Consider the following 57,671-nt stretch of genomic DNA (forward strand, 5'->3'; position numbering starts at 1 on the left):
GCTACCAAAGTTTTTTCCTGAATACCGATCATCACCCAGTACAGCGATGCCGTATCACCAGGATGGTGACAAAGGCCTCTTTGTCTCTATATGTGGCCCGCGCACCAGTTTTCCAGAAGGAAGCGTGCGATAGATATCGGACGCGGCAGGTTGATACCTTTTTCGGGCAGGTTTGGCACGTCGTCGCGATGCACCCACATCGCAAACTCGATTTCTTCGTTATCAGGCAAAAGGTCGGTTGTTTCGGCCTCGGCGACAAAGCCAAGCATCAAAGAACCCGGAAACGGCCAGGGCTGGGATGCGACATATTGCGGGCGCTTGATCCGGACACCGACTTCTTCGAACACCTCGCGCGCAACCGCCTGTTCAAGGGTTTCGCCCGGTTCGACGAAACCGGCCAGAACCGACACCATGCCGGGCAGGAATTGCGGGGATCTTGCCAGCAACACATGATCCTGATGATGGATCAACATGATCACAGCCGGATCGGTGCGCGGGAAATGCGATTTGCCGCAATTGGGGTTGCGGCATTGCAGACGATATCCCGCCTCTGCTACCAAATTCGGATGGCCGCACGCCCCGCAGAACTGGTGCCCCTGATGCCAGTTGAAAATCGCACGTGCCTGTGCGGCAAGGGCGGCCTCATCCACCGAAAGATTGGCCATGCGGGTGCGCATATCGCCAAAACCACCGCCGAGTTTGCGGATGGCCTCGTCACGATCGGTCACCACCGCGGCAATATCGACCGCTATCACCGGCCCGCTTTCATCACGGCCAAGATAAATCCACTGCCCGCGATGAAGATCGACATCCAGATGCGGCACGGCCGGGGCACCCAGCACCACCAGTTCATGGGCGTCCATATCCTCCGGCCAGGCAAAAAGCGGATCACCCGCATGACAAATCAGGATGCGCAGCGACTCCTCGGCCAACAGAACCTGTTGCCAGTCTTCGCGTTTGCGCAAAACCGCATCGCGATCAAGATCAACGGATTCATAAAATAGCCTGTGCATGGTGGTCACTTTCTTGAAATTCTGATGCGGAAAATATCGGGCAAGCCCATGGGATCGCCGACATTTCCTGTGGTGACGGAGCATGACATTAACGTGGGTGGGGATCGGTCAAAAGCCACGATTGCTTGATAACAGAAAAAATCCCAGCCAACCCTTGCGTTTTATGGACGCTTGCGCGATATAGGGGGGGAGAGGCTGGCAGTGGACGGACCGCTCGCCAACCCGGTCAGGACCGGAAGGTAGCAGCCGTAACGAGTTTTTCCGGGTCGCTGTTCAGTCTCTCACCCTTTCATTTCTCCCTATGAAATCGCTGATATTTGCCATGCCCCTGACATTCGCGGGCAGATGGCTTTTTGTGTGGGAAATTTCCCACTTGGCCTTTCCCATAGGGCTTCGAAGCTGCTAAAACCGAATGAGAATTAAAACAGTCCGGACCGGATGAATGAGCGAGCAGATCGAGACCGCCAGCGAAACGGCACCAGAAGGTGACACGGTGACAGACAGTAACGTCGCGGACACACCCGCGCCCGTCACCACGGCCGAGCCAGAAAGCAAAAGCGAGTATCAGGTTCTTGCGCGGAAATACCGCCCGAAATCCTTTGATGAGCTGATCGGCCATGGGCCGATGGTCAAGACGCTGTCAAACGCGCTTGAAAGCGGCCGGCTTGCGCATGCCTTTATCCTGACCGGTGTGCGCGGGATTGGTAAAACCACGACGGCGCGTATCATTGCGCGTGCGCTGAACTGTATTGGTGCGGATGGCAAGGGCGGTGCGACGATCGAGCCGTGTGGTGTCTGTGAGCATTGCCGTGCGATTGCTGAAGACCGCCATGTTGATGTGCTGGAAATGGATGCCGCATCACGTACCGGTGTCGATGACATTCGCGAACTGATCGAAGGTGTTCGCTATCGCCCGACATCAGCACGCTACAAGATTTACATCATCGACGAAGTGCACATGCTTTCGAAAAGCGCGTTCAACGCGCTTTTGAAAACGCTTGAAGAACCGCCAGAGCATGTGAAATTCATCTTTGCCACCACCGAAATCCGCAAGATCCCGATTACGGTCCTGTCGCGTTGTCAGCGCTTTGACTTGCGCCGCGTGCAGACAGACGAACTGGCCGCGCACTATAGCCGCATCGCCGGACTTGAAAATGCCGAGATCGAAGAAGAAGCCGTCACCCTGATCGCACGTGCCGCTGATGGATCGGTGCGTGATGGCATGAGCTTGCTTGATCAGGCGATTTCGCACGGTGCTGGCAAGGTCACCACCCAGCAGGTGCGTGACATGCTGGGTCTTTCGGACCGGTCGCGGATTTTCGATCTGTTCGATCACACCATGAAGGGCGAGATTAACGAGGCCCTTGAACTTCTTGGCGCGCAATATGCCCTTGGTGGTGACCCGCCGGTGATGTTGCAGGATATGCTCGATCTGACCCACTGGCTGACCCGTGTGAAGCTGTCGCCCGATGCCGCCAATGATCCCGGCGTGTCACAGATCGAACGCGAACGCGGCAAGGAAATTGCCGCCAAGCTTGCCATGCCGCAATTGACCCGCGCCTGGCAGATGTTGCTTAAGGGCCTTGAAGAAACGCGTATTGCGCCATCCCCCATTCAGGCCGCTGAAATGATCCTGATCCGTCTGGCCTATGCGGCGGAAATGCCACCGCCCGGTGACCTGATCAAGAAGCTGCGTCAGGACATGAACAATGCCGGTAACGGCGGCGGCGCGCCACAAGGTGGCGGCAATGGCGGTGGCAGTGGCGGTCCGGGACCGCGCATGCAGGTGGTGAATGGCGGCGGCGGTGCAGCCGCCGTGGCCCAGCGCCGCCCCGACCCGCTGGGCGAACCCGAACAGGTCGAACAGCCAGTCTACGCCAAGATGCCCGAAACGTTCGAAGAAGTTGCCGAACTGCTTGGCAAGGACCGGGAAACCACCGGTCTTTCGATGCAAGTCAAAAACTATATGCATCTGGTGAAGTATGAGCCGGGTCGCATTGAATTTCGCCCGGCACGCGGGGCGGGGTCGGACCTTTCGACCAAACTGATCAAGGCGCTGAATGGCCTGACCGGTCATCGCTGGCTGGTCAGTGTGTCGGAGCGCGAAGAAGGGGCCCCGACCCTAAAGGAACAGGAACTTGAAGCCCTTGAACAGCGCAAGGCAGATGCCTCGCAAGATCCGCTGGTCAGGGCCATTCTGGATGGTTTACCAAAAGCCAAAATCGTTGCCGTCCATCTGCCACCCGGCCAGGAAAATGCCGAGGGCGAAGAGGACGAAAGCGGTTCCGTATATGACGACGCATTTTATCTCGAAGGAGACGACGAGCTATGAAGAACCTTGCAGGGATGCTGAAACAGGCCCAGCAGATGCAGTCCAAAATGCAGGAAATGCAGGAAGGACTGGTTGAACTTGAAATTGAAGGCCAGTCCGGTGCGGGCATGGTCAAGGTGATGCTGAATGGCAAAGGCGAAATGCGTGGCCTTTCGCTGGATAAAAGCATCGTTGACCCGAACGACACCGAAGTCCTCGAAGACCTGATTGTGGCGGCCTACAACGACGCCAAGGTCAAGGTCGAGGCCGCCGTTCAGGAAAAGATGAAAGACGTCACCGGCGGCATGAACCTGCCGGAAGGTTTCAAACTGCCGTTCTGATCTTTCATCGGACACACGATAAATTTCGTACTTTCATTAGTACGCGGCAAAGGGTGGCATTGCGCCGCCCTTTGTTTTTGATACAAGCTAACTATCAGAAAACACCACAAACGGGATCATCATGACCGGACGGGAAATTGAAAATCTGATCAAACTGCTTTCGCGCCTGCCCGGCCTTGGGCCGCGTTCGGCGCGACGTGCGGTCTTGCAGATGCTCAAGAAACCCGAAACATTGATGATCCCGCTGGCCGATGCGCTTCATGCCACGGCGGAGGTCATGACGACCTGTTCGAATTGCGGCAATATCGATGTCATCGATCCCTGCCATATCTGTGCCGATCAGAACCGTGGTACGGATATCATCTGTGTGGTCGAAGAAGTCCAGGATCTTTGGGCGCTTGAACGCGGGGCATCGTTTAAGGGCAAATATCATGTGCTGGGCGGCACCCTGTCGCCGCTTGATGGCGTCGGGCCGGATGACCTTAAAATCGATCAGCTGGTCAATCGCGTGCGCGAAAACGCTGTGTCCGAGGTGATCCTTGCCACCAATGCCACGGTCGATGGCCAGACAACCGCACATTACATCACCGAACGGCTGATCGAAACCGGGGTCAAGGTCACCCGCCTTGCTCATGGTGTGCCGGTGGGCGGTGAGCTTGATTATCTTGATGACGGCACACTGGCCGCCGCTTTGCGGTCAAGAAGCTCGGTCTAAACCGCGATCATTCAGACAGAAAAAGGGCAGCCATGTGCTGCCCTTAATTATCTTCAAAATCTCTTTGTCGTAATTATTCAAACCGCCTGTAGGCAGAATTACAGTATTTCACCACAACAGGATTGAGTAATTCAGAGCCTTTTTCAGGCCGCCTTGATCTTTTCCGCAGCAAGGCGGGTTGCCAGCTCATAGCCATAGGCACCCGCCCCGGCCATCACCGCATCGGCAACCGGGCTGATCCAGCTGGTATGACGGAATTCCTCACGCGCGTGCGGGTTGGAAATATGCAGCTCGATGATATAGCCCTCAAAGGTCTTGAGCGCGTCATGGATCGCGACCGAGGTATGGGTATAGGCACCGGCATTGATGATCAGGGCGGCTGATTTGGTGCGGGCCTCGTGGATCATGTCGATGATCGCACCTTCATGGTTGGACTGGCCAAACCGCACCGAAACGCCAAGCTCCTTGGCAAGCGTGCTGCATTTTTCCTCGATCGAGGCCAGCGTGTCATAGCCGTAAATCTCTGGCTGGCGCTGCCCCAAAAGGTTCAGGTTCGGTCCGTTGATGACTAGAATTTCCTGCACGCTCATTTCCTTGTTCCCGCCTTTATGCGCTTGGTGCCCTGTGGTTATTTCGCCGCATCGTTACGACGGTTCATGCGCGTCTGTGACGCAAGCCGGATCGACGCATTCGCCGCCCCGAAGCCACGATACGCGCGACGCTCGACCAATTCAAAGAAGAAACGGTTGGCGAAGGTACGCGTATAGGCCTGATAATATTCACCTTCATCGTCACGATCATAGAGAATATTACGTGCACGCAAACGATCAAGCAGTTCCGGCTCCAACCCAAACCGTGCTTCGATATCGTCATAGTAGTTTTCCGGGATCGGCAGAATTTCAACCCCATGTGCCATGCAGTAATCCACCGAGGCAAATATATCGTCGCTGGCGAATGCCAGATGCTGCACACCGCTGCCAAAGAACTCGTTGAGGAACTGGGAATGCTGGGTATGCGGGCTTTGCGAGCCATTGAGGATCAGACGCACCGCATCGCTTTGCACCACCTGACTTTGCACAAGCCCGCCAGGATCCGGGATATCGAGGGTCGGCATTTTGCCGAGATCAAAGATCGAGGTGAAATACAAAAGCCAGGTCAGCATTTCCTCATACTGCATCGAGTATGAAACATGATCGACCTTGCGAAGCTTTGCCTTTCCGGCGTCTGCATCCGCGCCCTTTTCGGGTTCGAACTCGACATCCCAGATGCGCGAAAGTTCGCTGTGATCATCAAGGAAGTAAACAAGGCTGCCGCCGACACCCCGGATGGCGGGCATTTCAATTTCGCCTTCGCCAACCGCCTGACTGAAGGGGGCTGCCAGCAAAGATTGCGCACGGTCCATCGTTGCCTTGGCGTCATCGACCTTAAGCCCCACCGCACAAACCGACGGGCCATGCACGATGTTATAGGAATGCGCAAAGCCATCCTTGTCGCAATTGATCACAAGGTTGATGTCACCCTGTTTCCACCAAGTCACCGCCTTGGTTTTGTGGCTGCCGCGTTTTTCAAAGCCAAGGGCTGCGAACAGTGTCGCAAGCTTTTCGGCATTTTCTTCTTCGACCGCGAACTCGACAAAGCTGACTTCCTTGGCATGCGCCTTGGGCGGCAGGGCGGTGCCCTTTTCACCAACCTGAACGCCTTCGATGCCGTCGCCGAGATAGATCAGGGAGCGCAAACCATCCTTGGCCACGTTCTTGGTCGAGCTTGAGCGGAACTGATCGTTGAAAATCTCAAGCGACAGCGGCCCGTCATAGCCGGTCATGGCAAGGTTGCGCATGAATTCACCGAGCGGGAAGTCCCCCTGCCCCGGGAAGCAGCGGAAATGGCGGCTCCATGACAGCGCATCCATTTCAAGGATCGGCGCATCGGCCACCTGCACGAGGAAAATCTTGTCGCCCGGGATCGACGAAATCGCATCGAGCGGCACCTTGCGGGCCATGATGTGGAAGGTATCAAGCACAAGACCAACATTCGGGTGATTGGCGCGCCGCACCACTTCCCAACTATCGCGATAGTCGCTGATATGCTTGCCCCATGAAAGGGCCTCGAACGCGACACGCAAGCCCCGTTTGGCGGCACGATCGCCAAGCTCTGCCAGATCCTTGGCGGCGCGATCAAGCCCGCCCAGTGATTGCGGGGAGACGTTCGAACAGACCATCAAAAGGTCGGTGCCCAGTTCTTCCATCAGATCAAACTTGCGCTCGGCGCGCTCGAACGCGCGGGTGCGTTGGGGTTCGGGCATGCCTTCGAAATCGCGGAACGGCTGGAAGGTGACCAGTTTCAGACCCAGATCACGGATCGTTTTGCCAACATCTTCCGGCGATCCGTCAAAGGACAGAAGGTCATTTTCAAAAATCTCGACCCCGTCAAAGCCGGCAGCGGCAATGGCATCGAGTTTTTCCTGAAGATCGCCTGACAGTGAAACTGTGGCAATTGAGGTCAGCATTTTATCCCTCCGGGATGCATGTGGGGCACCGGCACATTCACAGAAGGATGCTGCAATCTCGGGGCCTGCCCCGCGCGCAGATCAATGCTGTGAACGGCGCCGATAGGTTTCGATATGGTCGGTCAGTTTGGCAATCGCGCCATCCAGATCCCGTGCAAGCGACAGCTCGCAGATTTCGCGATGCTCATCGATGATTTCCTGGGCACGGAAACCATGGGTTTTGAGTTCGATCACCACATAGCGGCGGAACTGATCGAAAATCTCGTGGTGCAGGCGCATATGCAGGTTCGACCCGCAGGCCGAAATCAGCGCCTGATGAAATTCGCGGTCATACTGGCTCCAGCGGACGGTCAGTTCGCGGCTGTCACGATCAAGCATCTGCTTTTCAACCGCGGAAAGCTTGTGATGGGCGGCCGCAACCCGGGCTTCCCATTCAACATCGCCATGCTTGATAGAGGCCGCCAGACCATCGCGTTCAAGCAACAGACGCATCGCCGTCAGTTCCATGAAGTTCGACGGCGATGTTTCAACAACGCGGAAGCCCTTCTGGCCTTCGACAAAGACGAAGCCCGACGCCACCAGACGATTAAGCACTTCACGCAGCGTGTTGACACCGACGCTATAACGTTCGCGCAGCGCCTCAAGCTTAAGCTTCACGCCCGGCTGTAATTCGCCATACAGGATGTCATCGCGAATTTCGTTATAGACTGTCTCGGCAACGGTACTGCTGCTCATGGTCTTGGTCCCCTAGCCTGTCAATGCCTCGGGATAGGCATTGAAGTATTCGTCCCTTGCAGCGTCGGCATCAATCTCTGCCCCGCTGAAAACTTCAAATGCTTCAATACCCTGAAAGAAGAAGAGTTCAAAGCCGGTCATGACGTCGATCCCCGATTTGGCCGCAGCGCGCAGGAAGGCGGTTTGCACCGGCGTATAGACCGCATCAAACGCCCATTTCTGTCCGCCAAACAGATCGGTATCAAACGGGCAGCCGGGATACTGGTTCATGCCAACCGGCGTGCAGTTGATCAAACCATCGGACGCGCGCACCGCATCAGAAAGGTCATCTTCACCGACAAAGACCGCATTGGCATCGGCCGCAACAAGGGTTGCCACCAGTTCTTCACCACGCGCGGCGTCCTTGTCATGGATCAGGATTTTGTCCGCACCAAGCCCGCGCAGACCGAACGCCGTGGCAAGGCCGACACCGCCCGCCCCCATCTGCAAAACGGTTCCCGGCTTGGCATCGCCGAACTGTTTTTGATAGCCGCGCATAAAGCCGACAAAGTCGGTGTTATCCCCACGCCAGCCATCTTCGCGGAAGACAACCGTGTTTACCGAGCCCAAGGCTTCGGGCAGGCGTTTGCGCGGGGTGATCAGTTTGCGCGCACTTGTTTTGTAAGGATGGGTCACATTGACCCCGGCATAGCCGGTTTCCGCACAGGTGGTCAGCTGCTTGATCAGGTCAAAATCCTTGATCACATCGCTGTCGAGGTAGTCGTACGTGACATCCATACCGCACATACGGCCCAGCAATACGTGCAGTCGTGCCGACTGGCTCCGCGAAATGCCTTTACCAATAAGACCGAGTTTCAACATGGACAGGTATCCTAAAATCCAAACAGATCGGGCAGGAACGTAACGATGCCCGGAACAAAGGTGATGATCAGCAACACCGCCAGTTCAACGATAAAGAACGGCATGATGGCGCGGATCATTCGGGCCATACCGACGCCCGCAATCGCATCCGCAACAAACAGACACAGTCCCATCGGCGGCGTAATCAGGCCAATCATCAGGTTAAAGATCACGATGATCCCGAAATGGGTCGGATCAATGCCAAGGCTGATCGCGATCGGATGCAGGATCGGCACCAGCACCAGCATCGCAGCAATGCCTTCAAGCACCAGACCAACCGCCAAAAGCATCAGGTTGATCAGGATCAGGAAGGTGACCGGGCTGTCGACATAGCCCAGAACGAACTTGCTGACGGTTTGCGGAATACCGGCAAAGGTCATGAACCAGTTTGCCGCCGCCACCGTTGCCATGATGATCAGGATGCTTGATGAATCGCGCATCGCACCTGCGAAAATTGCCGGCAGATCGCCCGGTTTCAGTTCCCGGAATACGAACAGGCCAACAACCAGTGCATAAAACACCGCAAAGCTTGCCGCCTCGGTCGGGGTGACGATCCCGGCCAGGATCGAGCCGATGACAAAGACCGGCATGAACAGCGGAATAAGGCCGTTCCAGATCGCCTTAAGCTTCTCGCCCATATTCATGCGTTCGCGCGGCTTGGCGTGGTTCTTGACAAAGAAGCGCACATAAACCGACAACGCAATCGCCAGCAAAACACCGGGCACAATCCCGGCAAGGAACAGGGCAGGCACCGACACATTGGTGGTGATCAGCGCATAAATAATCACCGGAATACTGGGCGGAATGATCGGGCCGATGACCGATGATGCGGCCGTCAGGGCGGCGGCAAAATCACACGGATAGCCTTCCTTTTCCATCGACGGAATAAAGATACGGCCAATCGCGGATGTATCAGCAACCGCAGAGCCCGAAAGACCGGCAAAGATCACCGAGGACCAGATATTGACCTGGGCCAGACCGGCCTTGGCATGGCCGACAAGCGCATTGGCCAGATTGATCACACGCGATGTGATGCCACTGGCATTCATCAACTCGCCGGCCAGAACAAACAGCGGAATGGCAAGAATGGTAAAGCTGTCCATCCCGGCAAAAATACGCTGCGGCAGAAGATCAATGCCAAAGGTGCCGGTACTGATATAGGCGACAATGCCAAGCGCGATTGCAAAGGCAACCGGCGCACCGATCGCAAGCAGTGCCAGAAGGGTGACGCCGGTAATCATGCTTCACCCCCGGTGGAATTCTTATTCAGACAAGATGCAAGGCGCAAAATGGCGGCAATCACCAGACAAACACCACCAACGGTGATGGCGATTTGCGCCCAATACATCTGAATGCCAATGCCCGAGGCAACAATGCCGCCGCGCTTGGCGGCAAACACATAGCCTGCATAGGCAAGAATACCACCCAGCACCAGCGTCGCGGCATCAACAATGATTGCGAGCTTGCGGCGGATGCGTGCGGGAATGGTATCAACAACAATGCTGAAAGTGATCTGGGTACCCTGCAGATAGGCATAGGCCACACCGAACATGCAGCCATAGATCATCGCGTATTTCGCGATTTCTTCGCTCCATTGCAGCGGGGAAGAAAACAGATATCGGCTGACACTGCCGGCAAAAACGACACCAAAAACAATTAGGATACTTAATCCCGAAAGTCCGGCGAGCAAACGCTTGTAAGCATTCTCGGTGCGTTGCATGGGTTCCCCCGGATCGCTCTGAAAATTATTATGCTTTTATAAGCACGGTGGCGGGAAAAAAGGGCAGGTCAGGTGCAAGGAGGAGCACCCGACCCACCAAACACCGATTACATTGAAGCTTCTGCTTCGGAAACGGCAGTTTGCAGTTTTTCGATCCATGCAGCATCGATTTCGCCCGAAAGCCATTCGATGACTGCCGGCTGAGCGGCATCACGGAACATCTTGAGCTGTTCGGCGGTCGGCGTGGTTACTTCCATGCCTTCCTCTGCCAGTTTGGCAACGCCTTCGGCAGAGTTGAACTGCTGAACCGCACGGCCAACGTTCGATGCAACACCGGCTGCGCGACGCAGAAGTGCCTGATCAGCCTCGGAAAGGTTCTGATAGATTGCTTCGTTGATCACGATGAAGTCGGTGCCATATACGTGACGGTCAAGCGTCAGGTATTTCTGCATTTCATAGAACTTGTTGGCATAGATCACGCTGATCGGGTTTTCCTGACCGTCCACCGTGCCAGTGGTCAGTGCGGTCGGAACTTCCGGCCACGGAATCGGGGTCGGTTCGCCACCAAGTGCCTTGACCATTTCCACGAACAGCGGAACGGTCATGACGCGAATTTTCAAGCCTTCCATGTCTTTGGGCTCGGAAATTGCGCGCTGGGAGTTGGTGAAGTTACGGAAACCGGTTTCACCATAGGCCAGCGTACGCAGACCGGTTTTTTCCAGGCAGTGCGCGGCAAGTTCCTTGCCGAAATCACCATCCAGAACGTTCCAGGCAACGTTGGCATTCGGGAAAACATAAGGGATATCAAGAACGGCTGCCTCAGGGCAGACCTTGGAGAACGGACCCGATACCATCGACATGGCAAGCGTACCGTCCTGGGTATTCTGCAGCAGATCGGTTTCACCGCCCAGCGCACCGGCCGGGAACAGAGCGACCTCAATACGGCCAGCCGATTCTGCTTCGACAATGTTTTTAAAGACCTGTGACGCTGCACCTTTTTTCGAGGTGGTCCACTCTGCCGGGTCAACATGGGCAAAGTTCAGGGTCACGTCGGCTGCCTGCGCATTAAAACCAAATGACGCGGCGACCATTGAAGCGGCGCCAAACAAGGCACCTTTGGAAATCATCTTCATTTCTTCCTCCCGATATAAAACGACATCCGCGGACCGTGGTTGCTTTTGACACTCTTGTTCTTGGGCGGTCCCTGTTCGGAATTAGGATAATTTAAAAAACATAGGAGATTTTGTCAAATGTTCTATATTTTACCTGTAAGCCGCGTAAAATAAGGCCTTCGGACCCATTCGGATCGTTGCCGTTTTCTGCGACCAATCCCGATTTCCCCGTCAAATTCCTGCCAAAAAGCGATGCTTTAACATCTATAAGCTTGGGGGAGAGCTGTCTGAATTTCAAACCAGTGACATCAAAAAACCTTGTCGCATCACAAGCATTCCAGTGACTTGGCAACAGATGCAATGGCCAGATGCCAATTGCAAAACAGCTTGCTGTAAAGCAGGATATTTGTGCTACTTTGGCATTCGAATTCTGCGATTCGCCCGCTGAAACGAAACCATTTTCAAAGTGAACCCCGTGAACAGTGTAACCGGCCCAAAATCACCGCAACTTGCGAAGATTGCTTCGCGCATTCTGGCAGGCAGCTTCCTGTTTGAGGATCTGGACCCCGAACTGTTGGAGCAACTGTCAAACCAGGCGACTGTGCGCCGGTTCGATGATGGTCAGTTGCTGTTTGAAAAGGGCGCACCGGCAGACGGGCTTTATGCGGTCGAGGCCGGCAAGGTTCGCATTTCATCGGTTTCGGAAACCGGCAAGGAAATCGTGCTTAACGTTCTGGCGCCCGGTGCGGTATTTGGCGAGATCGCATTGCTGGATGGTGAACCGCGCACGGCGACCGCACGGGCGGTTGGCCCGACCCGGACACTTTTCATTTCGCGCGATGACTTCTTTGAAATCTTTGACCGCGAAGCCCCGCTGCGCCGTCACATCACCGCCCTTTTGTGCCGTCGCCTGCGTTGGGTCAGTGACCTGCTTGAAGATGCCAACTTCCTTGATCTGACCGCACGTCTGATCAAGCGTATCTTGTGGCTGGCTGAACGTCATGGCGGCCCGGACCCGGAAGGCATTCGCATTGCCCTTCCGCTGTCGCAGCAGGAATTGGGCCTGATGCTGGGTGTGACCCGTGAAGCGGTGAACAAGAAGCTGCGCGAACTTGAAAAACAGGGGATGATCACGCGCCGTGATGGTCGACTGGTCGTCAAGGACAGCGAAGGGCTGAAACAACTTCTTGCTGATGCCGTCAAAAACTGAGCCTTCCGAGTCAATTTTTGAACGCCTTGTCGCCCGCGAAGAAAAGCGCGGGCTGATCCTTGTTGCCTTCTTACGCATCTGCCTTCTGGCGTTCATCCTGCTTTTGTTTAGCAAACCTGATTCGCCAACCGGCAAGCTTTACACATTGCTTGAGGTTCTCGGCTGGTTCATTCCCGGCGTGTTCGTTCAGCTTTTCGTCGCCTTTCGGGGCGGTAAATCATACTGGATGATCTATCTGCTGGCGGTGATTGATGCCGTTCTGATTGTCTATGTCTCGGTTGTGCCCGATCCGCTTAATCCGTTGCTGGATCATCCGGCATGGCTGTATGGCTTTGTCGTGCGTGACCGTGGCGTGGTCTTTTCGATGATCATGATGGCAATCATCATCATGACCTTTTCGCCGCGCCTGATCCTGTGGTTCGGCTTCTGGCTGTTTGCGTCATGGTGTGGGGCGATCTGGTGGCTGATGACCCGGCCCGGTGTGATCGTTTCCCAGCATTTCGGCGATGAATGGAACCCCAGCCAGCAAGAAATCATCGATACCTATAACCTGCCGGAATTTGTCGATATCTCGGCCCTTGCCGAACAGGTGATCATTGTCATCGTCTTTACATTGGCCTGTGCAGTGATGGTTTCGCGTTTGCGGGTCCTTATCAACCAGTCCGCCGCGTCCGAGCGCGCGCATGGCAATCTGGCACGATATTTCCCGACCGCCCTTGCCGATCAGTTGGCCGATCGTGATGAACCGATCCGTGTGGGTGAACGCCGCGAATGCGTTATTCTGTTTGCCGATGTTATTGGCTTTTCACGCTTTGCCGAGAAACGCGATCCGCAGGAAGTCATGCGGTTCCTCAACCAGTTCCATCACATCGCAACATCGCAAATTGGTGCCTATGGCGGCATTGTTGAAAAATATATCGGTGATGCGGTGATGGCGAGTTTCGCGGCCTTCGACGATCTTGAAAACCCGGCGTCCAATGCATTTTGTGCCGCACAGGCAATCATCGCCCAGGTCGCCGAATGGCAGGCCCGGGCCCCGGCAAATGGCGGCGAACCGCTTGAAATCGGGGTTGGACTTAATTTCGGCCCGGCCGTTGTCGGGGATATCGGCCAACGCGAGGCGGTGACACCCGCCGTCATCGGGGCGACGGTCAACCTTGCCGCCCGCCTTGAAAAGGCAACCCGCGAACTTGGCAGCGATACGGTGATGAGCGAACAATTCGCCAACCGCCTGCGCAAGGAAGCCCCGGTCGCCGGACCGATCCTTCTTGCCCGTTATGCACAAACGCAAACAATTCAGGTCAAAGGGTTTAGTGAACCTGTCGGGGTCCGCTTTAACGGCTGCTAAATAAACTGCTAATAGAATGTCTTCTGGTCTGCCAAGCCCTTGAATATCCGGCAAACCAATCCAAAGTGCTTTGATATTTCTGGTGCAGCATGAAAACGGATCAGCAGGAGGACGCGATGGCGACCGAAAAAGGCGCAAACCCGACGGCCAAGGGGCCCGTCCCGTCCGCCGTAAAACTGACCACCCTGTTTGGCGAACGCGAATTCGCCTGGGACAAGGCCATTTACTTCCCGGCCGGGCTTAAGGGCTTTCCTGATCATAACGTCTTTGCGCTGGCCAGCTTCCCGGGTGAAAGCGGTAATGCGTTTCTATTGATGCAATGCCTGACCGAACCGGAACTGGCCTTTATCGTTGCGCCCTATAATCTTGAAAGCGATACGATCCGGCCCGAACACCTTGAACAGGGCTTTGGCATTCACGGGATCAAAAAGGAAGACGGCGCGGTGTTGCTGATTGTGACCCTGCATAAGCCCGATGACGGCCCCGTGAGCATGTCGGTCAATCTGCGCGCGCCGATCATTATTGATACCGCGCGTCAGGCAGCCTACCAGCATCACCTGCCCGAGGTCGGCGGATATTCCTTCCACCACGTTCTGAGCTAAGCATAAGCTCCTTCGTCAGTTCCTGACTTTTACTGCGCATAGAATTGCGCCGGCCAACACTTGCCTGCGTTGGCACAACGTGTTTATGCGTCTTGCCTGAAATTATCCCTGCATGTCCTTGATCCTGCCATCTTTTCACGCAAAGGTGGCAATCAGAGCAAATTGCATAGCCCCACTTCATCATGACAAAAGGGATCGGGAATGACAGCAGCATTGCGCAATCGTTTTGCACTCGCCGCCTTGTTGGGATCAGCGGTATTTTTCGGACCGGATGCTGAGCCTGCCCGCGCGCAAAGCCCGTCCGTTGGACTATCAGCCGACAACCGCACCAGCCTGCAGCTGACGGTTTATCCCGGCAACCTGTCGCTGATTACCGAAAAACGCGATGCGGCCATTCCCGCAGGCCAAAGCACGCTTCGCATTGATGGCCTGCCCCAGACCATCATGAATGACTCCTTTCTGCTGGGTACTGCCAAGGATGCCGATCTTGTCTGGACGTCCTTGCGCAATCGCGGCAACGGATCAAACGCCATCGACGACCTTGTGCGCGATCAGATCGGCAAGACCGTCACCATTCGCCGGGACGACGACCTGATTGAAGGAACCCTTGTCGCGATAAGCCATGTTGCCCTGATTGAAACCGATGCAGGTTTGGAACAGGTGCCGCTTGATCAGGTGATTGTTTCCGAACTGCCCGATGGTTTTACCACCAGCCCGACCCTTGATGCGGATATCGCGACCGGTAGCGCGCTTGATCACGTATCGATGGCCTATCTTCTGGGCGGGATCGGTTGGAACACGTCCTATACCGCCTATTATGACCGTGCAGAAAACAGCCTGAAACTGACAGCAATCGCCAAGGTCATGAACGGATCAGGCAGCGATTATGACAATGCGTCCCTGCGTCTGGTCGCCGGTGACCCCAACCGGGTGCAGCAGCCCCCGATGGCCAAGGCCGCACGCACCGAAATGATGATGTCGGCGATGGCCGATGGCGCTGCACCTTCTGCTGGCGCGCCGGACCGGGCAAGTTTTGAAAACCTGCATGTTTACGGCCCGTTTGACGGCCTTTCGATGCAGGATGGCGATACGGTGATTTTACCGCTGCTTGATCCACAGGTCCTGCCGGTCAAACGCCATGCAATCTTCCAGGCATCAAGCAGCGTCTATAACATTGCGCAAAATGACACCAACGATTTCGTCCGTCCGGATCTTGAAATCGACATCACCAACGAAGGCGGCAAAGACGCCAAAAGCCCGTGGCCGGATGGCATTGTGCGCATCTATGCCCAAACCCCGGCAGGCGATACCGGCTATCTTTCCGAAGACATGATTTCGCTGACTCCGGTTGGCCGTGATGCGACGCTTCGTCTGGGCAAGGCCAGCGACCTGAACGGCACGCGAAATGTTACCTCGTTTGACCGCAAGGCGCGCCCGAACCTGCCAGACGCGATTAAGGCCGATCTGAAATGGACCATCCGCAATACCAGTGACCGCGTCGAAACTGTCACCGTCCGGGAAGACCTGCCAACGGATTGGAAAGTGACAGCCGAAAGCCACAAGCACGAACGCGACCAACCCGGCCAGATCAGCTGGGACATCGAAGTTCCGGCAAATGGTGAAGTGACATTGACCTGGTCGGTGGCAAGCACCCGCTGATCAATCAATCCATGAATTGAAACGGCCACAGGGAAACTTCCCTGTGGCCGTTTTTCTTTGCTCAGGACTTGCCGCGCGCAGAGTAAAACGCCTTGGCCAGCGGCAACAAAACATTGGCATCGGGCAACTGACCCGTCCGGTTGCACAGATCGGCATAGATACAGATCAGCTTGGTCAAAAGGACAAACGCATCCTGATTGCGCATCCCGGCAAAGGCGCCCAGCACTTTGACCGCATCGCAGGCCGCATCGCGCGCCAGATCAAGCTTGCCCGCCCCTTGCAGGGCCAGAACAAGCGCGGCCAATGAATAGCCAAGATCCAGCCGTTCCTTGTCATCCTTGCGCCCGACGCAATTGCGCAAGCGATCCTGGCGCAGTTCGACGGCCTGACAGGCAGCATCCACCGCCCAGTCCCATTCACCGGCCTCAATCTCAAGCGCGGCCCGGTTATTAAGGCTTAGCGCCAGCCCCGCCACCGCCGCATCACGGGCCGTCGGCAAATGCAGCGCGAAAATCGCATCGGCGGCATCAAACAGCGCCAATGCTTCTTCGCGCTGATCGGGCCTGTGGTTGCTGGCCATTTCAAGATAAAGCCGCGCGACCGCCAGCGAGTTGGGATCGGTTTTTTCAAGATAGGACAAGCGCAACGCATATTCTTCGTCCGTATTGTCCGTCATCCTGATCCCGCCACCTCGTTTTGCCGTCTCAAGGGCCCGATGACCCGTGCAAGAAAAAGACGTTTGGCAACCCCACCTTGTGAAGGACGGGCAATCAGCGATAAGCTGTTTCCCTCGGTCTGGCAGGCTGCTAGACAATCAGGATCAGATTTGCCCCAAAATCCGGAAAATTGCCCCAGATGAGTACATCCAGCGAAACCCTGCGCGCCCTTTACGGCACATGGCGTCTTGCCCGTGGCGATACCCAGGGTCTTGGCTTTTTTAATTTTTCGATCGAGGGATTCTGGCGTTCGTTTCTGGCGGCAGTGATTGTGTTTCCGGCCTTTGCGATGTTGCGCTGGAACGATATTTTTGATGCGCCGGACGACTTCCCGGCAATGCGTTACATGCTGGTCGAAGTCATTGCCTATGTCATCAAATGGGTCGCCTTTCCGCTGATCATGTTCCATGTCATCCCGATGCTGGGCCGTGCCGAACGCTATATCGCGTTTATCACGGTCTATAACTGGGCAAGTGTGTTACAGATGGGGCTGTATCTGGCGGCCTTGATGCTGGGGGTGTTGTTCCCGTCGCTGGGTGCTGGTGGCTTTGTCTTTATCGCGGTGATCGCAACGTTGGTGTATGGCGTCTATATCGCCAAGCTGACCCTGTCGGTCCCGATCCCGACGGCAAGCACCATTGTTCTGGCCGACTTCCTGTTGTCGCTGGTGATCACATCAATCGGTATCCGTCTGGCCGTCGGGCAGCTATTCTAGAACAATTGAAAACTTAAAAACAAAATCGCTTCAGGGAGAAACCCATCATGAAACCTGTTCTTGCCGTCACCCGCCGATTGCCCGATGCCGTCGCCAAGCGTGCGGCTGAAAGTTACGACATCCGCACCCAGGAAGATGACGATCCCCTGACCCGGGCTGAAATCCTGGCCCTGTGTCATGGCGCGGATGCGGCTCTTGTTTCGGTGGGCGATCCGATTGATGCCGAATTTTTCGATCATCTTTCCGACAGTGTGAAAATCATCGCCACCTTCTCGGTCGGGACCGATCATATTGATCTGGCAGCCGCCAGGAAAAAGGGCGTGATCATTGGCAATACCCCGGGGGTTCTGACCGATGCCACCGCCGATATTGCCTGGCTTTTGATCCTTGGGGCCGCACGTCGTGCCAGCGAGGGGGAGGCCGAAGTCCGCAACGCCACCTGGTCAAGCTGGCGTCCGACCCATCTGATGGGCACACAAGTCACAGGCAAGAAACTGGGCATCGTTGGCATGGGCCGCATTGGTCAGGCGGTTGCCAAACGCGCACGCGGGTTTGACATGGATATCCATTATTACAACCGCCGCCAATTGCCCGCCGACCAGGAAATGGGGGCGACCTATCACGACAGTATCGAGGGCCTTTTGCCCCATTGTGATTTCCTGTCGCTGCATTGCCCGTCAACGCCCGAAACACGCGGCATGGTCAATCAAGACTTCATTGCCAAGCTGCCCGACGGTGCGATCATCGTGAACACCGCGCGCGGCGATGTCGTCAATGATCAGGACCTGATTGCCGCCCTGAAATCGGGCAAACTCACCGCGGCGGGCCTCGATGTATTTGCCGGGGAGCCGAATATCGAACCGGCCTATCGCGACCTTGCCAATACTTTCCTGCTGCCGCATCTGGGATCGGCGACTGTTGAAACCCGCAACGCCATGGGCTTCCGCGCACTTGATAACATCGATGCGTATGTTGCCGGCAAGGACGTGCCGTTTACGGTCTGATCAATCATGATCACCCCAGCAAAGCAAAAGGCGCCAATCGGCGCCTTTTTCGTATTTGTTTGACGGGTATGTGGCCTTAGCCGAGATCGCTTTCTTCACCCGCGGGCAGGATACAGGCGATCTTGCGACCATCGCGGCTGATCTTCACACGTCCACCATGGATTTCGACCACCGCGCGGACCATCGCCATGCCAAGGGCCCTGCGGGCCGACGGGGACTCGCCATCGCGCAGGCCCTCAAACAGCATCGGTTGCGGGGCTTCGTCCGACAGAGATATCGAGATTTCGATATCCTCGCCACTGCGCTTTGCGACCACGGAAACTTCGCTGCCTTCGGGTGCTGTGCGCAGCACGTTGGTCACCAGAATGAACAAGGCCTGTTTCAGGCGGCGTTCATCGGCCACCATCCAGCCAATCTGGCGCGAACAATAAAGGCGCAGCGAGACGTTAAGTTCGGCCAAACGCGCCCGTGTCAGTGCTTCGAGTGAGCGCAGCAAACGTCTTGGATCAACCGTATCAAGTTCAAGTGCTACCTGCCCCGACCCAAGGGTTGCCAGATCGCGCATGTCATCAACCAGCGCCAGCATGCTCTGCGCCTCGGTCCGGATGGTTTCAACCGAGCGTGCTACATTGCCGGTCAGGTGCGGGATCAATCGATCAGACTCGCCATTGATGTGATCGAGCGGCTTGGTCAGTTCGCGCGATACGGTGGAAATGAAGTCCGACTTCATCTGGTCGGCGGTGCGCAGTGCCTCGTTGCGTTCACGCAGCGCACGTTCGACCCGGATGGTATCCGTCACATCAATATAGGACATCATCACCGCCCCGTCGGGCAGCGGCACAATGGCAAAATCAACAATCGAATTATCGGCGCGTTCCAACCGGCCATTCATCGGTTCATGGTTGGTGATCCGCGCGACCATGCGGTTTTTGAACTTTTCCCAGTCATCGCGTTCGCGCCAGTAATCCTTGGATTTCTCGACCACATCGCCCAGATGCGGCGCGACATCAAGGAAGGTGCTTTCAAGGCCCCAAAGATCGGCAAAGCCATGGTTATAAAGCCGCAACCGCCCATCGCCACTGATCACGCCGACCGCCTCATGCAGGCTTTCAAGCGTTTCGCGCTGAACCGCGATCAGGGTGTTATACGAACTTTCCAGAACCAGCTTGTCGGTGACATCTTCATAAACAAACATCAGCCCGCCAAACGGATGGGGCGAGATAAAACGACGCAACGTCATGCCATTTGGCAGATGCATCAGGTCTTCTTCGGGTTTCAGAAGGTCCGTGAAACGCTGGTTCTCGGTATTGCGGAACTGGGCGAAATCGGTGACTTCGGGCAATTTGCGTTCATCGCGCAGACGCCGCAAAACATCATCATGGGTCGGCTCGGTCCAGAGCCATTCATCATCAAGATCCCAAAGCTTGGTAAACGCGGTGTTAAAGAAAATAAGCCCCTTGTCGCCGCCATAAACCGCAATCGCCGTACCCAGGTTTTCAAGCACCTCGGCATGGGCGCGGATATGGCGCGACAGATCGGACTGCAATTCTTCGACCGGGGTGCAATCAATCGCAAAACCGATCAGGCCGTCGGGCTCGTCCGCCGCCCCGCCCGGCATTTCGGTAATGCGCAGCAATTTGCGGTCGCCCCGAATAACAACATGGAAATCGCGGGTCAGGCTTTCATTATTGCGCTGAACCGATGCCGCCAGCGACCGCCCGTGATCGGGGATCACCCCCGCACCAATTTCGGCCTGTGCCGCCAGGGCATCCTCAATCGTTTGGTATTCGACCGCATCGGCATAGGCGATGTTGCAATCAATCAGGCGCAGTTCGCTATCGCGGCGCCAGACCGGGAAGGGCAGGCTATCAAGCAACTGCCGCAGGCCCGATACTTCATGTTTAAGCAGCTGAAAATCGCCAAACTGGTTTTCGCGTTCGCGCGAATGGCGGGTTTCATCGCGGAACCACAAACCATGCGCCAGAACGTCCGATGACCGGTCCTTGCGCGCGGCCATGCCGGTCACGTGGAATTTGCGCTCATCGACGGTGGTGATCCACAGCTCGAACCGGTCATGCCCGGTTTTCAGGTTGCGCACCCGTTCCTTGAGTGCTGCGGCATCTTCATCGCGCAACAGATCCAGCAGATCGGGAAAGCGTCCATCCTGACCCAGTTGGAAGGCGCGCTTAAGGGATGGACTGGCCCCCTCGGCAAAGCCATGGCGGCTCCAATAGTAAACCGGGTCAGGTCCGGCAAATAAAAGCTGTGTGAAAAGCTCTGTCTCGCCAGCCAGTTCGTGTTCGTGATCTTCGACTTCCTCGAGGTGACGACGCATGCGCAGAGACAGCCGCCAACCGACCCAACCGGCAATCGCCGCGCCACCAACGGCAGCCAAGCCAACCACCAGCCAGTCGCGGTCACTCAGACCCGCCAGGCTTCCGAAAATCGTCGCGCCAATGCCATCGGCCTGGGCCGCTGCGGGAGTCGCGCCTTCCGCTGCATTGGTTGTGGTATTGAGGCGAAATTTTTCCTGGGCCTGCACAGTTACTGACAGACCAAACGTGGCAACCATCGCGCCCGCGCCGCGCCAGAAGGCCGGGCGCGCCAAATCAGACAGTCTGCGCATGATCGCCACTGTCTTTTTGCCTGCGCAAAGCTGTGTGGATGCCTGTTCGGATGCTCGCCGTGTCACGTGTTGTTAACCGTTTGTGTTTATGAGCTATTATTATGGTGAAAACGCCGTGCTTTTACCACCGTTTCACATCATTACGGCAACAGGCTTGTCTGGTGGCGTATTTCATGGCGAAATCTTCGGGTCAAAACTCATTCACATGGCCAGTGATTCCGTTTATGTCTGCGGGACACACATTCTCAACTGAGCGCATCAACCATTCCTAAAATGAGCCCAAAACCGCAGCTAGACCTTTTTGCCCAGCGCGCAGAGCCCAAGCAGGCCGCGCCACAAAAGGACTCTGCCGTGCTCAAGGCGGCGGCAAAACCGGCACCCGAAATTGGCGATCTGTTTGATACCAATTTCAATGCCGATGACATCGCCGAATGGGAACTGCTGTTTCGCGATGTGCCGCAATATAACTATCATTTCAAACGCGCCCAGATCGCCTCGGCGTTTGACCGGCCCTTGCACAAGAAACTGATCGCCTCCCCCGCCTTTGAACGGTTGCGCGAAATCTCGTTTCTCGGTGCCATTGATTATCTGTTCCACCCCAACGGACGCCCGGCCAATATCCGTCATTCGCGCTATGACCACACGATTGGCGTCGCATTGCTGTCGCAACGCTATTGCCGCTTGATGGGGCTATCGGAGGCCGATTGCGACCTTTTGGGTGCCGCCGCCCTGTTGCATGATATCGGCCATGGCCCGTTTTCCCATACGCTGGAACCGGAATTTGCAAGGCGGTTTAACCGCAACCACCATCAATTGACCAACCAGATCATCACCGGCGAGGTGGATCTTGATCTGTCGGTTAATCATCTGCTGGTCAAACATGGTGTGGACCCGGATGAAGTGATCGCGCTTTTGTCCAAGAAGTCCGATCATCCGCATGCGGCGCTGTTTTCCGGCCCGGTGAATATCGACACGCTTGAGGGCATTAGCCGCACCAAGACGTATGTCCATCCCAACCATGTGCATTGCCATCCGCGCCTGTTGCTTGAGGCGGCAGTAAAACTCGATGCAGATTCGCTGAAACGTCTCGATAAATTCTGGCAGTTGAAAGAAGACATCTATCGCAATTTCATCTTTGGTCCGATGTGCTTTGCCACCGACCATCTGTGCCGCGAATTTGTTGTCAAGAATGCGCCGGACTTTGCCGCCGATGACTTCCTGCTGACCGAAAAGGCGTTCTTGAACAGCCACCCGCCGTTCAAGAAGTTCCTGCATAGTCTCAAAAACCGGATCGAGCTTGATGGCGTTGCCGATGTTGTCGATCATCAACTCAGCGCATCTGCCAGCAGCTTTGACCTGCACGAAGCCAAGGTGCCGCGGCGTGAATTTCACATCAATACCGATGTCGAGGTGCGCTGCTTTGCCGATCTGTCCAAACGCTATTACGAGGAAAAGCATTCCTTCCTGCGGCGTGTCGGCAGCCTGACCGATCCGGCCCAGCAAGCCGCCGCCGCCAGCCTGTTTGATTAAGGCAGAACCTTTTTAATCAACGACAAAAAGGGTCGCGCCGGTTTCGGTTGAGGAACGATGGGCCTCTGCGTTGTCTGCCACCTGATAGCTCATACCCGGTTTCAGAACATAGGTCCGGCCATCCTCAAGCTCGGTCACCAGTTCGCCTTCAAGACACAATAAAATGTGCCCCTTGGAACACCAGTGATCTGCCAGATACCCGGGGGTATATTGCACCATCCGCACACGGATCGGGCCAAAGTGGCGGGTACGCCAGGTCGCCATGCCGGTTTCACCGGCGTGTTCGGTCGGTTCAATCGCAGACCAGTCGGTTGTACCGAACGGCAGATCGGAAATGTCCATGATGGGAAAACTTTCGTGGTCAAGGGTGGTGCAGAAGGTTCAAGATATTGAACAAGCGCGAAAAATATCTGCCGCGCCCACAAAACTGTCAATCAGCTTAATTGGACAGTGCCATATCAGTTAAACGTGGTTTTAATCTTTAACCATTAGGCAGATACTCGGATATCAACGAGTCGCACCAAGAGGCTGTCCCGATCTTGTTACCGCAAACCATCGCAACCAATCAGCACTACTCGGCCACCCGTCTGGCCGAGATGCGCGATGCATTGGGTAAAAGCCTGTCGGGCGATACATTTTGCGTGGTGGTGACCGGGTCCTATGGGCGGCATGAAGCATCCGATCAATCCGATCTGGATTACTTCATCATTGGCCGCGAAGCCGAACGCAGTCAGGCCCCGCACCAGCAGGTCGCCGACATCCTTGGCAAGATGGTGACCAAGAAACCGGCGGTAAACGGCCCGTTTTCGTCCTATATCACGGCCGAGGAACTGGTTAATCGCATCGGGCTTGATGGCGATACCAACTCGATCACCACGCGTCGGCTGTTGTTCCTGCTCGAATGTGAGTGGCTGTATAACGAGGCGGGCAAGCGCAAGTTTTTTGACGACCTGATCGCCAATTACGTCACCAGTTCGGTTACCCGTGATTCCATCGCGCGTTTTCTGGTCAATGACGTGATCCGCTATTACCGCACCATCAGCGTCGATTTTGAAATCAAGACCCGTGAAGGCGATGCCAGCAAGGCCTGGGCACCTCGGCGGCTGAAACTGGTTTTCTCGCGCAAGATGCTTTATTTCGGCGGCATTATCGCAGCAGCTGAAACCGCAGGCCGGGATTATGCCGGCAAACGCGAAAAATTGTCCGAACTTTTACAGCTGCCACCGATCACACGCCTGCAAACCGTGTTTGGTGAAAAAAGCCTGCCGGCACTGGAACTTTATGACCGTTTCCTGCGCGAACTTTCCGATCCGGAAGTGCGCGCGCGCCTTGATGGTGTTGGTCCGCACGATCGCAATGATACGGAATTGCGGTCGCTGCTTGATGCTGGCAAGGGCTTTTCACGGGAACTGATCAAACTGCTTAATGATCGCTATGGTCCGGATCATCCGATCCACGAAGCGCTTTTGATGTAATCACCCGGCAAACGTGGCGGTGCAATCAGGCCGCGCGGGGGCCGTCAGTGACATGCTTGAAATAGTTTTCCCGATCAAGGTCATGCACCTCGACGGTGAATTGCACCTGATAATCGCCAACCAGCCATTCCAGCCGATCGATAAGTGCGGCAAGGGCGGCCTCGCCAGTGGCGAATTTTACCGCATTGATCCGGCCTGACAGCAGCCGGATATCAAGATGCACCATGGCGTTTTTCGGGTCGCCATCGCCGATTACAACATTTTCCAGCGGTGTAATCCGGGTCTTGAAAGAACTCAGTTCCGCATCGGCCTCGCGGGCGATGACGTAATGCAAATCAACTACGAGCTTGGACAATTCATCCTTGATGGGCAGTTGGGCAGAATATTCGATTTCAAGCTGGGGCATGGCCGCCATCCGTCTGACAAGATTAAAATGCTTCTAACAACTTGCTTTGTATCTGGACACCAAAAAAGCCGGTCTGAATGAACAGACCGGCTTTGATGCAAATCGGCAGCTGCCAATTAGTAGCGCCAATTAATAGCGGTAATGATCCGGCTTGAACGGACCAGCCTGCGGAACGCCGATATATTCGGCCTGTTCGGACGACAGTTTGGTCAGTTTCACGCCAAGACGGTCAAGGTGCAGGGCTGCAACTTTCTCATCAAGGTGTTTCGGCAGGACGTAAACCTTGTTTTCGTAGTTCGCGTGGTTTTTCCACAGCTCGATCTGGGCCAGCACCTGGTTGGTGAAGGATGCTGACATCACGAAGCTCGGGTGACCGGTTGCGCAACCAAGGTTGACCAGACGGCCTTCGGCCAGAACGATCAGACGTTTGCCATCCGGGAATTCGACTTCGTCGACCTGCGGCTTGACGTTGTCCCACTTGTAGTTACGCAGCGAACCGATCTGGATTTCGGAATCGAAGTGACCGATGTTGCAAACGATTGCGCGGTCTTTCATCGCACGCATGTGGTCAAGCGTGATGATGTCGATGTTACCGGTGGTGGTGACGAAAATGTCGCCAACCGGCGCTGCATCTTCCATGGTGGTGACTTCGTAACCTTCCATCGCGGCCTGCAATGCGCAGATCGGATCGATTTCGGTTACCAGAACGCGTGCACCCTGGCTGCGCATGGACGCGGCCGAACCTTTGCCCACGTCGCCGAAACCGGCAACAACGGCGATCTTGCCGGCAACCATGACGTCGGTTGCGCGCTTGATGCCATCAACAAGGCTCTCGCGGCAGCCATACAGGTTGTCGAATTTCGACTTGGTGACCGAGTCATTGACGTTGATCGCCGGAACCTTAAGCGTGCCTTTTTTCGCCATTTCATAGAGGCGATGCACACCGGTGGTGGTTTCTTCCGACAGACCTTTGATGTCTTCGAGAAGTTCCGGATACTTGTCGTGGATCAGCTGGGTAACGTCGCCGCCATCGTCAAGGATCAGGTTCGGCTTCCAGCCGTTCGGACCGGAAATGGTCTGCTCGATGCACCACCAGAATTCTTCCTCGGTCTCGCCTTTCCAGGCAAATACCGGGATTTCAGCAGCCGCAATCGCCGCAGCAGCCTGATCCTGGGTGGAGAAGATGTTGCACGAAGACCAGCGAACTTCTGCGCCGAGTGCCGTGAGGGTTTCAATCAGAACTGCGGTCTGAATGGTCATGTGCAGGCAGCCGACGATGCGCGCGCCAGCAAGCGGCTTGGCCGCGCCATACTCATCGCGCAGCGCCATCAGGCCCGGCATTTCGGTTTCGGCAATCGCGATTTCCTTGCGGCCCCAACCGGCCAGCGAGATATCAGCGACCTTGTAATCGGTAAAGTTCGACATATCGTCTCCAATCAAACAGGAATGGCGCATCCGCATGGAATTTTCATCCTGCCGATACGCCGAAGAATTCTGTTGCGATCATTTCCCTGATCGCTATAGGCCACATATAAAGATATCTTTATATCGTTTTCAAGTTCTTTTTTGACGGAATTTGCATTCCGTGCAAAACCGGACCAGATCAAAGATGCCCACGCCCCGAAATCCCGGCCTTTTTCGCGGCGGAAAACCAAGGATATTTGTGGGCAAAACTGTACCCTATGTTGGGACAGATGCCGATCACAACAAGCTATGAGAAACGGGATTTTTCAGGCGAGATCGTTGAAGTCATCAAGCATCATGGCAATCCGGGCAGAATCCCATTGTTCCATGACGCGGTTGGCCTGATGTTCGGAATTACGACTATCAAGCCGGCGCAGGCGCTGTTTGACCAGCAACAGATTGACCGGCGACATCGAAAGGTTACGCAAGCCAAACCCGATGAAAAGCGGCACATAACGCGGATCACCGGCCATCTCGCCACAGACACTGACCGGGATGTCGCGTTCGCGGGCCACCTTGATCACATCGCGGATCAGGCGCAACACAGCCGGATGCAGCGGATCAAACATGCCCGCCACCTGATCATCGGTGCGATCAATCGCCAGGGTATATTGGGTCAGGTCGTTGGTGCCGATGGCAAAGAAATCACTGTCGCGCGCCAAGGTATCCGCCGCCAGCGCCGCGGCGGGAATTTCGATCATCGCACCAAGCGGCGGCAGGGTTTCGGGGATCGGATGCCCGTCCTTGCGCAGGCGTTTTGCAACCGCCTCATAGATCTGACGCGCACGCGTCATTTCATGCACGTTGACCACCATCGGAAGCAACACCCGAACCGATCCATGCAGGGAGGCACGCAGGATGGCGGCAAACTGTGCTTCAAGCAATTCCGGCTTGCGCAATGATAACCGTATGCCTCGCAATCCAAGGGCCGGGTTCGGGCCAGACACGATTTCATCTTGAAGCGCGACGGCCAGTTTTTCACCACCGATATCAAGGGTGCGGATGGTGACCGGTTTGCCATCCATGCGTTTGACGATATCGGCAAGTTCTTCGTATTGCTCGTCCTCGTCGGGCAGATAGTCCTTGTTCATGAACATGAACTCGCTGCGCAGAAGCCCGATACCGGTCGCCCCGTTTTCAAGGGCGGCGGCAAGTTCGATTGGCAGTTCGATATTGGCATGCAGGTCAATATCGATGCCGTCACGCGTTGATGAGGGCACATCGCGAAGGGATGCCAGCTTTTCGCGCGCCGCCAGCCAGTCAGCGCGGCGTTGGGTATAGTGTTCAATGTCGGCATCGCTTGGCGACAGGATCACTTCGCCGCGCCCGCCATCGATAATGATTTGATCGCCACCGGCAACGCCGCGAACGATATCAGCAGCCCCCAAAACGGCCGGAATGCCAAGGGATCTCGCCATGATGGCGGTATGGCCCTCTGCCCCGCCAAGGGCGGTGACAAAGGCGGTCAGTTGGCCCGGTTCAAAGCGCGCCATATCGGCCGGACTGACATCCTCGGCAATCAGGATGGACCCCTGTGGGGCATTGTCCATTGCCCGGTCGGTCTCACCGATCAAGCAGCGCATCAGGCGCAGGCCGACCTCGCGAATGTCTGTGGCGCGTGCCGCAAGATAGCTATCTTCCATGCCCGAAAACTGTTCGGCAATCGCATCGATCACTTCGCTGACCGCATGCACGGCATTAAGCTTGCGCGAGACGATCAGTTCTTCGGCCCCACGCACCAGACGCGATTGGGTCAGCATGTGGATATAGGCATCCATCAGGAAGCCAAGCTCCTCGGATGCGGCACTTTCAGCACTTGATGATTGGGATTTCAGGCGTTTGAGCTGATCAATGCTTTCGGCAACGCCATCATGAAGACGTTTGCATTCGGCCTGCACGGCATCTTGGGAAATCGGCTTGCGGCTGACATGGACGATCTGGCGATCCAGAACAAAGGCGCGACCGATCACAATCCCGCCCGATGCGCCCAATCCGGTTATGACCCGGCGAACGCCCGAGTTATTCTCATCTGAAACAGTTTGATCTGTCGGAGGAACTTGCAAGCCTTCTTTGCTACCAACTCGTTCTTGTTGTTTCCGAAAAGCCAGACATCTTCGGCCCTAAATAAAGGCCGGATCGGTCTTATTCTTCGTCGAACTTGGCATCGACCAGTTCGTTAAGCGCATCAATCGCCTGTTTGGCGTCCGGGCCGGTGGCCTCGACCTCGATCTCGGTGCCGATCGATGCGGCCAACATCATCAAACCCATGATCGACACACCCGACACTTCGGTGCCACGGTTGCGCACCATGATGCTCGATTGAAATTCACCTGCCAGTTTAACAAATTTTGCCGCCGCCCGCGCGTGCAATCCGCGCTGGTTGCTGATTGTTAAAGTGCGTTTTTCCTTCTGCGCCATGTATGTCCCCGCAAGCCTGATGCACTGTCCCCGCGCATCCGGCCCTGTTCTTTTTGTGGCTGACTTATTCCTCGCCGCTCAGCAAACGCGACGCAACGTTGATGTATTTACGCCCCGCATCCTGGGCCGCATTGACCGTTTCGGCCAAGGTGCCGTCGATGCGAACAGATGCGAGTTTAATCAGCAAAGGTAAATTAACCCCTGCGATGACTTCGACATTTGCCTGTTCCATAATGGAAATCGCCAGATTGGAAGGGGTCCCGCCAAACATGTCGGTCAGAAGGACAACACCTTTGCCGCTGTCGACCTTTTCGACACTGGCAAGAATATCTGCGCGGCGTTGTTCCATGTCGTCATCCGGCCCGATACAGACCGCTTCGACATTTTCCTGTTCGCCAACAACATGCTGCAAGGCAGATACGAACTCTTTCGCGAGATCGCCGTGGGTGACCAGCACCATCCCGATCATGCAGTTTTCTCCATTTTTCACTCCCCCGAGGTCGGCTCGTCCGGTTTGTCCCGATGGCTGAGATGTGTGTCATATCCCAGATCGGCAATCCAGTCATTGAGTAACCGCGCGATATAAACCGAACGATGTTGACCACCTGTGCACCCGACCGCAATGGTCAGATAGCTTTTACCTTCCTGCGCATAGCGCGGCAAAATCGGCTCCAGCATTGCCTTCAGGCGGTCGATAAACCCGGCGAAATCCGGGTCTTCTTCTATGTATTGCCCAACAGCCGCATTCATTCCGGTCATCAGGCGAAGCTCGGGATCATAATGCGGGTTGCGCAGAAAGCGAACGTCAAAAACAAGATCAGCTTCTGCCGGAACACCCTGACGGAACGAAAAGCTGCGCACAAAGATCGCAAGGCCTTCATTTTCGCCGATGTCGAACTGGTCTTGCAGGATCTTGCGAAGCTCGGCCGATTTCAGGCGCGATGTATCAATGCGCATATCCGCGGTCGCTGCAATCGGCGCCATCAGGCGTTTTTCATGTTCAATCGCGTCAACCAACGGCCGATCATGGCTGAGTGGATGCGGACGTCTGGTCTCGGTAAATCGGCGCTGCAGGACCGTCGTGTCGGCATCGACATAGATCATCAACGGATCCATGCCGGTCTGTTTGCGCAGGCGACCGACAATCTCGACAAATTGATCAACGCCGAAATCACGGGTCCGGATATCAAGGCCGATGGCAATCGGCTGTTCCGGGCGACAGTCGCCTGGCACCAGGGCAGACAGCATACGCAACGGCAGGTTATCGACCGCGTCAAAGCCGAAATCTTCAAGAATCTTAAGGGTCGTCGTACGCCCGGCACCGGATACCCCGGTCACAAGAACCAGTCCGCTTTTGCCATCAAACGCCCCCAGGGCCTTATTCTGGCTGTCCGAAGAATTCGCCGAAGTGTTCTGCAAGTCTGGGTCCTGTGGATTACGGTTCAAGTGTCATTCCACCCGTCGCGAGCGCCAAAGCTACTCCAATCTTTGCCTCGATGGCCAGATCGGATGCACATAATGTCCAACGCGGGATCGCAATGCCACAAATCTCTTCGAAATCGGGTTCAGGCATGCGTTCAACCATGTTTGGATCGGTGACCAGATCAATCAGAACCCGCACGTCGCCTTCGGTTTTTTGCGGCAAACCACGCACAACCCCGATGCCGCGGACTTCGCACAACCCGGCAATCTGATCGGGTGCGCTGGCGATCAGGCGACCATCGCGCGCCACAAGGTCGGTTCGATCATCGGAAACAAGAAAGCCGCCCGCGTCGATCAGACGCAGCGAAAGACCGGATTTTCCAGATCCGGATGTTCCGCGCAACAGCACCGCATGGGCGCCGATCCGGACACAATTTGCGTGAAGCTGGGACATAATGCAAAACGATGCTTGGCAGAGGTTGGCTTGTCAAACCCCAAAAGCCCGGGGCGTGATCCACTTAACCTCCCGCATAGGCATTTCGCACTTTCTGTGCTGAAAAATCCTAGTCGAGCGGCAGGCGAATGGTAAAGACAGCGCCCTTGATCTCGTCACGGACCACGCGATTCTGTGCACTAAGCTCGCCATTATGGGCGGCAATGATACGCTTGGAAATCGAAAGCCCCAAGCCCGAATGCTGCCCGAATTTCTCGATCGCTGGGCGTTCGGTATAGAACCGGTTAAAGATCGCCTCTTCCTTGCCGGGCGGGATGCCCGGGCCATCATCCTCGACCGTGATCACGGCCCAGTTCTTGTCACGCCATGCCCGCACGCGCACTTCACCGCCCTCGGGCGTAAAGGTAATCGCGTTGGAAATCAGGTTCCTGAACACCTGTGTCAGACGACTCTCAAGCGCCGGGACATTGAGGTTTTCAGGCACGGACACCTTGATCCGCGGGCCCTCGGCATCGGCGTTATAAAGTTCGCCCAGCGTATAAAGCAGCACACCAAGATCGACTTCCTCGCTTTCGGCGCGCGACAATTCGGCATCCATACGCGAATAGTCGGAAATGTCACTGATCAGGCGATCAAGACGCTGCACATCCTCGGCGATGATTTCCATCAGGCGGCGCTGGCGTTCCGGATCCTTAAGGCGCGTGGCGGTTTCCACCGCGGACCGCAATGACGTCAGCGGGTTTTTAATCTCGTGCGCGACGTCGGCGGCAAACCGTTCAATCGCATCCATGCGATCCCACAGCGTTTCGGTCATATCGCGCAGCGTGGTCGACAAATCGCCGATTTCATCGCGACGATCCGACAGATCGGGAATGGCAAACTGGCGGTTTTTGCTGCGCCGGACCCGCTCGGCCGCACGTGCCAGCCGGTTCAGCGGACGTGTGATCACTCCGGCAAGATAGATCGACAACAACACCGTAATGCCAAAGGCAAAGACAAAGATTTTCAGGATATCAAGGCGGACCGCATGCAGGGCGTTTTCAATCGATTCGCCGCTTTTGGTCATCATTACCGATGCCAGAACTTGCTTGAATCGTGCAACCGGCACCGACACCGACAAAACCCGGCGTCCTTCGCTATCAACACGGACCACCCCGCGCGAATAGCCCGCCAGGGCTGCGCGCACTTCCGGGTAATCGGCCGCGCTGGCAACCGGCGGATCGACATACAGCGGCAAGGGTTGTTCACCCTCAAACAGTGTCAGGATGCCATCGGTCAGTTTGCGCATGATATCGGCAAAGGCATCTTCTTCGCCCGGTGGCGGAAGCTGTTCGGCCTGAATGGTGCCCGCACCAAGTGACTGGATGCTGCGACTATCAGCCAAAAGGCTGCCATTGGTGGCAAAAAGCCGTGTTCGTGCGCCGGTAATCCCGACAAGACGGCGCACCATTTCGCGCGCTACTTCGATTTTCACCCGGTTGGTTGCATCATCACTGGAACTCACAGCCGACGTCGACAGGGCGGCGGCATACATTTCGGCCTGCACCGCCATGGCTTCCAGTTCAGAATGAATAAGTTCCTGCTTGTAGCGGCCCAGATACAAAATACCCGCCACCAGCACAAAAAGTGCCAGCGCGTTCACGGCCAGAATCCGCCAGGTCAAAGGCGAAAACAGCCCGTGGCGTTCCTCTATCCGTGTCGTCCGGGGTTCGGACGGACCTGTGTGCTGGTCGTGATCACCAGTCCCAAGATCGCTCATTCAAACCTGCAATAACCGGCCCGGAAGCGGGCCTGCAAAAGAGTGCGCGCCGAAGCACAAAGCTCCGGCGCGTCATAAATCCTGATCAACCTGCCACAGTGGCTGTATCGCGATACCGGTAACCGACGCCATACAGGGTTTCGATTTCCTTGAATTCCTTGTCGGTCTCGCGGAATTTCTTGCGCAGGCGTTTGATGTGGCTGTCGATCGTGCGGTCATCGACATAGATATGTTCGCCGTAGGCTGCATCAATCAGCTGGTCACGGTTTTTCACGTGCCCCGGATGTTTGGCCAGTGCCTGGATCAACAGGAACTCGGTCACGGTCAGATTAACATGCTGACCTTTCCAGCTGCACATGTGGCGCGACGGATCAAGCACCAGATCACCGCGTTGCAGAACATCGTCTGACCCGTTCGGGCGAACACCGCCCGCACGCATGATTTCCGCGCGACGCAAAAGGGTGCGAATACGTTCAATCAGCAAACGCTGGGAAAACGGTTTCTTGATGTAATCATCGGCACCCATGCGCAGGCCGGTCAGTTCATCAACCTCGTCATCCTTGGACGTCAGGAAGATCACCGGCATTTCGGTTTTCTTACGCAAATGGGTCAGAAGTTCCAGTCCGTCCATACGGGGCATCTTGATATCAAGCACCGCAAGATCAGGCTCTTCCTTCGTGATGGCATGAAGTGCCTCCGAGCCATCAGAATATGTCAGGACCTCATATCCTTCTTCTTCCAACGCCATCGAAACCGACGTCAGGATATTACGGTCGTCATCAACAAGTGCGATCTTACTCACCTGGACCTCATCTACTGGACAGATACATTTCACTCATTCGTGTGGTGACTATACAATTTACATTCCAATGTGGCGAAAAAATAACCACTTGCGGCATAATTAAGGCTTGTCGAATACAGTCGCAGTGCAATCTGTCACATCGCTGTATTTGTTGACTTTGCGCCGCTGCGGCAAATAACAATCATCGCATCAGGGTAAAATGCCCACCTGTCCCGAACGCGGGACAAACCAAATTGATCCCTGACCCGACGGGAGGTCGCGATTTTCTATTGGTTAAGCAAGTTCAGCCGTGCCAGCCTGACCGCTGCCGGGGTTTTGATTTCGACACTTGTTGTCTGGCTTGTTGTCAGTTCGACCGGCAATCTGACGATCAATGAATTGCATCGCACCGCACAGGCACGCTTGGCACTCTATGACAGTTCGCTGCGCGCGGCCGTCGATCAATATCGCTATCTGCCCTATGTCGTTGCCCGCCATCACGAAGTGATCGCCGCCATCACCGGCACCGGCAATCCGCGCACCGCGGATATGTATCTTGAACGGGTCAAACAACGATCCGGCGCGGCCGCCCTTTATGTCATGGACAAAACCGGCATGACGGTTGCTGCAAGCAACTGGAACACACCCGACAGCTTTGTTGGCGAGGATTACGGATTTCGCCCCTATTTCAGTCAGTCGATTACCGGCGGCGAGGGATTTTTCTTTGGCATCGGGGTGACCACCGGGCGGGCGGGCCTGTTTATTTCCAACCCGATCCGTGGTGACGATGAAATCATCGGCGTTGCGGTGGTGAAGATCGAACTCGATGAGGTCGAAAGCAACTGGCAGGAAGGCGGGGAAACCGTCTTTGTCGCCGATGAAGACGGTGTGATCACCATGACCAGTCGCGGCGACTGGAAATACCGCACCCTGTCCGAACTCTCGCCCGAGGTGCGTGGCCGGATTGTCCGCCATCAACAATATCCCGGCAAGGAACTGGCATCCCTTGATATCGGCCAGCAACTGGCCAAGGGTACGGGCATTGTCACCATCAATTCCGAACGCTTCCTGTTTGATGACAAACATATGCAGGACAGCAAATGGCGGCTCTATTACCTGACATCGATGGATTATGTTTCCAACCGTCAGGCCGCCGCCCTGTTCATTGCCGTCAGTGGTGCCGGACTGATCATTCTGATCATCCTGTTTTTGCGCGAACGCGAACTCAAGCTCGCCTCCCAACGCGAAGCGCGCGAATTTGCCCGCATTCAGGCACTGAACATCCGCCTGGAAGAAGAAATCGCCGTTCGGCGCAAAACCGAGGAAGAACTGCGCGGCACCCAGAACGAACTGGTTCAGGCCGGAAAGCTTGCCGCGCTGGGGCAGATGTCGGCTGCCATCGCCCATGAAATCAATCAGCCGATCACAGCCATCCGGACATTCTGCGCGAGTGCCAAACTTATGCTGGAACGCGGCAAAACCGAAAAGCTTGATCAGAACATCAACCAGATCTCCGCACTCACCGAACGCATGGGCGCAATCACAGGCCAGCTCAAGACGTTTTCACGTAAATCCACTGGCGTGCTGGAGCCGGTTGACCTTAAAGTCGCCCTTGATAACACCCTGCAATTGCTAAGCCCGCAATTGCAGCAGGAAGAATGCACGCTTGAGCGCAATGAACCCGATACGCCACTGGTGATCCAGGCCGATCTTGTGCGCATCGAACAGATTTGTGTGAACATCATCCGCAACGCGCTTGATGCCATGGCCGACAGTTCGGTCAAACGCATCCGCATTGACCTTACGAGCACCAAAACCGACGTCATCATGCAGATTACCGATACCGGGCCTGGCATGAATGAAGAAACCCTGTCGCTTTTGTTTGATCCGTTCTTTACCACCAAGGATCCGGGACAAGGCGTGGGATTGGGACTTTCGGTAACTTATGGCATTGTGCGGGACTTCGGCGGCAGCATAAAAGCCTATAACACCGAAACGGCCGGGGCCTGTTTCGAAGTCCGACTGCCGTTACTCAAGGGTAAAACACCGTGACGACCACCAAGCAAGTGCCACACAGTGACGCAGAAATTCAGATCACACCGCACATCATCATTGTCGATGATGACGAGGCGATGCGTATCTCGCTTGCCCAGTGGCTTGAACTTTCCGACTTCGACGTCACGGTCTATGAAGATGCCCGTCAGGCCCTGCATGACATCAGCCCCGAATTTGCCGGCGTGATCCTGACCGATGTCAAAATGCCCAAGCTTGATGGCATTACCTTTACCCGTTCCGTGCTGGCCGCCGACCCGGACATCCCAATCATCCTGATGACAGGCCACGGCGATGTGCCAATGGCGGTCGAGGCGATGAAAAGCGGTGCCTATGATTTCGTCGAAAAACCGTTCGAGCCCAAAGACATTGTCGAAAGCCTTGAGCGCGCCATTGAAAAGCGCCGTCTTGTTCTTGAAAACCGCAACCTTCGGCGTCAGATCGCAAGCCGCGGCAGCCTTGAATCCCGCCTGATCGGCAATTCGATGCCGATGCGGAACCTCAAGGATGAAATCGCCAATATTGCGCCAACCGAAGTCCCGGTTCTGATTTCAGGCGAAACCGGTACCGGCAAGGAACTGGTCGCGCGCGCCATCCATGATCTGAGTGACCGGCGCGATGAAAAATTTGTCGCGGTAAACTGTGCCGCCATCCCCGAAAGCACGGCCGAAAGCGAACTGTTTGGCCATGAAAAGGGGGCCTTTACCGGGGCGGCAAGCCAACGGATCGGCTGGATCGAACATGCGATTGGCGGCACCCTGTTTCTCGATGAAATATCAAGCATGCCGCTTGCCCTTCAGGCCAAATTGCTGCGCGTGATTGAACAGCGCGAAGTGGTCCGTCTGGGCTCCAACGCACCGGTGAAGGTCGATTTCCGCCTGATCTGTGCCACCAACGAAGATCTGGTCGCCGCGGTTGCCGAACGCAATTTCCGTGAAGATTTGCTGTTTCGCATCAACACGTTTGAACTGTCCATCGCCCCCTTGCGCGAACGCCAGGATGATGTCGCGCTTTTGTTTGATATCTTTGCCGAACGGGCGGCTGAGCGGTTCGAACGCCCGTATGAGCGCCTGTCCCCGGCATTGATCGCGCAACTCAGAGCCCATGAATGGCCGGGCAATGTCCGCGAGCTTAAAAACATGGCCGAACGGTATGTTCTTCTGGTCGGAAGCCCTGAAGAACGCTTCAAACGGTTGTTCAAGGGTGGCTTTGAAACAACAACGGCCCCCACCGGCGATCTCGCCCTTGCCGATCAGGTTCGCGAGTTTGAAGAACGCATCATTCGCGATGCGCTTGACCGCCATGACGGCAATGTCAAATCGGTGATGGAAGAACTCGATATCCCGCGCCGGACACTCAACGAGAAAATGAAAAAGCTCAACATCCGGCGTGACAAACCGGCCTAAGTTATTGTTGCATTGCGATATTTTGTTCGCATGCGCAACAAATCGGCAAGAATCCGCCGATCCATTTTGGTAAATCGGCAAGATTATGCCGAATTGACAAATTGAAGCAATCTAAGTCATTGATTTGTAATTGTTAATTTTATTTCCTGTTTGGCATACTCATTGCAACTTAAAACACCAAAATGATAAACTGATAAAAATCCGAGGGAGGAAATCTGACAGCCGGTCCGGTTCGGACGGTTCAAACGGCTGACTTAAAATCATCTCTTGGAATTGGTCTTTGAAGGGTGCCCGTCTGGCTTGATCGGCCAACAATGTTGCGATCAACATCCGGCATCTTCGAAAACCCAAAAACAACAGGCCCGGTTTACAGGCCGCCAACGAACGTGAAGACCCATATTGTTTTACGATCTCTTGGATCTATTCGTCGCTTAAGTGTTTAACCCTAGGGAGGACTATCATGAAGCTCCGTACCCTGCTCACCGCAGCAGCCGCAGCCATGATGCTGACCGTCGCACCCGCGTCGGCACAGCAACTGTCAATCGCAACCGGTGGTACCGGTGGCACCTATTATCCGTATGGCGGTGGCCTTGCGGAACTGATCACCAAATACATCGACGGCACCAGTGCTGTTGCCGAAGTCACCGGCGCATCTGTTGAAAACATGGGCCTGATTGCCCGTGGCGACAGTGACATCGCAATCGGTCTGGCTGATACCGTTTATGCTGGTTACACCGGCACCGGTAAATTCGAAGGCCGTACCCTTGATAACGTTCGCGCGCTGGCGTCGATTTATCCGAACGCTGTTCAGCTCGTCACCATGGCCGACAGCGGCATCAACGGCCTTGCCGACCTTAAAGGCAAGCGCGTTTCTGTTGGCGCACCGGGCTCGGGCACCGAAGTTTCGGCACAGACCCTGCTTGCTGCTAACGGCATCACCTATGATGACATCGAAGAACAGCGCCTGAACTTCAACGAAACCGCAGATGCTCTTCGTGATGGTGACATCGATGCCGGTTTCTGGAGCGTTGGCCCGCCCACCAGCTCGATCCTCAACCTCGCGACCACGCGTGAAATCAAACTGATCGCGCTGACCGACGATGAAATCCTGGCGGCCCTCGATGCAGAACCGACCTTCGCACCGTACGCCCTGCGTAAAGGCGTTTACGAAGGCGTAACTGCACCGGTTAACACCATTTCGACCCCGAACGTTCTGTTCGTGAACGAAGAAATGGACGAGGAACTGGCTTATCAGATCACCAAGACCCTGTTTGAAAAGGTCGACGAACTGATCGCCATCCACCCGGCAGCAAACGACACCACGGTTGATTTCGCTCTGAACTCGACCCCGATCCCGATGCATCCGGGCGCCCTTCGTTACTACGAAGAAACCGGCATGCCGATTCCGCCGAAGCTGATCAAGTAAGATGCTTCTGCAAAAGTTCGGGCGGCCAGCAATGGCCGCCCTTCTTCTCCTGATCACGGCATGTGCTGGCCCGGCCTATCAGGATCACGTCAAGCCCGGCACCGTCATTGATCATCTTGAGGTGATCGGTGCGGACGGGGCGCTTCTGGCCAGAACCGAAATTCCGCGTCAAACCGGCTGGTGCCTGTATTGGAACCATTCTGTCACCGGTGATGGCGTGATTGACTGTTATGTCGACGATCTTGGCAAGATGGTTCTCCATCGCGCCTATCAGCCCGACTTCGCGGCGGGACTTGGTCATTATCCCGGTCGCGGGATCCTGACCAGCGCAGAAGGCGGCGGATACTGGATCGAAGATATCGACGAACCTGTACGCGGCAATGCCTATGTGTTGCGCGTCGGCTCACTTGCGGTGAACCACCGCATCGTCACCGACCGTGACGAAATCAACCTTTCAAAGATGGCTGAACACACCCGTGTCACCATCCGCCTTGATACCGGGGAATAAATTTCATGTCCGAACAGGCAACGCTGCCATCCATGACGGATAGATTGCCACAGCCAAAACTGGTTCTGTGGGCAATCTCGATTGTCGCAGTCGCACTCTCTTTGTTCCAGATGTATGGCGCAGGGATCGAGCCGCTTGGCCTGTTCTATCAACGCAGTATTCACCTTGCGTTTGTGATGTTCCTGGCCTTTTTGATGTTCCCGATTTTCGGCAGCAACAAAAAGCGCGGCTTCCTTGGCTGGGTGATTGATCTTGCCTTTCTGGCCGGTGCCTTTACCACGGGTTTCTATCTAACGTTCTTTCTTGATGAAATCATCAACCGCGCCGGTTTCTGGAGCGAAACCGACCTGATCATTGGCGTGATTGCCACCGTCACCGTGCTGGAGGCCAGCCGCCGTGCGGTTGGCCTTGGCATGACCGTGATTGGTATCGTTGCCATCATTTACGCCCTGTCGGGTCCGCGCGGTGCGCTGCCGTGGGTTGGTGAATGGCTTCCGGGCATTCTTGCCCATCGCGGCAACGACGTTGATCGCCTTGTCGGGCAACTTTACCTCGGTCAGGAAGGCATTTACGGCCTGCCGATGGGGGTTGCTGCGACCTATATCTTCATGTTCGTTCTGTTTGGGGCGTTCCTTGAAGTCACGGGTGCTGGCAAATTCTTTATCGATATGGCCTATGCCGCCACCGGCAAAAAGCCTGGCGGCCCGGCCAAGGCCGCCGTTCTGGCATCGGCCGGTATGGGATCGATCAGTGGGTCGGCAATTGCCAACGTGGTCACCACGGGTGCCTTTACCATTCCGCTGATGAAGAAACTCGGTTACCGCCCGGCACAGGCGGGCGGTGTTGAGGCCGCGGCGTCTACCGGTGGCCAGATCACCCCGCCGCTGATGGGGGCGGGTGCGTTCCTGATTTCCGAATATACCCAAGTGCCGTATCTCGACATCGTTCTGGTCTCGATCTTCCCGGCGATCCTGTATCTCGGCACGGTTTATCTGTTTGTGCATATTGTTGCCCTGAAACAGGGCATGCGCGGCATGCCGGTCGAAGAACTTCCGGACTGGAAAGAAGTTCTCAAGGAAGGCTGGCAGTTCATCCTGCCGCTGGGCATTCTGATTTACCTGCTGGTGCTTAACATCTCGCCGATGAGGGTGGGCTTCTGGGCCATTCTGTCGGTGATGGCGGTTGCCGCGCTGCGTTATGCGCTGTGGTTCTTCTTTGTCGCCCCGCAGCAGGGTGAAAAACCAAGCCACGAAAAACTGATCGCCGCCATCCGCAAGGGCATCGCGATCACCATTGCCGCCCTTGAACTTGGTGCCAAAAACGCTGTCGCAGTCTCGATGGCCTGTGCGGTTGCCGGTATCATTGTCGGCGTGGTCGGCGTGACCGGTCTTGGCCTGAAATTCTCGTCGATGATGATCGCGTTTTCGGGTGGCAACATCGTTCTGGCGCTTGTTCTGGTTCTGATCGCAAGCCTGATCCTCGGTATGGGTCTGCCGGTAACGGCATCCTATATCGTTCTGATCGTGCTGGTGGGTCCGGCGCTTTCGAACGAATTCGGCATTCCGCTTCTGATCGCGCATTTGGTGGTGTTCTGGTACTCGCAGGACAGTAACGTGACGCCGCCGATTGCACTGGCCGGCTTCGCGGGGGCCGCAATTGCCAACGCCAGTCCGATGGAAACCAGCATTCAGGCATGGAAATTCGCCAAGGGTCTCTATCTGATCCCGGCCTTCATGGTCTTCAATCCGGAAATCATCGAAGGCGGTTCGATCCAGATCGTCCTTTGGACCGGCTTTACCGCGATCCTGTGTCTGGTCGCCTTTGCCGCCGCCCTTGAAGGCTACCTGTTTGCCCCGATGGATGTGCTTTCACGCATCATCATCGTTCCGGCAACCATCGGCGTGTTCTATCCCGACATCCGGGCCGAAATCGCTGGCACAATCGTTCTTCTTGCGGTTCTTGGCTTTAACTGGTGGCAGGGCAAAAAGAACACCCCGACACCGGCAGTCGCCGCAAGCTAAACCATCTCCGTCCCGACGAAAGTCAAAGCCCGCAAGTGTCATGCTTGCGGGCTTTTTCTTTGCCGCCTTCCCGATCCACCTGATCCCATCCCACCCATGCGGGCAGGTAGACAGCTGTTCACACGCCGGATACATTCCTCATACTATTTAATTTTGCGCCCCACTCATACCTTGCCGGAATCCGCATGCAGTTCTTGATCTTGCTTCGCCAAGCGCCCCGCCAACTTGCCTTTGGCGCGTTGCACAGTTTTGGCTCCTCGTTCGGGCAGACGTTTCTGGTCGCACTGTTTGTGCCCTTCATCTCGGCAAGCCTGGCACTCAATGAAACCGAATTTGCCAATATCTATGCCGGGATCACCATTGCCAGTGCGCTGTGCCTGCCGGTCGTTGGCCGCTGGATCGACAAGGTCGATATCCTGTCCTACAGCCTTGCCACCATGGCGTTACTCGCACTTGGCTGTGTGATGATTGCGCTCGCCGGCAATGTCTGGATGCTGATTGCGGCCCTGTTTGTGTTGCGTCTGGCCGGTCAGGGATTGATGAGCCATGTCAGCATGACCGGCATCGCGCGCTATTTTTCGCGCAGTCGCGGTCGGGCGCTGGCGATTGCCAGTTTCGGCTTTCCCCTGGCAGAGGCGATCATGCCCGCCACCTTGTTGGCGCTGATTGCTGCCTTTGGCTGGCGATATACCTATGCCGGGTCGGCGGCGTTTATTCTGCTGGTCCTGCTGCCGGTTGCGATCTGGCTTATTCGAAGCGATGCAAAATTCCGCAAGGCGCCCACAAGATCACAGGCAAAATCGGCCGAGTCGGCCACCGCCGCGAATCCGAACAGTGCGGATCACACCGAGTCCCCCACAGAAACCAGCCAAAGTGATCACCCCCGCCTGTTCAAATCGCTTTATGTCTGGTTCTGCATGCCGATGCTGGCCGCACCCCCCTTGATCATGACCGCGCTCTTTTTCCATCAAGGGGCGATTTCCAACAGCAAGGAGATCGAGCTTGGCTGGTTTGCTGCCGGGTTCACGGTGTTTGCCATTACATCGGTGCTGGGCGCGTTTGGCAGTGGTCCGCTGATTGACAAACATTCGGCGCGCCGCCTGTTTCCCTGGCACCTGATCCCGATGATGATTGGCATTGCCATTCTTGCCCTGACAACCACGCCGTGGGTGATCCTGATTTACATGGGACTGGTCGGTATTACGGTGGGGTTTGCCACGACACTGCGCACCGCCATCATCCCGGAACTGGTGCCGCTTGATGAAATCGGGGCTGTGCGCAGTACGCTGACCGCTGTCATGGTGCTGGCATCGGCGATTGGCCCGGCGATTTATGGCTGGATGTTTGCCGCCGACATGTCGATTGCCACCATGCTGGTCGTCACCCTGATTGCTGCCGCCATCGTCAGTCTGGGGTCATGGTTCTCGGAACGGCCGGGCTTTTACATGCCGCCCAACATCGCCCCCAAAGAGGCCGATTAGGCAAAAAAATGGCCCGGATCACAAAAGTGACCGGGCCAGTCGGGAAAACAGCGTCAAATAGGGAGGAAGACGCTAGATAGAAACCGTCGTCATAGTCCCTGCCTGCAGGAGCACCTCTTGGGGAGGAAATCAATCGGCGCTCGACCGCATGCAGTTAGGTCGTCAGTTAGGCAGCACCGCCAACGGTGCCGGCCGGATGGTTTACGTCGGCTGATTTCTCGGAACCTTTGAACAGGTTACGGAAGAAGGAGCCTACGAATTCAGCGCGGAGCTGCTGACCTTTACGTACACCTGCCTCGATTTCGGTGGTGGAGATGTAACGGGTGGTGATTTCTTCGTAAGTGGCCATGGTGACCTCCTAAAATTTCGTTCGTTGCGACGCCGTGTCGCTCTCGATGAACTCAATCTAATTTCCTTTACGGGGAAAGAGAATTACCTCAATATGCACATTACTTGTGAATGTCCGTCATAAATAGGAAAGCTGAATATGGATCGCGCCGCGGAAATGGAAATCTTTGTCCATGCAGTCGAGGAAGGCAGTTTCTCGGCCGCTGCCCGGACAATGCGTCTGTCACCGTCAGCTGTTTCAAAATACATCTCGCGCCTTGAAGATCGTCTGGGTGCCCGTCTTTTGATGCGCACCACCCGTCAGCTCAGCCTGACCGAGGAAGGCCGCGCCTTTTATGAGCGCGCCCGCACGATCCTGAATGAGATCGAGGAAGCCGAAGAAGTCGTCACCCAGCTTTACGCCGCCCCGCGCGGTACCTTGCGCATCAACGCATCGGTCGCCTTTACCAAAATGCAGGTGGTACCGCTGATCCCGGAGTTCCTTGCGCGCTATCCCGATGTTCGGATTGAGCTGACCCTTGATGATAAATTCACCGATCTGGTCAACGATGGCTATGACCTTGCCATTCGCCTCTCAGCACTCGAAGATTCGTCGCTGATTGCGCGTAAATACGCGGTCAACCGCCGCATGATCGTCGCATCGCCGGAATATCTTGAAAAGAACGGTATCCCGCGCAAGCCGCAAGACCTTGAAAACCATAACTGTCTGCATCTGTCGTCACGCGAAAGCTTTAACGACTGGCACTTTGAAACACCCGATGGTCACGTCGCGTTCCGCGCACAGGGCTCATTCTCGGCCAATGATGGTGACGTGCTCCACGAGGCGGTTCTGGCCGGACTGGGCATGGCGCGCTTGGCCGAATATCTGGTGCATGAAGATATCCGCACCGGCCGTCTGACCCCGGTTCTGACCGAATATGTTCATGATCAGGCGTGGATTTCGGCGGTGTATCCGCATAAACGCCACCTGTCGCCCAAGGTGCGCGCCTTTGTTGACTTCCTGGCCGAAAAATTCACCCCGGTTCCGCCGTGGGAGCTTGGCTTCCGCGATGCGCGTGCGGTGCGCCGCAACAGTGACGGCACCACCGACACCAGCAAAACCGCCCGTGATGTTGGCAAATAACCGATAGGCACCCGGCCTAGAAGCCAAGCGCCTTCTGATAGGCCGCAAAATCAAAGCGGAACTGCCATTCCGACGAATTGGAAAGGTCATCCAGAATGCGGCTTTCGCCTGTGCGCGCAAAGCCGCATTTTTCATAAAACCGATGCCCGGCCTCAAACCGCGTATCGGTCCACAGCATCACCGAATCGCATTCCGGATGCGCCTGCCCCAACCATGTCAGCGCCTTGCCCATCAGCTTTTGCGCCATGCCGCGCCCACGCGCTGCCGGATGCAGATAAACTCTATGAAGTTCGCCTTCGCGGAATTTGACATCATATTTAACCCCGAAGCAGCCCAGAACCCGATCCTGATCGTCCACCGCAACCCAGATCCGGCCATTATCGGCCTTGAAGTCATCGGCAATCGCATCAAGTTCGGGAAACTCCCCGGCGCGATCAAAAACGCAGCCGGGATAGTCAGCAAAAACCATCGCGATCAGATCGGCAATGCCATCGCCATCGCGGTTAAAGGCCGGCCGGATCGTCACATCAACACCCGTATGTGCCGTTATATTTGCCATCAGCCCAGCTTTACGCCCTTGGCAAGCTTGTCATATCCGCGCAGTACCGCATCGGTATCCATCACCGATTTGCCAGGGCGCTGGATCCGCGTCGGGCGAAGTGCCCCTTTGCCACAGCCAATCGTCAGTTGGTCATCAAGGATCTCACCCACCGGGCCGGATTGATCAATCACCTCGGCCGCCTGCACCTTGATGCGTTCCTTACCGAGCTCGAAGTAGGCCCCCGGCCACGGGGTAAAGGCGCGGATTTTGCGCTCGAGTGCAGCTGCATCATCAGCAAAATCAAGCTTGGCCTCGGCACGTTCAAGCTTGGCCGCATAGGTCACACCCTCTTCCGGCTGCTTGGTGGCAACAAGCTCTCCCTTGGGCAGCTTTTCAAGCGCCTCTACAATCATCCTGCCGCCAAGTTCCGCCAAATCATCATGCAGGGCATTGGCATAAGTTTCCGAGGTAATAGGCAGTTCACCAATCAAAAGCATGTCACCGGTATCCAGCCCGACATCCATCTGCATGATGGTCACACCGGTCGCCGCATCCCCGGCCAGAATGGCGCGCTGGATCGGGGCGGCCCCGCGCCAGCGCGGCAGAAGCGACGCGTGAATATTCAAACACCCAAATTTCGGCGCATCGAGAATCGCTTTCGGCAGGATCAGGCCATAGGCCGCGACCACCGCAACATCGAGATCAAGATCGGCAAAAGCCTGCTGTTCTTCGGCCGATTTCAGCGACACCGGATGACGGACCTCAATCCCCTGCGCGGCCGCCCAGGCATGCACCGGGCTTGGCGTTTCCTTGTGCCCGCGGCCGGCCGGACGCGGCGGCTGCGAATAGACGCAAACCACGTCATGACCCGCCGCCACCAGATCCTTTAACGCCACAAGGGCAAAGTCCGGGGTTCCCATAAAGGCAATGCGCAGCTTGGTCATATCAATCCCATTCATCTTTTGACTCTTCTGGCGGCAATTTGGCGTTATCCTGCCCAAATGACAAGCCAAGCCTTACCTCAATCGCCGAAATACCCGGTCAGCCATATCTGGCACGCGGATTGGAGCCTGTCGGCCAAGGGCCGATGGGTCGCCAAAGCCATCCGCACGGAAGTTGGTTGGCAAATCCACGCCATCGAGCCAGTCGGGATGCTCCATCAATTTCGCCAATCGCTTGCCAGCCATGGCAAGAAGGACGCGCTCTGGCTTGGCCTTGATATGCCAATCGGTTTTTTGGATGCGTGGTATGATGGCGCGAATGTCAAAGACTTCATGTCCTTGCTGGGGTTGCTTGAAACCGATGAATGGCAGGAATTCTTTGATGTCTGCCAATCGCCGGATCAAATCCGGCACACCCGGCCATTTTATCCACAAAGCTCCGGCATCAAGGGCAGCGTAAAACGCGAACACCTGATCAAGGCGCTCGGCCTGCCAAACTTTGACGCCCTGCATCGCGCCTGCGAATTCCCCACCAACCAACGCAACGCCGCCTGCCCGCCCTTCTGGACGCTTGGTGCCAATCAGGTCGGCAAGGGAATGCTGCATGGGCTCAAAAACCTGATCATGCCGGGTCATGCCGATGGATTTAACATCTGGCCGTTTGCGGGCGACCTTGAAGCCTGCAGCAAATCCCCCGGCGTCACCCTGATTGAAACCTATCCCGGCGAAATCTATGGCTGGCTTTCTGATACAAGTGAGTTGACTAAATCAATTCAAGACAGCCGCAAGAAATACCTGCACAAGCTCCGCGATAACGCCCAAACCAAAGGCATTGAAATAAGTCGTTCCGTCTGGGACGACATCAAGGATGGCTTTGGGTCGGACCACGGCAAGGATGACGCCTTTGACGCGCTGATCGGCGTAATGGGCTTGATCGAAATCGCCGAGGGCCGCCGCCCCGAACATCTGCCCCGCACGCCAAGCATTCTTAAGCGCGAGGGCTGGATCGTCGGGCTTGATCCGAACGACATCAAACCCCGCAAATCGTAAGCCACACAAGACAAAAGGGCCGGAAAGCCGGCCCCTCGCATGCGTTTCGGATCAGACGTCTCAGGCAGATTTTTTGGTTTTCTGCAGCTTCTGGACTTTTTTCAGGATCATGTTGCGCTTAAGCGCGCTGAGATAATCGGTGAATAGCACGCCATCAAGGTGATCAATCTCGTGCTGGATGCAGGTCGCAAGCAACCCGTCCGCCTCGATCTCGTGCGTTTCGCCGTTTTCATCCATGTAACGCATGCCGACTTCGGCCGGGCGTTCAACATCGGCATATTGTTCCGGGATCGACAAGCAGCCTTCCTGATAGATCGAGGTTTCTTCAGATTCCCAGATGATCTCCGGATTGATCAGCTTCAGTGGTTCCGGCTTGTCCTTGTCATCAGACACATCCATGACCACCACGCGCTTCATCACCCCGATCTGCGGCGCTGCAAGGCCAATGCCCGGGGCCGCATACATGGTTTCAAGCATGTCATTAAGAAGGGTCTTGATCTCATCATTCACTTCCGTGACCGGTTCGCATTCCTTTTTCAGGCGCGGGTCTGGAACGATAAGAATTTCACGCAGGGCCATGGGTCTCTGATCCGGTTTCGAACTTGATGCAATATATAATTATAGCGAATTTCGCGCTTCGAGATAAGGTTTCCCCACGCCCAAGTCAAGCAAACAGCCCGATTTAGCCGTGATGGCTGCCATGCCCCGCACACGGGATCTGCGCCAAAACCGGTTTGGTTTAATCCCCGGCGTCTGGCTTCGCAGCCTCTGGCCCGGCCAGCAATTCCGTCTTGGTGATTTCGCGCACATGGGTTTCCGACGGGGACGGTTCCTCGATCATGCGGTCATCAGAGACAATATGCTTTTCCTTGAGCTTGCGAGCCGACACCAGAACCGATCCTTCGAGTGACCCCAGCGTCTTGTTGTAATGCTTCACCGTACTTTCAAGCGATTTTCCCATCGACGAGAAATGCTTGGCAAGCGCACCCAGACGGTCATAAAGCTGCAAGCCAATTTCACTGATGTCACGCGCGCTTTCGGCTAGCGCTTCCTGTCGCCAGCCATATGACACGGCCTTAAGCAAGCCCAGCAACGTCGTCGGTGTTGCCAGAATGACCCCATCGCGGAAGCTGTCCTCAATCAAACGCGGATCGCGTTCAAGGGCTGCCGAGAAGAAGCTTTCACCGGGCAGGAACAGCACGACAAATTCCGGACTGTCGACCGACTTCCAGTATGATTTTTTCGAAAGATCCGTGATCACCTTGCGCACATTGGTGACATAGGTCGCCATCAAGGCTTCGCGGCGATCGTCGTCATATTTCTCGTCAATCGCCTCAAGATAGGCCGATGTCGGGGCCTTGGCATCGACCACGATATTCTTGCCGCCCGGCAGGTGAATGACCATGTCGGGCTTCTGAACACCTTCGTCGGTGTTGAAATGCACCTGTTCGTCAAAGTCGCAATGCTTGAGCATCCCGGCCAGTTCGACAATGCGCTTGAGCTGCAATTCGCCCCACTTGCCCGACACCGAGGAACTGGACCGCAGGGCAGAGCTCAGCGTCTGGGTTTCCTTGGACAATTTGTGTTGCGATTGCACCAGGGTCCCGACCTGTTCACGCAGCTCGCCATAAGCTTCCTTGCGGTTTTTTTCAAGTTCATTAACCTTGCTATCAAAGGCCTCAAGCCGTTCCCGGATTGGCTTTACGATCCCGTCAATGGCTTGCTGGCGTTTTTCAAGATCGCCCTTGGCCCCTTCTTGCAGGCGCGAGAAATTCTCTCGCGCCAGCTTCATGAACTCGTCGTTATTGACCTTGAGCGCATCGGACGACAGCGCCTTGAAGCTATCAAGCAGCTTGGTCTTGGCATCTTCGAGCATCTCGAGCTTTTCCTTGGCGGCCTCGCGCTCTTTCTCAAGCGCGGTTTCAAGCTCGGACCCCTTTTCGCGCCAGTGATCAAGGGCGGTGCGAAGCTCCTTCATCTCGGCTTCAAGCACCGGCACCCGGTTGGCCGTGGTTTCGGCAATGGCCCGCTTTTCCGATGCCTCGGAAAGCTTTTCACGCATCTGGGCAACCTCGGTCGCAAGATCGCGCCGGGTATTGTCCGCATGTTCAAGCTGGGACGCCAGAAGGGCTGTACGCGACTCCGTCTCGGCCTCTGCGGCATCCTTGATGCGCTTGACCATCATGATGCTAAAGACAAGTGCCAGAACAGATGCGCCAAGCGCCCCTGCTGCCAAAGAAATCGGATCCATTATCCCACCATTTGATTACGTGCTGGCTTCTTTGTATCTGTTTTGTTCCGTCAAATCCAGAACCGAACCAAGCTGGTCCCACATTCGCACACGGAAAAAATGTAATCGGCTTCACTGGCGAAGCCCAGAATTTCGGATATATTTCAATTGGATAAGGGAACAGAACCAAGGATCGGCCCCAGGGGCGGCCAATGACTATGACCATGCCGGCTGTTGCGGCAAACGTACACTCACCAACGCGCACCCGGCCAGGTCCGCCCCCGTCTTAAGTTGTATTCCCTCAATACTCTCTGCGCACTAGCATAGGGCGCAAGCGACAGGAGTAACTTTGCCGTGCCCGCCCCCTTTGAACGGGACCGCACACACACCGGACCGGGCAGCATGGCAAAGCAGGTTCTGAACCGCACCGAAATTACTGCATCGGACGGATGCCTTTTTCGAGCCCGTTGGAAAAGTCATCGAAAGCACCCCGGTGCCGACCTAGAGACCACAGGAAACGAACAAGAGGCCACATATGTCTGCGAACGTTTATCCCGTACCTGACGACATCGCGAAGGGCGCTTTGATCGACAAGGCAAAATACGACGCCATGTACAAGCAGTCGGTCGAAGACCCGGAAGGCTTCTGGGGCGAACACGGCAAACGCATTGACTGGATCAAACCCTATAAAACCGTCAAAAACGTCAGCTACGACGCCAAAGACCTCTATATCAAATGGTACGAGGACGGGACGCTCAACGTCGCGGCCAACTGCCTTGACCGTCACCTTGAAAAGCGCGGCGACCAGACCGCCATCATTTTCGAAGGTGATGATCCCAACGTCTCCGAACACATCACCTATCGCGATCTCTATGAGCGCACCTGCCGTTTCGCCAACGCACTGAAATCGATGGGCGTTGCCAAGGGTGATCGCGTTGTCATCTATCTGCCGATGATCCCCGAGGCCGCGGTTGCCATGCTGGCCTGCGCGCGTATCGGCGCAATCCATTCCATCGTCTTCGGCGGTTTCTCGCCCGAAGCATTGGCTGGTCGCGTTGAAGACTGCGGTGCGAAAGTCGTCATCACCTCGGACGAAGGTCTGCGTGGCGGTCGTTCAGTCCCGCTCAAACGCAACGCCGACGAAGCCCTGTCACACCCGGGCGTCAAATCGGTCGAGAAAATGGTCGTCGTCAAGCATACCGGCAAGGACGTTGCCTGGAACGATGCCCGCGACGTCTGGTATCACGAAGTTTGCGAAGCAGCCTCCACCGACTGCCCGCCGACCGAAGTCAATGCCGAAGACCCGCTGTTTGTTCTTTACACCTCGGGCTCGACCGGCAAGCCGAAGGGTGTTCTGCATACCTCGGGCGGTTACCTCGTCTACGCATCCATGACCCATGAATATGTCTTCGACTATCATGAAGGCGATATTTACTGGTGTACGGCCGATGTCGGCTGGGTCACCGGTCACAGCTATATCGTTTATGGTCCGCTGGCCAACGGTGCCACGACCCTGATGTTTGAAGGTGTTCCGAGCTATCCGGACGCATCGCGCTTCTGGCAGGTTTGCGAAAAGCACAAGGTCAACATCTTCTATACCGCACCGACCGCGATCCGAGCCCTGATGCGCGAAGGCGAAAGCTTCGTGAACAAGGCTGATCTGTCGTCGCTTCGCATCCTTGGTTCGGTGGGCGAGCCGATCAACCCGGAAGCCTGGGAATGGTATTACGAACATGTCGGCAAAAAGAATTGCCCGATTGTCGATACCTGGTGGCAGACCGAAACCGGCGGTATCCTGATTACGCCGCTGCCGGGTGCGACCGACCTGAAACCGGGTTCGGCGACGCTTCCGTTCTTTGGTGTCCAGCCGGCCTTGCTTGATAACGAAGGCAAGGAACTGACTGGCGCAACCGATGGCAACCTTGTCATCAAGGACAGCTGGCCGGGTCAGATGCGTACGGTCTATGGTGACCATGAACGCTTCATCCAGACCTATTTCAGCACGTTCAAAAACGTCTACACCACCGGTGACGGCGCACGTCGCGATGATGATGGCTATTACTGGATCACCGGCCGTGTTGATGACGTGATCAACGTATCGGGTCACCGTATGGGCACCGCCGAAGTTGAAAGCGCGCTGGTTGCCCATTCCAAGGTGGCCGAGGCCGCCGTGGTCGGCGTTCCGCACGACATCAAGGGACAGGGCATCTATGCCTATGTCACCCTTAATGCCGGCGAAGAACCGACCGACGAGCTGCGCGCCGAACTGGTCAAATGGGTCCGCAAGGAAATCGGCCCGATCGCAAGCCCGGACTTCATCCAGTGGTCGCCGGGTCTGCCGAAAACCCGTTCGGGCAAAATCATGCGCCGTATCCTGCGCAAGATTGCCGCCAACGAATATGATCAGCTTGGTGATACCTCGACCCTTGCTGATCCGGGTGTTGTTGATGACCTGATCGATAACCGCCAGAATCGTTAAGTCCTGAACCGCTAAGGCCAAAACTCCGGCGACCCATCGTCGCCAGATACCCTTACACGGAAAGGCCCCTGCCAATGGTGGGGGCCTTTCTTGTATCCGGGCTGCAACCCGGACTGTAATCCGGATCGCTTCCGGGGCTCGACGAAACGCCCTATCAACGCAATAATCCCCAAACTGAAAAGCCACCAAAAACACATATCAGCGGAGAACAGCACCGTGACACGCCCCACCCACAAAATCGCAGTCATCGCCGGCGACGGCATCGGAACCGAAGTCATGCCCGAAGGCATCCGCGTGCTTAAGGCCGCCGCCGAAGTGTTTGACCTCGATCTGGTGTTTAATGAATTCGAATTCGGCTCGTGCGACTACTATCAAAAGCACGGCCAAATGATGCCCGATGATTGGCGCGCACAGATCGAACCGCACGATGCCATTTTCTTTGGCGCGGTCGGCTGGCCGGATACAGTACCGGACCATATTTCGCTGTGGGGCTCGCTGATCATGTTCCGCCGCGACTTTGACCAGTATGTCAATTTGCGCCCGGCCAAACTGATGCCCGGCGTGCCATCGCCGCTCGCCGGTCGCAAACCGGGTGATATTGATTTCTATGTCGTGCGCGAAAATACCGAAGGCGAATATTCCTCGGTCGGGGGCAAGATGTATCCCGGCACGGACCGTGAAATCGTCATTCAGGAAACCGTAATGTCGCGCACCGGCATTGATCGCATCCTGAAATACGCGTTCGAACTGGCCCAGAAACGCCCGCGAAAACACGTAACCTCGGCCACCAAATCCAACGGCATTTCAATCACCATGCCATATTGGGATGAACGCGTGATCGAAATGGCGAAAAACTATCCCGACGTCACCTGGGACAAATACCATATCGATATTCTGACCGCCCAGTTTGTCATGAACCCGGACCGTTTTGACGTGGTGGTGGCCTCAAACCTGTTTGGCGATATCCTGTCCGACCTTGGCCCGGCCTGCACGGGCACAATCGGCATCGCGCCCTCGGGCAACATCAACCCGGAACGCAAATTCCCCTCCCTCTTCGAACCGGTCCACGGTTCCGCCCCCGATATTGCCGGCAAGGGCATCGCAAACCCCATCGGGCAGATCTGGTCAGGGGCAATGATGCTTGATCACTTGGGTCACACCGACGCCCATGACGCCATCATGCGCGCGATTGAGGCCGTCCTGCTCGATGAAAACCTGCGTACCGCCGACCTTGGCGGCAAGGCCAATACCGTCACTTGTGGCACCGCGATTGCCAAGGCGCTGCGCGACAACGCCTGACCGCCTTTTCAAAATGCAAGAAGATCAGAAGCACTCTGGCCAAAGGCCTTGGTCAGAGTGCAATTGGACTGACAGTCGGCTTATTTGACGCAGCGCCCCGCCCCAGTTCTCGGGCTAGCGCAACGAAGGCCTTGTGCCCGGCCGACAAATTTCGACGTCCGGGATAGTAAAGACACAGCTCGGAAAATGGCAGCGTCCAGTCTCCAAGCACGCGCACAAGGTGCCCTGCTTCGATGTCCGCAATAACATCACGCTCCATAAAACAGCCAACCCCAATACCTTCGAGAACCGCCGCACGCGCCAGACTTGCCTCGTCGAGTGTGATGGGCCCGTTCACGTCAATCTGAACCGCTTCACCGTCCTTTTCAAACCGCCATCTGAAAACCGATCCATCCGGCAGCCTAACCCGGATGCATTTATGGTTCAGAAGGTCCGGCGGGACCTTCGGCTTTTTACGATCCTTGAAATAGTCGGGGGATGCAACAATCGCATATTGCTGAACGCGACCAAGTGGCACCGCGATCATGTCACTGGGAATCAACCCCGAAACCCGCACCCCCAGATCGAAACCTTCCGCGACGATATCCACCAGTCGCCCCTCGGTCACCAGATCAACATGCATGTCCGGAAACCGGCGAAGATATTCGAATACAAGTGGTGAAATCACCTCACGCGCCGCAAAAGGGGCCGCATTGATCCTTATGGTCCCTGAAGGCGTTTCTCTTTGCGAGCGAACCACTTCCAATCCATCATGGATGCTCTGAAGCGAGGGACCGACCTGATCGACAAACAGCCTGCCTGCATCCGAGAGCGATACGCTTCGTGTGGTGCGGTTAAACAACCTGACACCCAGACCAGCCTCAAGCTTGCTGATTGCATGGCTCAAGGCTGTCGTCGAAACCCCCATATCAATAGCCGCACCGCGAAATGTGCCGCGCTTGGCAATTGCCATGACAGCTTCCAGATCGTTCAAGACGATACGTTCCATTGTCCCGATTTTTTCATCTCCACATCAATTATTGTCCGTATTGTTAGTACAATGAATCCGGATTATCTGTCGAGATATAAGTCACCCTAAGGAGTGAAAGCGATGGATATGATTGATGCTGTACAGGCATATTTCGATGCCGATCGAAACCAAGATCCTGACATTCTGACAAAAGTGTTTTGCTCGGATGCAATCGTTCACGACGAAGGCGAACGTCACGTTGGATCGACCGAAATCCAAAACTGGTGGCTGGCAGCGAAGGCAAAATACAACCATGTCGCCGAGCCTCTTGAGACAGAGACAAACGGTAACAAGGTCACGGTTCGCGCCAAGGTAAGTGGAAATTTCCCAAACAGCCCGGTGACGCTGAACTACGTGTTTCGCATCAAGGACGGAAAGATTGCCGAGATGGGGGTGAAATGATGTCAGATTTTCTTACCCTGAAAGGAAAGCGCGCCCTTGTTACCGGCGGGACAAAAGGTGCAGGCCTAGCAACATTCAAGCTATTGCGCGAACTGGGTGCAACCGTTCTGACCACAGCGCGAACCCGTCCGGAGACGTTTGCTGACGATCATTTTATCGCAGCGGACCTGACCACCGACGACGGTTGCCTGTCAGTGGCAGAGGCAACTAAACAGCGCCTTGGCGGTGTGGATATTATCGTCCACATGCTTGGCGGTTCATCCTCACCTGCTGGTGGATTTGGTGTGCTGTCTGATGATCATTGGCATCAGGAACTTAACTTGAACCTGTTTCCCGCCGTTCGACTTGATCGGCATTTGATCCCTGACATGATCACCCTGGGACAAGGCGTCGTCATTCACGTGACCTCAATCCAACGCGAGCTCCCACTGCCAGACTCAACGACTGCCTACGCCGCCGCGAAGGCTGCTTTGTCGACCTATAGCAAGGCGCTTTCAAAAGAAGTCTCTCCCAAAGGTGTTCGCGTCTTGCGCGTCTCACCGGGCTGGATAGAAACAGAAGCCGCCATGCACTTGGCAGAACGCCTGGCCGAACAAGCAGGCACCGACTATGACGGTGGCAAAAAGATCATCATGGATGCGCTTGGCGGCATCCCACTGGGTCGCCCGGCAAAACCCGAAGAAGTCGCCAACCTGATTGCATTTTTGGCATCTGATCGCGCCGGTGCCATAACCGGTACGGAATATGTCATTGATGGCGGCACGGTTCCGACGGTTTGAAGACCATGCGATCAAAACGTCCCGGTTACCAGTCCACACCGTTCTGGTAGATCAGATCGCGGAGTTGCTTTGTCTTGCTGTTCAGATCCGCAAGCTCATTCTGGCTCTGACCAGAGGCCTGTAACAGCGCAGCACCAAGGCAACCTGCTTGATCACGAAGCGCCAATCCGGCAGGTGTTAGCGTAATCAGAACCTGTCGTTCGTTATCCGGGTTTCTTTCCCGCCGGACCATACCGGAACTCTCAAGACGCTTTAACAAGGGTGTCAGCGTGCTTGATTCCAATGCCAGTCGATCAGCGATTTGGCCGACGCTCTGGGTGTTTTGCTGCCAGAGGATATTCAGAACCAGATATTGCGGATAGGTCAGGCCAAGTTTGTTCAACAACGGCTTATAGAGCCGTTGGATCGCAATCCCTGCGGAATAGATCGCAAAGCATAGTTGATCTTCGAGGGGCACGGGAATGTTGGATTCTTCCGACAAAAGAGACTCCTTTCTGGCACCTGATCTCTAGGTTTATTCACGATAATATATATCGCGATAATTATTTTCTGGACAAGAGAATTAATCCAACTTAATAGTTATCGAAATAACATTTATCGCGATAACTATTAAGCATCCCAAGCCCGTCGCAAAGCGACATCCAACACTGCGCTGCTTTCGACATTCAAGAACTACACTGACCAGAAAAGGATTACGGAAATGAAGACCAAGATATTGAACATCACCGCTGCCATCGCATTGTCCTTGGTATCCGCAACATCTGCGCAGGCAGACGACAAGACCGCAGACGGCAACAGCATTCGCAATGTCGTGCTCGTTCACGGGGCATTCGCCGATGGAAGCGGCTGGCGCGGCGTTTACAATGATCTGACGGCGCGCGGGTACAACGTAACCATCGTACAGAACCCGCTTACGTCTTTGGCCGACGACGTTGCCGCAACAAAACGCGCCCTTGATCGTCAGGATGGACCGACTGTTCTCGTCGGGCATTCGTGGGGCGGAACCGTCATCACCGAAGCAGGCACAGACCCCAAAGTTGCCGCACTCGTTTACGTCGCGGCCCTCGCGCCGGATGCTGGTGAAACAACAGGCCAGCTCTATGAAGGCTATACAACGCCGCCGGAATTCGTTCTGGACATTCACACCGACGGTTATGCGTTTGTTGAGCCCGAAAAGTTCAAACAGGGCTTTGCAAATGACGTCAGCGATGCGGATGCCGCCTTCATGCGGGACTCACAGGTTCCAATCAACCTCAAGGCATTTGAAACCAAGCTTCAAAACGCTGCCTGGAGAACAAAACCGAGCTGGGCTGTCTATGGAACCGAGGACAAGGCATTCGATCCCGAAATGCTGGCCGCGATGGCCGAACGGATCAACGCCAAGGTCACCAAGGTTTCCACCAGCCATTCTATTTTCATGACCCAGCCGAAAGTGGTCGCCGACACAATTGACCAAGCTGCCAAAGCAGCAAACCAATAACATTTGGTCTATCCCGTGCAGGAGCAGGTAAGATTCCCTCACTTACCTGCTCCGACGGCTTTACATTCTGGCTGTTTGAGCAGCCAAACCACCACTTCTCATTTCTCCGCACCCGCAGATTTCCCCGATAAAATCACTCGTAATTGCAAAGGTCACCGAGTTTTCGCAGGCCTTTTTGCTTTAACCCGACTCACATCCTGGACACATCTATGTGAATTCGCCGGATCGGATTTTTGCTTTACTGAGTATTTGAACACTCATTCCAGAAATCGGTCAGGAGGGTCTGGTGTCGTTCCTTGCCTCTATGTCTTTGCGGCGCGTCATCCCGACGACAATCGCCATTTTGGCAATCGTCGCTGCTGCCACCACGGCCCTTTCAAGTTATCTGATTGCGCGCGATGCGCTGAACATGGGTGCCACCGAAAAGCTCTCCGCCGTTGTGAGTGCGCGGCAAAGCGAACTGGATGGCTATTTCCGATCCATCGAGCAGGATCTGGTGTTGCAGTCTTCAAGCCCTGCCCTACGCCAATCAATTACTATTTTTGATTTTGCGTGGTCCGATCTGGGCAGCAGTGCAATGGCAACTTTGCATGATCTTTACATCAAACAAAATCCACATAACGCCTCTGAACGAGACATGCTCGACAAGGCGGCGGATGGCTCTACATATTCCGACATCCACAAACAGTATCACCCGTGGCTTCGCCAATTGCGGCGCGAACGTTCCTATGGCGATATCTATCTGATCGCAACACAGGGCAGTGTCCTTTACAGTGTCTCGAAAACTGACGATTTCTCAATCGACCTTAGCCAGGATGCCTATGCATCGACCGGTTTGGGGCGGGCCTTTGCCGCTGCCAGCAATGCAGAGCCGGGAACCGTCAGTTTCATCGATTTCAGCCAATATACCCTTGCCGATGGTCAGCCTTCTGCCTTTATGGCAGCCCCCGTCTATGACGAAGCGGGCAGCAACCTGATCGGCGTTATGGCCGTTCGCATTCCGGTAGACCGCATCAACAATACATTGCAGGGCGCACAAGGCCTTGGGGAAACGGGCGATACGTATCTTGTCGGTGCAGATGGATTGATGCGCAACGACACCCGCCTGATGAGCGAACCAACCAGCCTTCGGCGCGAAATCCGCGCAGCCCCGGTTGACCGCGCCCTTACTGGTGAAACAGGCACCATGACGGTTGATGATTTCGGCGGGACAGAGGTGGTCTCGGCCTATACCCCGCTGGAAATCCTCGGCTCCCGGCTGGCACTTGTTGCAACAGTTTCCGCCGATGAAGTTTTCGCACCGACGATCAACATGCGTAATGCTTCCTTGCTGATCCTTGTCATTGTCGCGGCCATTGCCACCATTGTCGGCTGGTCTTTGGGTCGGGGCATCACGCGCCCGCTGACCCATGCAGTTAGCATGATGGAACAGCTCGCCGCGGGGAAACTCGACGCCGAAATCCCCCCGACCAAAGGCAACAATGCCATTGCGCGCATCATGCAGGCCTTGGCCAATTTCAAACAAAGCTTGCTGGAAAATGATCGCCTGACCCGTCAGCGCGAAGAGGAAAACCGCGAAAAACTTGAACGTGCCACCGCCGTTGCAAATGCGGTCGATACTTTCCGCACCCGTGCGGACAATGTTGTTCAGGCGCTGTGCCATGCATCGGAATCGATGGGCAATACGGCCAATGTCATGTCCGGTGCGGTCTCGGACACAACCCACCTTGCAAGCGGTGTCGTGACTATTGTCGAACGTGCTTCTGACAACATCAATTCCGTCGCCAGTGCCGCCACCCAACTGTCATCCTCGGTCGCGGAAATCGGCGATCATGTTCGCACCTCAAGCACGATTGCCCAAGGTGCCGTCACCCGGACAGAACACAGCAACCGTCTGGTGCAAAGCCTTTCGGAAAGTACGGTTAAAATCGGCGAAGTCATTACGCTGATCAGTGACATCGCATCCCAGACCAACCTTCTGGCCCTCAACGCAACGATTGAGGCCGCCCGTGCGGGCGAAGCCGGCAAAGGCTTTGCCGTGGTCGCCAACGAAGTCAAAAACCTTGCAGCCCAAACCAGTCGCGCAACCGGCGAAATCAGCGAGCAGATCCTGGCCATTCAGGAAGCAACGCAGGAATCCGTCACCGCCATGCG

The 57,671-nt window shown here is 55.7% G+C and carries 53 protein-coding genes and 1 other RNA gene (2 of these 54 cut by a window edge); 26 read left to right on the forward strand and 28 right to left on the reverse strand.

The features are described from left to right. Both AC5Q5A_RS14095 and nudC read right to left on the reverse strand, forming a co-directional pair. Positions 1–8, reverse strand: the 5' portion of a protein-coding gene (locus tag AC5Q5A_RS14095) for a hypothetical protein (RefSeq protein ID WP_493895671.1). 793 nt of this gene lie to the left of the window's left edge; 8 of the gene's 801 nt are visible here — the first part of the coding sequence; it begins with the start codon at positions 6–8; its stop codon lies off the left edge, out of view. A 78-nt stretch (positions 9–86) separates the two neighbouring features. Next, the gene (nudC, locus tag AC5Q5A_RS14100) at positions 87–1,013 is read right to left on the reverse strand and encodes an NAD(+) diphosphatase (RefSeq protein WP_493895672.1); all 927 of its coding nucleotides are present in this window, start codon (positions 1,011–1,013) and stop codon (positions 87–89) included. Positions 1,014–1,203: 190 nt separating this feature from the next. Between nudC and ffs the strand changes: the two genes are divergently transcribed. The 4 genes from ffs (at position 1,204) to recR (ending at position 4,380) form a co-directional block, all read left to right on the forward strand. Continuing rightward, positions 1,204–1,298, forward strand: an RNA gene (ffs, locus tag AC5Q5A_RS14105) — signal recognition particle sRNA small type. Between the two features lie 157 nt (positions 1,299–1,455). After that, positions 1,456–3,345 (forward strand): DNA polymerase III subunit gamma/tau, encoded by a 1,890-nt coding sequence (locus AC5Q5A_RS14110; protein ID WP_493895673.1) that lies wholly within the window; start codon positions 1,456–1,458, stop codon positions 3,343–3,345. Further along, positions 3,342–3,665 (forward strand): YbaB/EbfC family nucleoid-associated protein, encoded by a 324-nt coding sequence (locus AC5Q5A_RS14115; protein ID WP_008889081.1) that lies wholly within the window; start codon positions 3,342–3,344, stop codon positions 3,663–3,665. Before AC5Q5A_RS14110 ends, AC5Q5A_RS14115 begins: the two co-directional genes overlap by 4 nt. Positions 3,666–3,786: 121 nt before the next feature. Then, the gene (gene recR / locus AC5Q5A_RS14120) at positions 3,787–4,380 is read left to right on the forward strand and encodes a recombination mediator RecR (protein ID WP_493895674.1); all 594 of its coding nucleotides are present in this window, start codon (positions 3,787–3,789) and stop codon (positions 4,378–4,380) included. A gap of 143 nt (positions 4,381–4,523) precedes the next feature. Here the strand turns inward: recR and aroQ are convergent, their stop codons facing one another. From aroQ to AC5Q5A_RS14155, 7 genes are all read right to left on the reverse strand, one after another. After that, the gene (gene aroQ, locus AC5Q5A_RS14125; protein WP_210516326.1) at positions 4,524–4,970 is read right to left on the reverse strand and encodes a type II 3-dehydroquinate dehydratase; all 447 of its coding nucleotides are present in this window, start codon (positions 4,968–4,970) and stop codon (positions 4,524–4,526) included. A 38-nt stretch (positions 4,971–5,008) separates the two neighbouring features. Continuing rightward, positions 5,009–6,886: a bifunctional sugar phosphate isomerase/epimerase/4-hydroxyphenylpyruvate dioxygenase family protein gene (locus tag AC5Q5A_RS14130; RefSeq protein ID WP_493895675.1), complete on the reverse strand. Its 1,878-nt coding sequence runs from the start codon at positions 6,884–6,886 to the stop codon at positions 5,009–5,011. An 81-nt stretch (positions 6,887–6,967) separates the two neighbouring features. Then, the gene (locus AC5Q5A_RS14135; protein WP_064780399.1) at positions 6,968–7,621 is read right to left on the reverse strand and encodes a GntR family transcriptional regulator; all 654 of its coding nucleotides are present in this window, start codon (positions 7,619–7,621) and stop codon (positions 6,968–6,970) included. Between the two features lie 12 nt (positions 7,622–7,633). Next, a complete protein-coding gene (locus tag AC5Q5A_RS14140; protein ID WP_493895676.1) occupies positions 7,634–8,482 on the reverse strand; it encodes a shikimate dehydrogenase family protein in 849 nt (282 codons plus the stop codon). Between the two features lie 11 nt (positions 8,483–8,493). After that, positions 8,494–9,762: a TRAP transporter large permease gene (locus AC5Q5A_RS14145; RefSeq protein ID WP_493895677.1), complete on the reverse strand. Its 1,269-nt coding sequence runs from the start codon at positions 9,760–9,762 to the stop codon at positions 8,494–8,496. Beyond that, entirely contained in the window at positions 9,759–10,241 is a 483-nt protein-coding gene (locus AC5Q5A_RS14150) for a TRAP transporter small permease (RefSeq protein ID WP_008889074.1), read from the reverse strand. The genes AC5Q5A_RS14145 and AC5Q5A_RS14150 overlap by 4 nt, the downstream gene beginning before the upstream one ends. Positions 10,242–10,348: 107 nt before the next feature. Then, a complete protein-coding gene (locus AC5Q5A_RS14155; protein ID WP_063085780.1) occupies positions 10,349–11,374 on the reverse strand; it encodes a DctP family TRAP transporter solute-binding subunit in 1,026 nt (341 codons plus the stop codon). 454 nt (positions 11,375–11,828) lie between these two features. Here AC5Q5A_RS14155 and AC5Q5A_RS14160 point away from each other — a divergent pair, with 454 nt between their 5' ends. The 4 genes from AC5Q5A_RS14160 to AC5Q5A_RS14175 all read left to right on the forward strand — a co-directional run bounded on the left by AC5Q5A_RS14160 (position 11,829) and on the right by AC5Q5A_RS14175 (position 16,172). Continuing rightward, positions 11,829–12,563: a Crp/Fnr family transcriptional regulator gene (locus AC5Q5A_RS14160; RefSeq protein WP_008889072.1), complete on the forward strand. Its 735-nt coding sequence runs from the start codon at positions 11,829–11,831 to the stop codon at positions 12,561–12,563. Continuing rightward, a complete protein-coding gene (locus AC5Q5A_RS14165; RefSeq protein ID WP_493895678.1) occupies positions 12,547–13,911 on the forward strand; it encodes an adenylate/guanylate cyclase domain-containing protein in 1,365 nt (454 codons plus the stop codon). Before AC5Q5A_RS14160 ends, AC5Q5A_RS14165 begins: the two co-directional genes overlap by 17 nt. A 116-nt stretch (positions 13,912–14,027) precedes the next feature. Then, entirely contained in the window at positions 14,028–14,513 is a 486-nt protein-coding gene (gene fliW / locus AC5Q5A_RS14170; protein WP_008889070.1) for a flagellar assembly protein FliW, read from the forward strand. Between the two features lie 201 nt (positions 14,514–14,714). Next, entirely contained in the window at positions 14,715–16,172 is a 1,458-nt protein-coding gene (locus tag AC5Q5A_RS14175) for a DUF4139 domain-containing protein (RefSeq protein WP_493895679.1), read from the forward strand. A gap of 61 nt (positions 16,173–16,233) precedes the next feature. Here AC5Q5A_RS14175 and AC5Q5A_RS14180 read toward each other — a convergent pair whose 3' ends face one another. After that, positions 16,234–16,848 (reverse strand): hypothetical protein, encoded by a 615-nt coding sequence (locus AC5Q5A_RS14180; RefSeq protein ID WP_338176856.1) that lies wholly within the window; start codon positions 16,846–16,848, stop codon positions 16,234–16,236. Positions 16,849–17,027: 179 nt separating this feature from the next. On the opposite strand from AC5Q5A_RS14180, the gene AC5Q5A_RS14185 reads away from it, so the two are divergent. Both AC5Q5A_RS14185 and AC5Q5A_RS14190 read left to right on the forward strand, forming a co-directional pair. Continuing rightward, complete coding sequence (locus tag AC5Q5A_RS14185; RefSeq protein ID WP_493895680.1) at positions 17,028–17,603, forward strand: hypothetical protein; 576 nt, start codon at positions 17,028–17,030, stop codon at positions 17,601–17,603. A gap of 47 nt (positions 17,604–17,650) precedes the next feature. Continuing rightward, positions 17,651–18,607 carry a 2-hydroxyacid dehydrogenase gene (locus AC5Q5A_RS14190; protein ID WP_493895681.1) on the forward strand — a complete coding sequence of 319 codons (957 nt, stop codon included), beginning with the start codon at positions 17,651–17,653 and terminating at the stop codon, positions 18,605–18,607. Between the two features lie 76 nt (positions 18,608–18,683). Here the strand turns inward: AC5Q5A_RS14190 and AC5Q5A_RS14195 are convergent, their stop codons facing one another. Beyond that, a complete protein-coding gene (locus AC5Q5A_RS14195) occupies positions 18,684–21,233 on the reverse strand; it encodes a sensor histidine kinase (protein WP_493895682.1) in 2,550 nt (849 codons plus the stop codon). Between the two features lie 273 nt (positions 21,234–21,506). On the opposite strand from AC5Q5A_RS14195, the gene AC5Q5A_RS14200 reads away from it, so the two are divergent. Next, complete coding sequence (locus AC5Q5A_RS14200) at positions 21,507–22,763, forward strand: HD domain-containing protein (protein ID WP_493895683.1); 1,257 nt, start codon at positions 21,507–21,509, stop codon at positions 22,761–22,763. Positions 22,764–22,775: 12 nt separating this feature from the next. Here the strand turns inward: AC5Q5A_RS14200 and AC5Q5A_RS14205 are convergent, their stop codons facing one another. Next, entirely contained in the window at positions 22,776–23,105 is a 330-nt protein-coding gene (locus AC5Q5A_RS14205) for a DHCW motif cupin fold protein (protein ID WP_493895684.1), read from the reverse strand. A gap of 197 nt (positions 23,106–23,302) precedes the next feature. On the opposite strand from AC5Q5A_RS14205, the gene AC5Q5A_RS14210 reads away from it, so the two are divergent. Next, complete coding sequence (locus AC5Q5A_RS14210; protein WP_008889061.1) at positions 23,303–24,238, forward strand: DUF294 nucleotidyltransferase-like domain-containing protein; 936 nt, start codon at positions 23,303–23,305, stop codon at positions 24,236–24,238. Between the two features lie 25 nt (positions 24,239–24,263). Here the strand turns inward: AC5Q5A_RS14210 and AC5Q5A_RS14215 are convergent, their stop codons facing one another. From AC5Q5A_RS14215 to AC5Q5A_RS14255, 9 genes are all read right to left on the reverse strand, one after another. Beyond that, a complete protein-coding gene (locus tag AC5Q5A_RS14215; RefSeq protein ID WP_493895685.1) occupies positions 24,264–24,644 on the reverse strand; it encodes a 5-carboxymethyl-2-hydroxymuconate Delta-isomerase in 381 nt (126 codons plus the stop codon). A 129-nt stretch (positions 24,645–24,773) separates the two neighbouring features. Then, a complete protein-coding gene (ahcY, locus tag AC5Q5A_RS14220) occupies positions 24,774–26,069 on the reverse strand; it encodes an adenosylhomocysteinase (protein ID WP_008889059.1) in 1,296 nt (431 codons plus the stop codon). Positions 26,070–26,374: 305 nt separating this feature from the next. Then, on the reverse strand, positions 26,375–28,171 hold the full coding sequence (gene ptsP / locus AC5Q5A_RS14225) for a phosphoenolpyruvate--protein phosphotransferase (RefSeq protein ID WP_051007567.1): 1,797 nt from the start codon (positions 28,169–28,171) through the stop codon (positions 26,375–26,377). A gap of 79 nt (positions 28,172–28,250) precedes the next feature. After that, the gene (locus AC5Q5A_RS14230) at positions 28,251–28,526 is read right to left on the reverse strand and encodes an HPr family phosphocarrier protein (protein WP_008889057.1); all 276 of its coding nucleotides are present in this window, start codon (positions 28,524–28,526) and stop codon (positions 28,251–28,253) included. Between the two features lie 64 nt (positions 28,527–28,590). Next, on the reverse strand, positions 28,591–28,995 hold the full coding sequence (locus AC5Q5A_RS14235) for a PTS sugar transporter subunit IIA (protein WP_008889056.1): 405 nt from the start codon (positions 28,993–28,995) through the stop codon (positions 28,591–28,593). Between the two features lie 17 nt (positions 28,996–29,012). Continuing rightward, positions 29,013–29,945 (reverse strand): RNase adapter RapZ, encoded by a 933-nt coding sequence (rapZ, locus tag AC5Q5A_RS14240; protein ID WP_475351884.1) that lies wholly within the window; start codon positions 29,943–29,945, stop codon positions 29,013–29,015. Positions 29,946–29,961: 16 nt separating this feature from the next. Then, a complete protein-coding gene (locus AC5Q5A_RS14245; RefSeq protein ID WP_493895686.1) occupies positions 29,962–30,402 on the reverse strand; it encodes an HPr kinase/phosphorylase in 441 nt (146 codons plus the stop codon). A gap of 109 nt (positions 30,403–30,511) precedes the next feature. Then, the gene (locus AC5Q5A_RS14250) at positions 30,512–32,161 is read right to left on the reverse strand and encodes a stimulus-sensing domain-containing protein (protein WP_493895687.1); all 1,650 of its coding nucleotides are present in this window, start codon (positions 32,159–32,161) and stop codon (positions 30,512–30,514) included. A gap of 85 nt (positions 32,162–32,246) precedes the next feature. Then, positions 32,247–32,963, reverse strand: coding sequence for a response regulator transcription factor (locus AC5Q5A_RS14255; protein ID WP_008889052.1), 717 nt, complete (start codon positions 32,961–32,963; stop codon positions 32,247–32,249). Positions 32,964–33,278: 315 nt separating this feature from the next. Here AC5Q5A_RS14255 and AC5Q5A_RS14260 point away from each other — a divergent pair, with 315 nt between their 5' ends. The 6 genes from AC5Q5A_RS14260 to AC5Q5A_RS14285 all read left to right on the forward strand — a co-directional run bounded on the left by AC5Q5A_RS14260 (position 33,279) and on the right by AC5Q5A_RS14285 (position 41,836). Then, positions 33,279–34,994 carry a sensor histidine kinase gene (locus AC5Q5A_RS14260; RefSeq protein ID WP_063085816.1) on the forward strand — a complete coding sequence of 572 codons (1,716 nt, stop codon included), beginning with the start codon at positions 33,279–33,281 and terminating at the stop codon, positions 34,992–34,994. Further along, complete coding sequence (locus tag AC5Q5A_RS14265; protein ID WP_199679405.1) at positions 34,991–36,400, forward strand: sigma-54-dependent transcriptional regulator; 1,410 nt, start codon at positions 34,991–34,993, stop codon at positions 36,398–36,400. Before AC5Q5A_RS14260 ends, AC5Q5A_RS14265 begins: the two co-directional genes overlap by 4 nt. Before the next feature lie 460 nt (positions 36,401–36,860). Beyond that, on the forward strand, positions 36,861–37,826 hold the full coding sequence (locus AC5Q5A_RS14270) for a TAXI family TRAP transporter solute-binding subunit (RefSeq protein WP_008889049.1): 966 nt from the start codon (positions 36,861–36,863) through the stop codon (positions 37,824–37,826). A 31-nt stretch (positions 37,827–37,857) separates the two neighbouring features. Further along, entirely contained in the window at positions 37,858–38,334 is a 477-nt protein-coding gene (locus AC5Q5A_RS14275; protein WP_040822600.1) for a DUF1850 domain-containing protein, read from the forward strand. Positions 38,335–38,339: 5 nt separating this feature from the next. Beyond that, positions 38,340–40,355 carry a TRAP transporter permease gene (locus AC5Q5A_RS14280; protein WP_286792034.1) on the forward strand — a complete coding sequence of 672 codons (2,016 nt, stop codon included), beginning with the start codon at positions 38,340–38,342 and terminating at the stop codon, positions 40,353–40,355. Between the two features lie 185 nt (positions 40,356–40,540). After that, positions 40,541–41,836: an MFS transporter gene (locus tag AC5Q5A_RS14285; protein WP_493895688.1), complete on the forward strand. Its 1,296-nt coding sequence runs from the start codon at positions 40,541–40,543 to the stop codon at positions 41,834–41,836. A gap of 166 nt (positions 41,837–42,002) precedes the next feature. Here AC5Q5A_RS14285 and AC5Q5A_RS14290 read toward each other — a convergent pair whose 3' ends face one another. Further along, entirely contained in the window at positions 42,003–42,185 is a 183-nt protein-coding gene (locus AC5Q5A_RS14290) for a hypothetical protein (RefSeq protein WP_008889045.1), read from the reverse strand. Positions 42,186–42,323: 138 nt separating this feature from the next. On the opposite strand from AC5Q5A_RS14290, the gene AC5Q5A_RS14295 reads away from it, so the two are divergent. Then, a complete protein-coding gene (locus AC5Q5A_RS14295; RefSeq protein ID WP_008889044.1) occupies positions 42,324–43,307 on the forward strand; it encodes a LysR family transcriptional regulator in 984 nt (327 codons plus the stop codon). Between the two features lie 16 nt (positions 43,308–43,323). On the opposite strand, the gene AC5Q5A_RS14300 is transcribed toward AC5Q5A_RS14295, so the two are convergent. Next, complete coding sequence (locus AC5Q5A_RS14300; protein WP_493895689.1) at positions 43,324–43,866, reverse strand: GNAT family N-acetyltransferase; 543 nt, start codon at positions 43,864–43,866, stop codon at positions 43,324–43,326. Further along, entirely contained in the window at positions 43,866–44,792 is a 927-nt protein-coding gene (fmt, locus tag AC5Q5A_RS14305; RefSeq protein ID WP_493895742.1) for a methionyl-tRNA formyltransferase, read from the reverse strand. Before fmt ends, AC5Q5A_RS14300 begins: the two co-directional genes overlap by 1 nt. Positions 44,793–44,849: 57 nt before the next feature. Between fmt and AC5Q5A_RS14310 the strand changes: the two genes are divergently transcribed. Then, positions 44,850–45,839, forward strand: a complete 990-nt coding sequence (locus AC5Q5A_RS14310) for a methyltransferase type 12 (RefSeq protein WP_493895690.1) — start codon at positions 44,850–44,852, stop codon at positions 45,837–45,839. Between the two features lie 60 nt (positions 45,840–45,899). On the opposite strand, the gene def is transcribed toward AC5Q5A_RS14310, so the two are convergent. Both def and AC5Q5A_RS14320 read right to left on the reverse strand, forming a co-directional pair. Then, positions 45,900–46,418 carry a peptide deformylase gene (def, locus tag AC5Q5A_RS14315; RefSeq protein ID WP_063085836.1) on the reverse strand — a complete coding sequence of 173 codons (519 nt, stop codon included), beginning with the start codon at positions 46,416–46,418 and terminating at the stop codon, positions 45,900–45,902. Positions 46,419–46,578: 160 nt separating this feature from the next. Continuing rightward, complete coding sequence (locus AC5Q5A_RS14320) at positions 46,579–48,090, reverse strand: DNA recombination protein RmuC (RefSeq protein ID WP_493895691.1); 1,512 nt, start codon at positions 48,088–48,090, stop codon at positions 46,579–46,581. Between the two features lie 514 nt (positions 48,091–48,604). Here AC5Q5A_RS14320 and acs point away from each other — a divergent pair. Together acs and AC5Q5A_RS14330 are read left to right on the forward strand one after the other, a co-directional pair. After that, complete coding sequence (gene acs / locus AC5Q5A_RS14325) at positions 48,605–50,548, forward strand: acetate--CoA ligase (RefSeq protein WP_008889038.1); 1,944 nt, start codon at positions 48,605–48,607, stop codon at positions 50,546–50,548. Between the two features lie 216 nt (positions 50,549–50,764). Then, positions 50,765–51,847 carry a tartrate dehydrogenase gene (locus AC5Q5A_RS14330; RefSeq protein WP_493895692.1) on the forward strand — a complete coding sequence of 361 codons (1,083 nt, stop codon included), beginning with the start codon at positions 50,765–50,767 and terminating at the stop codon, positions 51,845–51,847. Between the two features lie 52 nt (positions 51,848–51,899). Here AC5Q5A_RS14330 and AC5Q5A_RS14335 read toward each other — a convergent pair whose 3' ends face one another. Further along, positions 51,900–52,835: a LysR family transcriptional regulator gene (locus AC5Q5A_RS14335; RefSeq protein ID WP_493895693.1), complete on the reverse strand. Its 936-nt coding sequence runs from the start codon at positions 52,833–52,835 to the stop codon at positions 51,900–51,902. 102 nt (positions 52,836–52,937) lie between these two features. Between AC5Q5A_RS14335 and AC5Q5A_RS14340 the strand changes: the two genes are divergently transcribed. Together AC5Q5A_RS14340 and AC5Q5A_RS14345 are read left to right on the forward strand one after the other, a co-directional pair. Beyond that, positions 52,938–53,258 (forward strand): nuclear transport factor 2 family protein, encoded by a 321-nt coding sequence (locus AC5Q5A_RS14340; protein ID WP_493895694.1) that lies wholly within the window; start codon positions 52,938–52,940, stop codon positions 53,256–53,258. Then, complete coding sequence (locus tag AC5Q5A_RS14345; RefSeq protein ID WP_493895695.1) at positions 53,258–54,037, forward strand: SDR family oxidoreductase; 780 nt, start codon at positions 53,258–53,260, stop codon at positions 54,035–54,037. The genes AC5Q5A_RS14340 and AC5Q5A_RS14345 overlap by 1 nt, the downstream gene beginning before the upstream one ends. Positions 54,038–54,062: 25 nt before the next feature. Here the strand turns inward: AC5Q5A_RS14345 and AC5Q5A_RS14350 are convergent, their stop codons facing one another. Next, entirely contained in the window at positions 54,063–54,518 is a 456-nt protein-coding gene (locus AC5Q5A_RS14350) for a MarR family winged helix-turn-helix transcriptional regulator (protein WP_493895696.1), read from the reverse strand. A gap of 219 nt (positions 54,519–54,737) precedes the next feature. Between AC5Q5A_RS14350 and AC5Q5A_RS14355 the strand changes: the two genes are divergently transcribed. Continuing rightward, a complete protein-coding gene (locus AC5Q5A_RS14355; RefSeq protein WP_493895697.1) occupies positions 54,738–55,517 on the forward strand; it encodes an alpha/beta fold hydrolase in 780 nt (259 codons plus the stop codon). Positions 55,518–55,803: 286 nt separating this feature from the next. Continuing rightward, positions 55,804–57,671 carry the 5' portion of a methyl-accepting chemotaxis protein gene (locus tag AC5Q5A_RS14360; RefSeq protein WP_493895698.1) on the forward strand. 298 nt of this gene lie beyond the right edge of the window, so only the first 1,868 of its 2,166 coding nucleotides appear in the window; the start codon lies at positions 55,804–55,806; its stop codon lies beyond the right edge, outside the window.

It is taken from the genome of Thalassospira sp. CA1, assembly GCF_059052855.1.

What these genes read in the sequence shown, in the direction of transcription:
- AC5Q5A_RS14190 (WP_493895681.1), top strand. Translation starts at nt 17,651, where the DNA reads ATGAAACCTGTTCTTGCCGTCACCCGCCGATTGCCCGATGCCGTCGCC.
- AC5Q5A_RS14235 (WP_008889056.1), bottom strand. Translation starts at nt 28,995, where the DNA reads ATGATCGGGATGGTGCTGGTCACCCACGGCGATCTCGCGAAAGAGTTC.
- fmt (WP_493895742.1), bottom strand. Translation starts at nt 44,792, where the DNA reads ATGACCAAGCTGCGCATTGCCTTTATGGGAACCCCGGACTTTGCCCTT.
- fliW (WP_008889070.1), top strand. Translation starts at nt 14,028, where the DNA reads ATGGCGACCGAAAAAGGCGCAAACCCGACGGCCAAGGGGCCCGTCCCG.
- AC5Q5A_RS14185 (WP_493895680.1), top strand. Translation starts at nt 17,028, where the DNA reads ATGAGTACATCCAGCGAAACCCTGCGCGCCCTTTACGGCACATGGCGT.
- AC5Q5A_RS14280 (WP_286792034.1), top strand. Translation starts at nt 38,340, where the DNA reads ATGTCCGAACAGGCAACGCTGCCATCCATGACGGATAGATTGCCACAG.
- AC5Q5A_RS14115 (WP_008889081.1), top strand. Translation starts at nt 3,342, where the DNA reads ATGAAGAACCTTGCAGGGATGCTGAAACAGGCCCAGCAGATGCAGTCC.
- AC5Q5A_RS14290 (WP_008889045.1), bottom strand. Translation starts at nt 42,185, where the DNA reads ATGGCCACTTACGAAGAAATCACCACCCGTTACATCTCCACCACCGAA.
- AC5Q5A_RS14110 (WP_493895673.1), top strand. Translation starts at nt 1,456, where the DNA reads ATGAGCGAGCAGATCGAGACCGCCAGCGAAACGGCACCAGAAGGTGAC.
- nudC (WP_493895672.1), bottom strand. Translation starts at nt 1,013, where the DNA reads ATGCACAGGCTATTTTATGAATCCGTTGATCTTGATCGCGATGCGGTT.
- AC5Q5A_RS14140 (WP_493895676.1), bottom strand. Translation starts at nt 8,482, where the DNA reads ATGTTGAAACTCGGTCTTATTGGTAAAGGCATTTCGCGGAGCCAGTCG.
- AC5Q5A_RS14180 (WP_338176856.1), bottom strand. Translation starts at nt 16,848, where the DNA reads ATGACGGACAATACGGACGAAGAATATGCGTTGCGCTTGTCCTATCTT.
- AC5Q5A_RS14200 (WP_493895683.1), top strand. Translation starts at nt 21,507, where the DNA reads ATGAGCCCAAAACCGCAGCTAGACCTTTTTGCCCAGCGCGCAGAGCCC.
- AC5Q5A_RS14145 (WP_493895677.1), bottom strand. Translation starts at nt 9,762, where the DNA reads ATGATTACCGGCGTCACCCTTCTGGCACTGCTTGCGATCGGTGCGCCG.
- acs (WP_008889038.1), top strand. Translation starts at nt 48,605, where the DNA reads ATGTCTGCGAACGTTTATCCCGTACCTGACGACATCGCGAAGGGCGCT.
- recR (WP_493895674.1), top strand. Translation starts at nt 3,787, where the DNA reads ATGACCGGACGGGAAATTGAAAATCTGATCAAACTGCTTTCGCGCCTG.
- AC5Q5A_RS14275 (WP_040822600.1), top strand. Translation starts at nt 37,858, where the DNA reads ATGGCCGCCCTTCTTCTCCTGATCACGGCATGTGCTGGCCCGGCCTAT.
- AC5Q5A_RS14195 (WP_493895682.1), bottom strand. Translation starts at nt 21,233, where the DNA reads ATGCGCAGACTGTCTGATTTGGCGCGCCCGGCCTTCTGGCGCGGCGCG.
- AC5Q5A_RS14310 (WP_493895690.1), top strand. Translation starts at nt 44,850, where the DNA reads ATGACAAGCCAAGCCTTACCTCAATCGCCGAAATACCCGGTCAGCCAT.
- AC5Q5A_RS14245 (WP_493895686.1), bottom strand. Translation starts at nt 30,402, where the DNA reads ATGTCCCAGCTTCACGCAAATTGTGTCCGGATCGGCGCCCATGCGGTG.
- AC5Q5A_RS14345 (WP_493895695.1), top strand. Translation starts at nt 53,258, where the DNA reads ATGTCAGATTTTCTTACCCTGAAAGGAAAGCGCGCCCTTGTTACCGGC.
- AC5Q5A_RS14175 (WP_493895679.1), top strand. Translation starts at nt 14,715, where the DNA reads ATGACAGCAGCATTGCGCAATCGTTTTGCACTCGCCGCCTTGTTGGGA.
- AC5Q5A_RS14250 (WP_493895687.1), bottom strand. Translation starts at nt 32,161, where the DNA reads ATGAGCGATCTTGGGACTGGTGATCACGACCAGCACACAGGTCCGTCC.
- AC5Q5A_RS14340 (WP_493895694.1), top strand. Translation starts at nt 52,938, where the DNA reads ATGGATATGATTGATGCTGTACAGGCATATTTCGATGCCGATCGAAAC.
- AC5Q5A_RS14215 (WP_493895685.1), bottom strand. Translation starts at nt 24,644, where the DNA reads ATGCCCCAGCTTGAAATCGAATATTCTGCCCAACTGCCCATCAAGGAT.
- AC5Q5A_RS14300 (WP_493895689.1), bottom strand. Translation starts at nt 43,866, where the DNA reads ATGGCAAATATAACGGCACATACGGGTGTTGATGTGACGATCCGGCCG.
- AC5Q5A_RS14165 (WP_493895678.1), top strand. Translation starts at nt 12,547, where the DNA reads ATGCCGTCAAAAACTGAGCCTTCCGAGTCAATTTTTGAACGCCTTGTC.
- def (WP_063085836.1), bottom strand. Translation starts at nt 46,418, where the DNA reads ATGGCCCTGCGTGAAATTCTTATCGTTCCAGACCCGCGCCTGAAAAAG.
- AC5Q5A_RS14295 (WP_008889044.1), top strand. Translation starts at nt 42,324, where the DNA reads ATGGATCGCGCCGCGGAAATGGAAATCTTTGTCCATGCAGTCGAGGAA.
- AC5Q5A_RS14150 (WP_008889074.1), bottom strand. Translation starts at nt 10,241, where the DNA reads ATGCAACGCACCGAGAATGCTTACAAGCGTTTGCTCGCCGGACTTTCG.
- AC5Q5A_RS14130 (WP_493895675.1), bottom strand. Translation starts at nt 6,886, where the DNA reads ATGCTGACCTCAATTGCCACAGTTTCACTGTCAGGCGATCTTCAGGAA.
- AC5Q5A_RS14205 (WP_493895684.1), bottom strand. Translation starts at nt 23,105, where the DNA reads ATGGACATTTCCGATCTGCCGTTCGGTACAACCGACTGGTCTGCGATT.
- AC5Q5A_RS14355 (WP_493895697.1), top strand. Translation starts at nt 54,738, where the DNA reads ATGAAGACCAAGATATTGAACATCACCGCTGCCATCGCATTGTCCTTG.
- ahcY (WP_008889059.1), bottom strand. Translation starts at nt 26,069, where the DNA reads ATGTCGAACTTTACCGATTACAAGGTCGCTGATATCTCGCTGGCCGGT.
- AC5Q5A_RS14285 (WP_493895688.1), top strand. Translation starts at nt 40,541, where the DNA reads ATGCAGTTCTTGATCTTGCTTCGCCAAGCGCCCCGCCAACTTGCCTTT.
- aroQ (WP_210516326.1), bottom strand. Translation starts at nt 4,970, where the DNA reads ATGAGCGTGCAGGAAATTCTAGTCATCAACGGACCGAACCTGAACCTT.
- AC5Q5A_RS14270 (WP_008889049.1), top strand. Translation starts at nt 36,861, where the DNA reads ATGAAGCTCCGTACCCTGCTCACCGCAGCAGCCGCAGCCATGATGCTG.
- AC5Q5A_RS14335 (WP_493895693.1), bottom strand. Translation starts at nt 52,835, where the DNA reads ATGGAACGTATCGTCTTGAACGATCTGGAAGCTGTCATGGCAATTGCC.
- AC5Q5A_RS14135 (WP_064780399.1), bottom strand. Translation starts at nt 7,621, where the DNA reads ATGAGCAGCAGTACCGTTGCCGAGACAGTCTATAACGAAATTCGCGAT.
- AC5Q5A_RS14230 (WP_008889057.1), bottom strand. Translation starts at nt 28,526, where the DNA reads ATGGCGCAGAAGGAAAAACGCACTTTAACAATCAGCAACCAGCGCGGA.
- AC5Q5A_RS14155 (WP_063085780.1), bottom strand. Translation starts at nt 11,374, where the DNA reads ATGAAGATGATTTCCAAAGGTGCCTTGTTTGGCGCCGCTTCAATGGTC.
- AC5Q5A_RS14320 (WP_493895691.1), bottom strand. Translation starts at nt 48,090, where the DNA reads ATGGATCCGATTTCTTTGGCAGCAGGGGCGCTTGGCGCATCTGTTCTG.